47 protein-coding genes and 1 tRNA gene are annotated in these 57,671 nt (G+C 55.4%); 33 read left to right on the top strand and 15 right to left on the bottom strand.

Annotated features, from left to right (window positions below):
- Positions 1-62: 62 nt before the first annotated feature.
- The 3 genes from ABY734_RS07745 to ABY734_RS07735 all read left to right on the top strand — a co-directional run bounded on the left by ABY734_RS07745 (position 63) and on the right by ABY734_RS07735 (position 6,438).
- On the top strand, positions 63-1,718 hold the full coding sequence (locus tag ABY734_RS07745) for a 2-isopropylmalate synthase (RefSeq protein WP_372778400.1): 1,656 nt from the start codon (positions 63-65) through the stop codon (positions 1,716-1,718).
- 172 nt (positions 1,719-1,890) lie between these two features.
- Positions 1,891-5,364: an indolepyruvate ferredoxin oxidoreductase family protein gene (locus ABY734_RS07740; RefSeq protein ID WP_372778399.1), complete on the top strand. Its 3,474-nt coding sequence runs from the start codon at positions 1,891-1,893 to the stop codon at positions 5,362-5,364.
- Positions 5,365-5,373: 9 nt separating this feature from the next.
- Positions 5,374-6,438 (top strand): Glu/Leu/Phe/Val dehydrogenase, encoded by a 1,065-nt coding sequence (locus ABY734_RS07735; protein WP_372778398.1) that lies wholly within the window; start codon positions 5,374-5,376, stop codon positions 6,436-6,438.
- Positions 6,439-6,450: 12 nt separating this feature from the next.
- On the opposite strand, the gene ABY734_RS07730 is transcribed toward ABY734_RS07735, so the two are convergent.
- A complete protein-coding gene (locus ABY734_RS07730; RefSeq protein ID WP_372778397.1) occupies positions 6,451-7,629 on the bottom strand; it encodes a hydroxymethylglutaryl-CoA reductase in 1,179 nt (392 codons plus the stop codon).
- Positions 7,630-7,798: 169 nt separating this feature from the next.
- Here ABY734_RS07730 and ABY734_RS07725 point away from each other — a divergent pair, with 169 nt between their 5' ends.
- The 3 genes from ABY734_RS07725 to fusA all read left to right on the top strand — a co-directional run bounded on the left by ABY734_RS07725 (position 7,799) and on the right by fusA (position 13,181).
- Positions 7,799-8,674, top strand: a complete 876-nt coding sequence (locus ABY734_RS07725) for a DUF1295 domain-containing protein (RefSeq protein WP_372778396.1) — start codon at positions 7,799-7,801, stop codon at positions 8,672-8,674.
- The gene (locus tag ABY734_RS07720; protein ID WP_372778395.1) at positions 8,671-10,926 is read left to right on the top strand and encodes a TonB-dependent receptor; all 2,256 of its coding nucleotides are present in this window, start codon (positions 8,671-8,673) and stop codon (positions 10,924-10,926) included. The genes ABY734_RS07725 and ABY734_RS07720 overlap by 4 nt, the downstream gene beginning before the upstream one ends.
- 164 nt (positions 10,927-11,090) lie before the next feature.
- Positions 11,091-13,181 (top strand): elongation factor G, encoded by a 2,091-nt coding sequence (fusA, locus tag ABY734_RS07715; protein ID WP_372778394.1) that lies wholly within the window; start codon positions 11,091-11,093, stop codon positions 13,179-13,181.
- Between the two features lie 69 nt (positions 13,182-13,250).
- Here fusA and ABY734_RS07710 read toward each other — a convergent pair whose 3' ends face one another.
- The 5 genes from ABY734_RS07710 to ABY734_RS07690 form a co-directional block, all read right to left on the bottom strand.
- Positions 13,251-13,676, bottom strand: coding sequence for a hypothetical protein (locus tag ABY734_RS07710; RefSeq protein WP_372778393.1), 426 nt, complete (start codon positions 13,674-13,676; stop codon positions 13,251-13,253).
- A gap of 34 nt (positions 13,677-13,710) precedes the next feature.
- Positions 13,711-14,961, bottom strand: coding sequence for a cytochrome P450 (locus ABY734_RS07705; protein ID WP_372778392.1), 1,251 nt, complete (start codon positions 14,959-14,961; stop codon positions 13,711-13,713).
- A gap of 171 nt (positions 14,962-15,132) precedes the next feature.
- A complete protein-coding gene (locus tag ABY734_RS07700; protein WP_372778391.1) occupies positions 15,133-16,143 on the bottom strand; it encodes an LLM class flavin-dependent oxidoreductase in 1,011 nt (336 codons plus the stop codon).
- Between the two features lie 377 nt (positions 16,144-16,520).
- On the bottom strand, positions 16,521-17,957 hold the full coding sequence (locus ABY734_RS07695) for an LVIVD repeat-containing protein (RefSeq protein WP_372778390.1): 1,437 nt from the start codon (positions 17,955-17,957) through the stop codon (positions 16,521-16,523).
- A gap of 5 nt (positions 17,958-17,962) precedes the next feature.
- Positions 17,963-18,628, bottom strand: a complete 666-nt coding sequence (locus ABY734_RS07690) for a DUF305 domain-containing protein (protein ID WP_372778389.1) — start codon at positions 18,626-18,628, stop codon at positions 17,963-17,965.
- A 232-nt stretch (positions 18,629-18,860) separates the two neighbouring features.
- Here ABY734_RS07690 and ABY734_RS07685 point away from each other — a divergent pair, with 232 nt between their 5' ends.
- The 7 genes from ABY734_RS07685 (at position 18,861) to ABY734_RS07655 (ending at position 29,273) form a co-directional block, all read left to right on the top strand.
- The gene (locus tag ABY734_RS07685) at positions 18,861-21,206 is read left to right on the top strand and encodes a TonB-dependent receptor (RefSeq protein WP_372778388.1); all 2,346 of its coding nucleotides are present in this window, start codon (positions 18,861-18,863) and stop codon (positions 21,204-21,206) included.
- A gap of 177 nt (positions 21,207-21,383) precedes the next feature.
- Positions 21,384-22,502: an acyl-CoA dehydrogenase family protein gene (locus ABY734_RS07680; RefSeq protein ID WP_372778387.1), complete on the top strand. Its 1,119-nt coding sequence runs from the start codon at positions 21,384-21,386 to the stop codon at positions 22,500-22,502.
- On the top strand, positions 22,502-23,716 hold the full coding sequence (locus ABY734_RS07675) for an acyl-CoA dehydrogenase family protein (RefSeq protein WP_372778543.1): 1,215 nt from the start codon (positions 22,502-22,504) through the stop codon (positions 23,714-23,716). The genes ABY734_RS07680 and ABY734_RS07675 overlap by 1 nt, the downstream gene beginning before the upstream one ends.
- Before the next feature lie 129 nt (positions 23,717-23,845).
- Positions 23,846-24,715, top strand: a complete 870-nt coding sequence (locus tag ABY734_RS07670; RefSeq protein ID WP_372778386.1) for a metal-dependent hydrolase — start codon at positions 23,846-23,848, stop codon at positions 24,713-24,715.
- Between the two features lie 78 nt (positions 24,716-24,793).
- The gene (locus ABY734_RS07665; RefSeq protein WP_372778385.1) at positions 24,794-26,302 is read left to right on the top strand and encodes a flavin-containing monooxygenase; all 1,509 of its coding nucleotides are present in this window, start codon (positions 24,794-24,796) and stop codon (positions 26,300-26,302) included.
- Between the two features lie 133 nt (positions 26,303-26,435).
- On the top strand, positions 26,436-28,256 hold the full coding sequence (locus ABY734_RS07660; RefSeq protein ID WP_372778384.1) for a long-chain-acyl-CoA synthetase: 1,821 nt from the start codon (positions 26,436-26,438) through the stop codon (positions 28,254-28,256).
- A gap of 63 nt (positions 28,257-28,319) precedes the next feature.
- The gene (locus ABY734_RS07655; protein WP_372778383.1) at positions 28,320-29,273 is read left to right on the top strand and encodes an NAD(P)H-dependent flavin oxidoreductase; all 954 of its coding nucleotides are present in this window, start codon (positions 28,320-28,322) and stop codon (positions 29,271-29,273) included.
- A gap of 45 nt (positions 29,274-29,318) precedes the next feature.
- Here the strand turns inward: ABY734_RS07655 and ABY734_RS07650 are convergent, their stop codons facing one another.
- Both ABY734_RS07650 and ABY734_RS07645 read right to left on the bottom strand, forming a co-directional pair.
- Positions 29,319-29,747 (bottom strand): hypothetical protein, encoded by a 429-nt coding sequence (locus ABY734_RS07650; protein ID WP_372778382.1) that lies wholly within the window; start codon positions 29,745-29,747, stop codon positions 29,319-29,321.
- A gap of 131 nt (positions 29,748-29,878) precedes the next feature.
- Positions 29,879-29,955 (bottom strand) — tRNA-Met (locus ABY734_RS07645).
- 234 nt (positions 29,956-30,189) lie between these two features.
- Between ABY734_RS07645 and ABY734_RS07640 the strand changes: the two genes are divergently transcribed.
- The gene (locus tag ABY734_RS07640) at positions 30,190-31,302 is read left to right on the top strand and encodes a hypothetical protein (RefSeq protein ID WP_372778381.1); all 1,113 of its coding nucleotides are present in this window, start codon (positions 30,190-30,192) and stop codon (positions 31,300-31,302) included.
- A 42-nt stretch (positions 31,303-31,344) separates the two neighbouring features.
- Here the strand turns inward: ABY734_RS07640 and ABY734_RS07635 are convergent, their stop codons facing one another.
- A complete protein-coding gene (locus ABY734_RS07635; protein ID WP_372778380.1) occupies positions 31,345-32,553 on the bottom strand; it encodes an autotransporter outer membrane beta-barrel domain-containing protein in 1,209 nt (402 codons plus the stop codon).
- Between the two features lie 219 nt (positions 32,554-32,772).
- Between ABY734_RS07635 and ABY734_RS07630 the strand changes: the two genes are divergently transcribed.
- Both ABY734_RS07630 and ABY734_RS07625 read left to right on the top strand, forming a co-directional pair.
- Positions 32,773-33,255 carry a Dps family protein gene (locus ABY734_RS07630; protein ID WP_372778379.1) on the top strand — a complete coding sequence of 161 codons (483 nt, stop codon included), beginning with the start codon at positions 32,773-32,775 and terminating at the stop codon, positions 33,253-33,255.
- A gap of 161 nt (positions 33,256-33,416) precedes the next feature.
- Complete coding sequence (locus ABY734_RS07625) at positions 33,417-33,863, top strand: PleD family two-component system response regulator (protein ID WP_372778378.1); 447 nt, start codon at positions 33,417-33,419, stop codon at positions 33,861-33,863.
- On the opposite strand, the gene ABY734_RS07620 is transcribed toward ABY734_RS07625, so the two are convergent.
- Positions 33,841-34,635, bottom strand: a complete 795-nt coding sequence (locus ABY734_RS07620) for a tyrosine-protein phosphatase (protein ID WP_372778377.1) — start codon at positions 34,633-34,635, stop codon at positions 33,841-33,843. The two genes, ABY734_RS07625 and ABY734_RS07620, sit on opposite strands and share 23 nt — an antisense overlap.
- A 99-nt stretch (positions 34,636-34,734) precedes the next feature.
- Positions 34,735-37,104 carry a TonB-dependent receptor gene (locus ABY734_RS07615; RefSeq protein WP_372778376.1) on the bottom strand — a complete coding sequence of 790 codons (2,370 nt, stop codon included), beginning with the start codon at positions 37,102-37,104 and terminating at the stop codon, positions 34,735-34,737.
- A gap of 210 nt (positions 37,105-37,314) precedes the next feature.
- Between ABY734_RS07615 and ABY734_RS07610 the strand changes: the two genes are divergently transcribed.
- From ABY734_RS07610 to ABY734_RS07555, 12 genes are all read left to right on the top strand, one after another.
- Positions 37,315-38,166 carry an alpha/beta fold hydrolase gene (locus tag ABY734_RS07610; protein ID WP_372778375.1) on the top strand — a complete coding sequence of 284 codons (852 nt, stop codon included), beginning with the start codon at positions 37,315-37,317 and terminating at the stop codon, positions 38,164-38,166.
- A gap of 113 nt (positions 38,167-38,279) precedes the next feature.
- Positions 38,280-39,455: an acyl-CoA dehydrogenase family protein gene (locus ABY734_RS07605; RefSeq protein ID WP_372778374.1), complete on the top strand. Its 1,176-nt coding sequence runs from the start codon at positions 38,280-38,282 to the stop codon at positions 39,453-39,455.
- An 8-nt stretch (positions 39,456-39,463) separates the two neighbouring features.
- Complete coding sequence (locus tag ABY734_RS07600) at positions 39,464-40,141, top strand: glutathione S-transferase family protein (RefSeq protein ID WP_372778373.1); 678 nt, start codon at positions 39,464-39,466, stop codon at positions 40,139-40,141.
- 48 nt (positions 40,142-40,189) lie between these two features.
- Positions 40,190-41,347, top strand: coding sequence for an acyl-CoA dehydrogenase family protein (locus ABY734_RS07595; RefSeq protein WP_372778372.1), 1,158 nt, complete (start codon positions 40,190-40,192; stop codon positions 41,345-41,347).
- Positions 41,348-41,434: 87 nt separating this feature from the next.
- The gene (locus ABY734_RS07590) at positions 41,435-42,283 is read left to right on the top strand and encodes a helix-turn-helix domain-containing protein (RefSeq protein WP_372778371.1); all 849 of its coding nucleotides are present in this window, start codon (positions 41,435-41,437) and stop codon (positions 42,281-42,283) included.
- 145 nt (positions 42,284-42,428) lie between these two features.
- Positions 42,429-42,971 carry a nucleotidyltransferase domain-containing protein gene (locus tag ABY734_RS07585; protein WP_372778370.1) on the top strand — a complete coding sequence of 181 codons (543 nt, stop codon included), beginning with the start codon at positions 42,429-42,431 and terminating at the stop codon, positions 42,969-42,971.
- Positions 42,955-43,374, top strand: a complete 420-nt coding sequence (locus tag ABY734_RS07580; protein ID WP_372778369.1) for a hypothetical protein — start codon at positions 42,955-42,957, stop codon at positions 43,372-43,374. The genes ABY734_RS07585 and ABY734_RS07580 overlap by 17 nt, the downstream gene beginning before the upstream one ends.
- Before the next feature lie 101 nt (positions 43,375-43,475).
- Entirely contained in the window at positions 43,476-44,156 is a 681-nt protein-coding gene (locus ABY734_RS07575) for a TetR/AcrR family transcriptional regulator (protein WP_372778368.1), read from the top strand.
- Positions 44,153-45,049, top strand: a complete 897-nt coding sequence (locus tag ABY734_RS07570; protein WP_372778367.1) for a TIGR03619 family F420-dependent LLM class oxidoreductase — start codon at positions 44,153-44,155, stop codon at positions 45,047-45,049. Before ABY734_RS07575 ends, ABY734_RS07570 begins: the two co-directional genes overlap by 4 nt.
- Positions 45,050-45,057: 8 nt before the next feature.
- Positions 45,058-45,471, top strand: a complete 414-nt coding sequence (locus ABY734_RS07565; RefSeq protein WP_372778366.1) for a nuclear transport factor 2 family protein — start codon at positions 45,058-45,060, stop codon at positions 45,469-45,471.
- Position 45,472: 1 nt separating this feature from the next.
- Complete coding sequence (locus ABY734_RS07560; RefSeq protein ID WP_372778365.1) at positions 45,473-46,303, top strand: SDR family NAD(P)-dependent oxidoreductase; 831 nt, start codon at positions 45,473-45,475, stop codon at positions 46,301-46,303.
- Complete coding sequence (locus ABY734_RS07555; RefSeq protein ID WP_372778364.1) at positions 46,304-47,071, top strand: glucose 1-dehydrogenase; 768 nt, start codon at positions 46,304-46,306, stop codon at positions 47,069-47,071.
- 55 nt (positions 47,072-47,126) lie between these two features.
- On the opposite strand, the gene ABY734_RS07550 is transcribed toward ABY734_RS07555, so the two are convergent.
- From ABY734_RS07550 to ABY734_RS07535, 4 genes are all read right to left on the bottom strand, one after another.
- Positions 47,127-47,579 (bottom strand): MaoC/PaaZ C-terminal domain-containing protein, encoded by a 453-nt coding sequence (locus ABY734_RS07550; RefSeq protein ID WP_372778363.1) that lies wholly within the window; start codon positions 47,577-47,579, stop codon positions 47,127-47,129.
- A gap of 21 nt (positions 47,580-47,600) precedes the next feature.
- Positions 47,601-48,524 carry a TIGR03564 family F420-dependent LLM class oxidoreductase gene (locus tag ABY734_RS07545; protein WP_372778362.1) on the bottom strand — a complete coding sequence of 308 codons (924 nt, stop codon included), beginning with the start codon at positions 48,522-48,524 and terminating at the stop codon, positions 47,601-47,603.
- Positions 48,521-50,200: an acyl-CoA synthetase gene (locus ABY734_RS07540; protein WP_372778361.1), complete on the bottom strand. Its 1,680-nt coding sequence runs from the start codon at positions 50,198-50,200 to the stop codon at positions 48,521-48,523. The genes ABY734_RS07545 and ABY734_RS07540 overlap by 4 nt, the downstream gene beginning before the upstream one ends.
- Before the next feature lie 277 nt (positions 50,201-50,477).
- Positions 50,478-51,911: a coniferyl aldehyde dehydrogenase gene (locus ABY734_RS07535; RefSeq protein WP_372778360.1), complete on the bottom strand. Its 1,434-nt coding sequence runs from the start codon at positions 51,909-51,911 to the stop codon at positions 50,478-50,480.
- 373 nt (positions 51,912-52,284) lie between these two features.
- Here ABY734_RS07535 and ABY734_RS07530 point away from each other — a divergent pair, with 373 nt between their 5' ends.
- The 5 genes from ABY734_RS07530 to ABY734_RS07510 form a co-directional block, all read left to right on the top strand.
- A complete protein-coding gene (locus ABY734_RS07530) occupies positions 52,285-53,808 on the top strand; it encodes a hypothetical protein (RefSeq protein WP_372778359.1) in 1,524 nt (507 codons plus the stop codon).
- 17 nt (positions 53,809-53,825) lie between these two features.
- Positions 53,826-54,644 (top strand): crotonase/enoyl-CoA hydratase family protein, encoded by an 819-nt coding sequence (locus ABY734_RS07525; RefSeq protein WP_372778358.1) that lies wholly within the window; start codon positions 53,826-53,828, stop codon positions 54,642-54,644.
- A gap of 51 nt (positions 54,645-54,695) precedes the next feature.
- Positions 54,696-56,069, top strand: coding sequence for a cytochrome P450 (locus ABY734_RS07520; RefSeq protein WP_372778357.1), 1,374 nt, complete (start codon positions 54,696-54,698; stop codon positions 56,067-56,069).
- A 13-nt stretch (positions 56,070-56,082) separates the two neighbouring features.
- Positions 56,083-56,958, top strand: a complete 876-nt coding sequence (locus ABY734_RS07515) for an alpha/beta hydrolase (protein WP_372778356.1) — start codon at positions 56,083-56,085, stop codon at positions 56,956-56,958.
- 5 nt (positions 56,959-56,963) lie between these two features.
- Positions 56,964-57,671 (top strand): AraC family transcriptional regulator ligand-binding domain-containing protein (locus ABY734_RS07510; protein ID WP_372778355.1); only part of this gene is annotated, 708 nt, incomplete at its 3' end.

The raw sequence follows: 57,671 nt of genomic DNA, 5'->3' as shown, positions 1-57,671 counted from the left end.
GGCGGGCGGGAGAATCCCGATAGTTCAGCAAATCCGCAATACGACAATTTCTGGAGTCAGACATGTCTTTCGACCACCGCAAATACCGCCGCTTCGAGGTGCCGAACAAGCCCGATCGGCAGTGGCCAAACAATCGCATCGATCGCGCCCCGCGCTGGTGTGCGGTTGACCTGCGCGATGGCAATCAGGCACTGGTAAAGCCCATGAGCCCGGCGCAGAAACAGCGGATGTTTGATTTGCTGGTGAAGGTGGGTTGCAAGGAAATTGAAATCGGCTTTCCCTCGGCCAGCCAGCCGGACTTCGACTTTTGTCGCAAGTTGATTGAAGAAAAACGCATACCCGACGACGTCACCATTCAGGTGCTCACCCAGGCGCGCCCGGAATTGATCGAACGCAGTTTTGAAGCCTTAAAGGGGGCCCGTCGCGCCATTGTTCATGTCTACAATTCGACCTCCGTTGTCCAGCGCGAGCAGGTTTTCGCGATGGACAAAGAAGGCATTAAACAAATAGCCATTACCGGTGCCCGGCTGGTGAAAGAAGAGGCCGCGAAATACCCCGATACTGAGTGGGTATTTCAGTATTCTCCCGAAAGTTTTACCGGCACTGAAACCGACTACGCGATTGAAGTTATCGACGCGGTCAATGCCGTGTGGCAGCCGAAAAACGGGCAGGAAGTGATTATCAACCTGCCGGCCACCGTTGAAATGTCCAGCCCCAATGTTTTTGCCGATCAGGTGGAGCGCGTTTGTGAGGGCGTCCAGCAACGTGAACATATCACGATCTGCCTGCATACCCACAACGACCGCGGCTGTGCGGTGGCGGCGGCGGAGCTCGGGGTGATGGCCGGCGCCGATCGCATCGAAGGCACCTTGATGGGTAATGGTGAGCGCACCGGGAATATGGACCTGATTACCATGGCCATGAATCTTTACTCTCAGGGGGTCGATCCCGAACTCAATTTCGAAAATATGGCGGAAATTCGTGAGGTGGTGGAAAGCTGTACGGATATCGCCACTCATCCACGCCACCCCTATGTGGGGGAACTGGTTTTTACGGCCTTTTCCGGCAGTCATCAGGATGCGATTCGCAAGTGTCTGGTAAGGCGGCAGGACGGCGATATCTGGAATGTGGCCTACCTGCCGATCGACCCTCATGATCTCGGTCGTCGCTACGAAGAGGTGGTCCGCATTAACAGTCAGTCCGGCAAGGGGGGGGTGGCACACGTATTGGAGCGGGACTACAACATCGACCTGCCGCGCTGGCTGCAGCAGGAGTTTTCGCGGCTGGTGCAAAAGGCTGCGGAAGATCAGGGCGGTGAAATTGATTCACTGACTATTCGCCGTCTGTTTGACGAGCACTACCTCGCGGTGCCCGAGGGTTGGCAGTTAGAAAACTACGATCTGCACCGGGGCGACAGCGGTGTATCGGCTCGGGTGGTGGCCGGCGGCCGGGAATTCAGCGGCGTCGCCCAGGGGGTGCTGGAGGCGGTAGTGCAGGCTGTGAGTGCCCAATCCGGCGCTGCTATTGAGATCGGGGAGTACAATGAGTTCGCCGTGGAAGGTGGCACCCATGCCAGTGCATTGGCCTGTATTCGCGCCGATATTGATGGCCGCAGTTTCTCCGCCGCATCACTCGGGGAGGATACCAGCTCAGCGATGCTGCAGGCCTTGTTGTCGGTGGTGGGGCAATTCGAGCAGGCGGCTCGTCAGGCCGCCTGACGCGGTGGGAGGGCCGGCCTTGCGCTGGCCTCAACCAGAATTAATTATCCTTTTGGATGATTAATTTTGGATAAGTAATTCAGCAATATGCAATTTATGCGTCTAATTAACATAAATTACTTCACGCAGGCAGGCTATATTTTCAGAAACTCATTCTGGATAGCGCACTGTCATGGCCCTACGCACCGTTTCCCTCGACGACAAATACGCTCTTGATACCACTCGCGCCTATTTAACCGGCATTGAGGCCTTGGTTCGCCTGCCTATTCTGCAGCACCAGCGCGATCTGGAGGCCGGGCTCAATACCGCCGGTTTTATTTCCGGTTACCGAGGTTCACCACTCGGCGGCGTTGATCAGGCTCTGTGGAAGGCGGGTAAATATCTCGACAAGCACAACATCAAATTCCAGCCCGGCATAAACGAGGATCTGGCGGCGACCGCAGTATGGGGCAGCCAGCAGGTGGGCCTGTTTCCCGGCGCTAAATACGACGGCGTGTTTGGTATGTGGTACGGCAAGGGGCCGGGCGTTGATCGCAGTATGGATGTGATCAAGCACGCCAATGCCGCCGGTACCGCAAAATTTGGCGGGGTGTTGGCGGTGGCAGGGGACGACCACGCGGCCAAATCCTCAACCCTGCCGCACCAGTCCGAGCACATGTTTATGGGCGCGTCCATGCCGGTGCTGGCACCGGCCAATGTGCAGGAAGTGCTGGATCTGGGCATCTACGGCTGGGAGCTTTCCCGATACAGCGGCTGCTGGGTTGGGCTGAAGGCCATCACTGAAAATATGGACTCGGCCATTTCCGCCGAGATTGATCCGCATCGTATCAATATTGTTATTCCCGACAGTTTTGAATTGCCGCCCGGTGGCGTGCACATTCGCCACCCCGACAACCCCTTGGAGCAAGAGCGCCGACTCAACAAATTCAAAATCTACGCGGCCCGGGAATTTGCCCGCGTGAACAATCTGAATAGGGTAGTGATAGACAGCCCCAAGGCGCGGCTCGGCATTATCACCAGCGGCAAAAGCTATCTGGATGTGCTGCAAGCGCTGGAAGATTTGGGCATTGACCAGCGCACAGCCGCCGATATCGGGCTGCGCGTGTTCAAGGTCGGCATGCCCTGGCCGTTGGAGCCGGTGGCAACTCACGGCTTTGCCGAAGGGCTGGAAGAAATTCTGGTGGTGGAGGAAAAACGCTCCATTATTGAAGACCAACTGACCGGTCAGCTCTACAACTGGCCCGTTGAACGCCGCCCGCGTGTGATCGGTGAGTTTGATGAGCAGGGGCGCGACTTGCTGCCGAACCTGAGTGAGCTGACGCCAGCGATGGTGGCGCGAGCCATCGCCTCGCGCATTCGCCGTTTTTACCAGAGCGAAGAGATTGAAAAGCGCCTGAGTTTTTACGCCCAGAAAGAACAATCCCTGGCCAGTAAACGCAACAAAATAGCGCGCCTGCCGCACTATTGTTCCGGTTGTCCCCACAATACCTCGACGCAAGTGCCGGAAGGCAGTCAGGCGCTGGGCGGCATCGGCTGTCACTATATGAGCACCTTTATGGAGAGCCGGCCGGCCAAAACCTTCACCCAGATGGGCGGCGAAGGTGTGACCTGGGTGGGGCAGGCCCACTTCACCGACAACAAGCATGTTTTTCAGAATCTCGGTGACGGTACCTATTTCCATTCCGGCCTGCTGGCCATTCGCCAGGCGGTCGCCTCCGGGGTCAATATCACCTACAAGATTCTCTATAACGACGCAGTGGCCATGACCGGCGGTCAGCCTGTCGATGGCTCCCTGAGTGTGGAGCAAATCATTCTGCAACTGCGCGGAGAAGGCGTAAAACGCATTGCGGTGGTCTCCGATGCACCGGAGAAATTCTCCTTCAAGCGCGATGAAGACATTACGCTTGATCATCGCGACCGCTTGATGGCAGTGCAGAAAGAACTGCGTGAGATACCCGGCACCACCATTCTTATCTACGAGCAGACCTGCGCCGCTGAAAAACGTCGCCGCCGTAAAAAAGGCCTGCTGAAAGACCCGGATCGTCGCATTTTTATCAACGAGGCGGTGTGTGAGGGCTGTGGCGATTGTGGCAAAAAATCCAACTGCCTTTCCGTCATTCCCAAAGAAACCGAACTGGGGCGCAAGCGCCAGATCGACCAGAGCGCCTGCAACAAGGACTACTCCTGTGTCGAAGGCTTCTGTCCGAGTTTTGTTTCGGTGATAGGCGGAACATTGCGCAAAAACAAGGCCGCAGAAGGTGCGGAGGGCTTTGCCGAATTGCCGGAACCAACTCGTCCGGCGCTCGAAAGGCCCTGGAATATCGTGGTGACTGGCGTGGGCGGCACCGGCGTGCTGACGGTCAACGCCGTGCTGGCCATGGCCGCTCATATTGAAGGGAAGGGCTGTGCCACGATGAACCAGACCGGTCTGGCACAGAAGTTCGGCCCCGTCGTCAGCCATCTGCGGGTTGCCCAGCGTCAGGACGACATCAATGCCGTGCGCATCCCGGCGGGGGACGCGGACCTGCTTCTGGGTTGCGATCTGGTGGTCAGTACCAGTGATGAGGCGATCGCCAAGGTAAACGTCGAGCGGACCTTTGCCGTGATCAACGAAACCGAAGCGCCGACTGCAGAGTTTGTCTATAACCCCGACGCTCAGTTTCCGCTGGCGTCCATGCGGCAGATACTGCGCGAGGAAGTGGGCGAAAACAAAGTCAGTTTTATTGAGGCCACCGACATTGCAACGCACCTGCTGGGCGATGCGGTCGCAACCAACTTTTTCATGCTCGGCTACGCCTATCAGAAGGGGTATATCCCGGTCAGTGCCGAAGCCATCAATGAGGCTATCGCACTCAATGGTGTTGCGGTGGACTTTAATCGGCAGGCCTTTCTCTGGGGTCGGCGCTGTGTTGTTACCCCAGACAAGGTCAAACAACTGGCGGGGGTGGCTGGGCCGCGCTGGAAGCCTCTTGAGACCCTCGACGAGATTGTGGATTACAGAGCGACGCATCTGGCGGAGTATCAGGATGCGGCTTATGCCCGGCGGTATCGCGATCAGGTGGCGCGCGTGCAGACCGCCGAAGCTGCGCTCAGTGGCGGGGGTGATCTTCCCCTGAGCAGGGCAGTGGCCAAAGCACTGCATAAAGTGATGGCCTACAAGGATGAGTATGAAGTGGCGCGACTGTTTTCTGACAAGTCCTTCACGCAGGCCCTGGAAGAAACCTTTGCCGGTAATTACAGCCTGAAATTTCATATGGCACCGCCGCTGTTATCGAAGAAAGACCCGGATACCGGGCTGCCAAAAAAACAGGTTTTTTCCAAATGGATGCTGCCGCTATTTCGAGTGCTGGCCCGCTTCAAGCACCTGCGCGGTTCGCGCTGGGATATCTTCGGCTACAGCCAGGAGCGCAAACGCGAACGCGCTTTGATTGGCGAGTTTGAGGCGGTTATTGACGACATTCTGTCGGGGCTGACTCCGGACCGTCTGCAGCTCGCCATTGAGCGTGCTGAGTTGGTGCAAAACATACGGGGCTTTGGCTACATCAAAGACGCGGCCATTGATCAGTACCAGCTGCGTGAAGCACAACTCAAAAAGCAGTACTGGGGTGACATCGTACACCTGGTTGAAGTCGACTCAGCGGCCTAGGAGAGAGTTATGTCAGTATTCAGTGCGCAATCCTATGATCAGCACGAGCTGGTTGCCTTTCATAACGATGCCGATAGCGGTTTAAAAGCCATTGTCGCCGTGCACAATTCCAACTTAGGCCCTGCTGTCGGCGGCTGCCGCATGTTCCCCTATGTGAGCGACGAGGCGGCGCTGGATGATGTGCTGCGCTTGTCCCGTGGGATGACCTACAAGTCTGCACTGGCGGGGTTGCCGCTGGGTGGCGGTAAAGCCGTTATTTTGGGCGATTCGCATCGGCACAAGAGCCGAGAGCTGTTGTTGGCCATGGGGCGCTTTATAGACAGTCTGGGCGGGCGCTATATCACCGCTGAAGACTCGGGTACCAGCGTGGCCGATATGAAAGTTATTGGCGAGCAGACTGCCTTTGTGTCGGGAGTCACAAGCCGCCAGCGCTTTGGTGGTGATCCCTCGCCCTACACGGCTTACGGTGTGTATTGCGGTATCCGCGCGGCCCTGCGTTTTCAACGAGGAAGTGATTCATTAAAAGGCGTACGCGTCGCCATTCAGGGTGTGGGCTCCGTCGGCTGTCATCTGGCTGAACGCCTGTTGCGCCAGGGTGCTGACGTTATCGTAGCCGATGTCAATGCAGCGAATCTGTCGCGCGCCGAACGGCTGGGTGCCAGGGTGATAGCGCCGGAAGATGTACTGGGTGTTCGCTGCGATATTCTCGCGCCCTGCGCGATGGGAGCGGTACTTACTGATGAGGTTATCGATAAACTGCGAGCGGATATTGTGGCCGGTGCCGCTAACAACCAGCTGCAAACTGCCGGTCAGGCCGAGCATCTGCGTCAGCGGGGCGTGCTCTACGCCCCGGATTTTGTAATCAACGCCGGTGGCATTATTGATGTGTACTATCAGCAGCAGGGAGCTAGTGCCGAGAAAAGCGAGCGGCACGTCGAGCAGATCGGCGAGGTCCTCACCCAAATATTTCAGCGTGCCGAACACGAGCAGCGCTCTACCCATTCGGTGGCCGAATCTATGGCGGAGTCGATTTTCAAGCAGGGTGACAAATCCAGCTTGCGTGTCCCTGCCTGAAAACCGGTCTTGTCAGGGACGATTGCGCCCCAGCTGGTCGTGGCTTGAAACCCATTCATCCGACACAATGGCGGCGGCCAGTGACAGGTCGCCCGCCAGTACAGTCGCACCAATAATTTCCGCCAGCTTTTTCGCCTTGCCCTTGCCGTAGCAGTCCATCATCTTAAGACATTCGCGCTGAGTGGCGAGGCCTGTGCCGCCGCCATAGGTCGCGCAAATGATCGAGGGCAGGGTGACGGAGTAGTACAGGTCACCGTCGTCGGTGAGTTCCATAAAGGCGATACCGGTGTGGGACTCAACCACATTGGCCTCGTCCTGCCCGGTGGCGATAAACAGCGAGGCGATCCCGTTGGCCGAATGGGGGCCGTTGTAGGCAGAGCCTGCCAGCAGGCTTCCGAGAATCGTGCGCTGGCGCAGCTTGACCATCTTCGCCGGGTCAGCGCGCATGGAATTGAGCAGGATATCCTTCTTTATCACCGCCTCTGCCACCACGCGCTTGCCGCGCGGGTGCAGCAGATTCATGTGCGAGTGTTTTTTGTCGGTTTCAATGCCGCCGGACAGCGAAAAATTGGTGAAGGCACCGTCGTAGTTTTTCAGAATCCACTGGCAGGCCACATGGGTTGCCTTGCCGGTCATATTTTGCCCAGCGGCATCACCGGTGGTGTAGTTAAATCGTGTAAACAGTTTGTTGGCGATTACCCACTTCTGGATGTGCTGCAGTTTGGCGACCGAGCTGCTGCTTTCGGCCTGGGCCTTTATGGCGTCGTACTCTTTATCGAGCCAGCGGGAGAATGCAATTGCCTCGCGGGCGGTGGCAAATTCAAACAGCGGTGCGCGTTGCATAAACTCGTCCACCACGCTTACCGACACGCCGCCCGATTCTGATACGACCCGCATCCCTCGTGAATAGGAGGCCACCAGAGTGCCCTCGGTTGTGGCCAGCGGTATATAGAATTCGCCCTGGGCGTGTTCGCCGTTGATCAGATAGGGACCGGCTACACCCACCGGCATCTGTACCACACCGATAAAATTCTCGGTGTTGCCGGCCACAGATTCCGGGGGCAGGGAATAGTGGCCGGTATGCTCCAGCGCCGCGCCGGTCTTTTTCGTCAGGAAGTCGCGGCGCAGCTGGGCCGCCTCTTCGCTGTAGTTGTTGTCTTTTAGTCTGGGAATTTTGCGGTCGTCGCTCATATCGTCGCATTCCTCGCTCTGAGTGTCTGTCACTTTTACCTTGCAGCTCGCTGCGCCTGCAAGCAAAAGATGTTCAATTCAGCTTTGGTCGCCGGCTTTGGTTCTTGGCGTTGTTGATCCAGATGATCTATTGTTTCGTAAATAATAACTTTTTTGAGGGGAAACGCAGATGGGGGCAATCCTCAGAGCGCTGGTCGTAATCGGTATTGGCGTTGCTGTAGCGTTGGGTTTGTCGTTGGTTGTGGATGGCAGCGACAAGCAACTGTTTGGTATGCCGGCGCTGGCAGGGCTGGCGATGCTGGCGCTGGTGATTCAGTGGCTGGTGTTTATTCCTTCTTACTTTACCCAGACCGAAATCTATTATGACCTCACGGGCAGCCTGACTTACCTGCTCGTTGTTGTAGTGGCAGTGTCTACCTTGACGGATTCAGACCCCTCGGCGCGCGCCCTCTTGCTGGCGGGGTTGGTGTCGATCTGGGCGCTTCGGCTTGGCTCGTTCTTGTTTCGGCGTATCAGAAAAGCGGGCAAAGACGGTCGCTTTGATGAGATCAAGACCCGCTGGCCGCGCTTTCTTGTAACCTGGACGCTGCAGGGCCTGTGGGTCTTTATTACGTTGCTGGCGGCGCTGGTCGCGATATCCTCGCCAGACCCGAAGCCGCTTGGTGCAGTGGCGCTTATCGGTTGCCTGCTGTGGGTGGTTGGCTTCATATTCGAAGCAACGGCGGACGCACAAAAATCCGCTTTCAATAGTGATCCCGCGAATCGTGGTCGCTTTGTCAATGTCGGGCTCTGGCGCTGGTCGCGTCACCCCAACTACTTCGGTGAAATTCTTCTTTGGATAGGTGTAACGGTTATTGCTGCGCCGGAGTTTCAAGGCTGGCAGTGGCTGGCCTTGATCTCACCGCTGTTTGTGATTTTCTTGTTGACCAAGGTCAGCGGGGTTCCGCTGCTGGAAAAACGCGGCGACGAAAAGTGGGGTGATGACCCCGAGTACCAGCGCTACAAGCGCGATGTTCCCGTTCTGTTGCCAAGGCCTCCCCGATGAAAAAACTGCTATCTCTCGTTGCGTTTGTGTTCACGTCGCAGACGCTACTAGCCAAACCTGTGCTGGAGGAGGTCATGGTGACCGCCCAGAAACGGGAGGAGAGTCTGCAAGATGTGCCAATTTCGGTAGTCGCGGTGGATGCTCAGATGATGCGCGACGCCAACATGGAAGATATGGCAGACATCGCGGTATTCACCCCCAACCTCAGTGTTTACAGCCACCCGCCCTTTACCTCCCTGCGGGTGCGTGGCCTCGGCTCGCCCTTTGACAAGGGCTTTGAGCATTCCGCCGGCCTTTTTCTGGATGGGGTCTATGTCGGGCGTCTGGCCTTTCTCGATGCGGCCTTTCTCGACGTGCAGAGCGTGGAAATCCTGCGCGGCCCACAGGGAACCCTGTTTGGCAAGAACACCATTTCCGGGGCGATCAGCATACGCTCGGTACAGCCGACTCAGGATCTATCGCTCAGCGGCTCGGTCAGTGGCGGTGATGAAAACCTGAAGAAATATACCCTGGCGGGCAATCTGCCGGTGGGAGACCGGCTGGCAGTGCGCGCCGCTATTATGTCGAATGAGCGCGACGGCCCCGTTTACAACACGACCCTGGATCGAGACGAGGGCAGCACTGACGCAGAATCCAGCCGAATACAGGTGCGCTGGGATGCACTGGATTGGCTGGATGTGACCTTGGCAGCAGCGCAGACCGAGCAGTTTTTCAGGCTCGGAAGCTTTCAGCTGATGACGGCATCTGACGAGCAGTTTCAGTTGATGCAGTTTTACGATCCGCAGGTGGAGCGCGATGTTACGGATTTTCAGAGTTCTCAGAACTTCCCGGCCGAAACCGAGCAGGATGGCAGCAAGCTGGATCTGCGGCTTAATGCAAGCCTTTGGGAGCACGAGGTATCCCTGATTGCCGCGCGCAGTGAAATTGAAGAGGAATCCCGCACAGACCTCGATTTTTCACCGATCCCGCTGCTGTTTTTCCTCAACGGCGAGGATTACGAGCAGGATAGCGTTGAGCTGCGTGTGGTATCACCGCTGGGCCTGTTTGACGGGAAGCTGGATTACGTAGCCGGTATCTACGCCGCAGAGAGCGAAACCGCCATTCAGGTCATTATCGATGCTGCCCCAGACCCCCTGGCGCTGGCGAACGGTCTGGCCGCTACCGGCGGGAGTCTGGGTGGGCTGACCTCGCTGCTGGCTCCGGTCGTAGGGGATGAGCCCGGCGAGCGCCTGTTGATAAACGGATTTCAGGAAGGCAGCAGTCGCGCAGTCTACGGCCAGGCGAGCTGGCATTTCTCGCCGGAGTGGACGCTCACTGCCGGGCTGCGGTTTTCCCGCGAAGAGAAAACCGTCGACCAGACACTGAAGCTCTTCACTGGCGGTACGGATGCTGATGGCCCGGTCTTTACTCAGCTGGTTACCGCGGAGGAGTACCGACTGATCGACCGCCGGGTCGATCGCGATATCGACCCCAAGCTTTCACTGAGCTGGATCCCCAGCGATGAGTTAACGGTATACGCCAGTGCGGCCGAGGGCTTCAAGGGCGGCGGCTACAGCGGCTCTGCTGTCCGGGCAGAGATTGCTGAAGTCGAACCTGAAAGCTCGATTACCTATGAGGGTGGCGTTAAAACACGTTTGTTCGGCGGCTCGGCGACATTGAATCTGGCTGTTTTCCGCACCGAGTTTGAGGATCTCCAGCTGACCATCTTCGAGGGCAATGTCAGCCGTATTTCAAATGCCGCTGGCGCCATCTCTTCCGGTGCGGAGCTGGATGCCGCCTTTGTTACTGAATTTGGGGTGTCGGGCAATTTCTCCGTGGCCTATCTGGATGCGCGCTTTACCGATTACGAAAATGGCCCCTGTCCGGCCGGCGAAGAGCCGCCCTGTGATCTGACCGACGAGCACCTGTCATTTGCCCCCTTCTGGAAGAGCAGCTTGAGCCTGAACTATGACAATCAGCTGTTCGATTGGCCGCTGACCTGGCTGGTGGGCGTGGATGTGCTGTTTGAGGATGAAAAACTGCTGCAGCCCGACCAGGACCCCATCGACCGGCAGGGTGCCTATACCACCTTCAATCTGAGGGCGCGGCTGGCGGATATCGACGAGCGCTGGTCACTGCAGGCTTTTGTGCGCAATGCTACCGACGAGCATGCGCTGGATGGCAGTGGCGATATTCCCACCCTGACCGGCGCCCACTTTGGCCGGGCTATTGCGCCCCGACAGCTGGATCTGACGCTGCGTTTTGATTTCTGAATGCCGGAGCGGGGTGTCATAATCGGCTCAGGGCCGGTCTGAGGCGCGATTTCGACAAAAATTTGCTGGAAATGAGGCTAATCGAGCAAATAGACGAGAAATTTTTTCTCACTTCGAGTATCGTAGGCGCCCATTTTTAACCCAGTTTAACTTTAGAGAGCGCCGTGACTGACTTATCTTTATACCGCAACATCGGTATTTTCGCCCACGTTGATGCCGGAAAAACCACCACCACTGAGCGTATCCTCAAGCTCACGGGTAAAATCCACAAACTTGGTGAGGTTCACGAAGGTGAATCAACCACCGACTTTATGGAGCAGGAAGCTGAGCGTGGTATTACCATCCAGTCAGCTGCTGTTACCTGTGAGTGGAGTGGCCACCGCCTGAACATCATCGACACCCCAGGACACGTTGACTTCACTGTCGAAGTTTATCGTTCACTGAAGGTGCTGGATGGTGGTATTGGTGTTTTCTGTGGCTCTGGCGGTGTTGAGCCCCAGTCCGAAACCAACTGGCGTTATGCCAACGATTCCAAAGTATCCCGCCTGATCTTTGTTAACAAACTGGACCGTATCGGCGCAGACTTCCTGCGTGTTACTGACCAGGTTAAAAAAGTTCTGGGTGCCAACCCGCTGATCATGACCCTGCCCATTGGCCGTGAAGATCAGTTCAAGGGCGTTGTCGACCTGCTGAGCAACAAAGCCTATATCTGGGATGAAAGCGGTCAGCCGGAAAACTACGAAGTAACCGACGTACCTGCCGATATGGCGGACGACGTTGCCATGTACCGCGAGCAGCTGATTGAGACTGCCGTCGAAATGGACGACGACCTGATGATGGCCTACATGGAAGGTGAAGAGCCCTCCATTGATGACATCAAGCGTTGTATCCGCAAAGGTACACTGGAACTGGCCTTCTTCCCCACCTATTGTGGTTCTGCCTTCAAAAACAAAGGTATGCAGCTGCTGCTGGATGCGGTTGTCGACTACCTGCCGAGCCCGACCGAAGTTAACCCTCAGCCTCTGACTGATGAAGAGGGTAACCCGACTGGCGAGCACGCCATTGTGTCTGCCGATGAGCCTTTCCGCGCTCTGGCGTTCAAAATCATGGACGACCGTTTTGGCGCCCTGACCTTTGTGCGCATCTACTCCGGCGAGCTTCGCAAGGGTGACACCATCCTCAACTCCTTTACCGGGAAAACCGAGCGTATTGGCCGTATGTGTGAAATGCAGGCCGATGAGCGCAACGAGCTGAGCTATGCCCACGCCGGTGACATTATCGCCATCGTTGGTATGAAAAACGTTCAGACCGGTCATACGCTGTGCGACCAGGATCACCCCTGTACGCTGGAAGCGATGGTCTTCCCTGAGCCGGTTATCTCTATCTCTGTTGCGCCGAAAGACAAGGGCTCGACCGAGAAAATGGGTATTGCCATCGGCAAGATGGTCGCCGAAGACCCCACCTTCCGCGTAGAGACTGACGAAGATTCCGGTGAAACCATTCTTAAGGGGATGGGCGAACTTCATCTGGACATCAAAGTCGACATTCTCAAGCGTACTTACGGCGTTGAGCTGGAAGTGGGTCAGCCTCAGGTTGCCTACCGCGAAACCATTACCCAGCGTATCGAAGACAGCTACACCCACAAGAAGCAGTCTGGTGGTTCCGGTCAGTACGGTAAGATCGACTACACCATCGAGCCCGGCGAGCCCAACACTGGCTTCACCTTCACCAGCACGGTAGTGGGCGGTAACGTTCCGAAGGAATTCTTCCCGGCGATCGAGAAAGGCTTTAAGTCCATGATGGAAACCGGCCCGCTGGCGGGATTCCCGGTTCTGGACGTTAATATCAACCTGCATGACGGTGCTTACCACGCCGTTGACTCGTCGGCGATCGCCTTCGAAATTGCGGCCAAAGGCGCGTTCCGTCAGTCCATGCCGAAAGCTGGTCCGCAACTGCTGGAGCCGGTGATGAAGGTTGACGTTTTCAGTCCGGAAGACCACGTGGGTGATGTTATCGGTGACCTGAACCGTCGTCGCGGCATGATCTCCGGTCAGGAACCGAGCTCTACCGGTGTTCGCGTCAAGGCTGACGTGCCGCTGTCTGAGATGTTTGGTTATATCAGCACGCTGCGCACCATGACCTCAGGCCGTGGTCAGTTCTCTATGGAGTTCTCTCACTACGCGCCTTGCCCGGCTAATGTTGCTGAAACCGTTATCGCCAAAGTGAAAGAAAGAGCGGCTGCTAAAGCCAAGTAATTCTCTTTCCCTTATCGAAAGCCCTGTCAGCTTTGCTGACAGGGCTTTTTTTTGGTCGTTCGATAGCTATCAGCGTGTGCGCCAGGCTGCCAGCCCGATTAAAGAAAAGGCGACAATGGCTAATGGCACACCGAGCTGACCGGCCAGAGCAGTGATGTTATTGCCTAGGTTGTCGTTGAACTCGTATCCGAGCGCGCCGGTAGCACCACGCCCAATGCCAAACACCGTATTGCAGTAGGCCATGCCGATCAGGCAGTAGGTGGCGATAATCGCTTGCTTGGGGCTGATCACCAGCTTGCCGATAAAACCCGCGACAATAAACAGCATCATGCCGTTGATCAGCGATTCCATATGGGCCAGCAGCCAGTCCTGTTTTTGGCCATCGATCTGACCCATGGCGGCGAGGGCGATCATGGCGCCGCTGCCAAAGGCGATAAAAATATTAACCGTGCCGTGAAACACCAGCTTACCGACAATTGCGCGTTCGTTATCCATGGTTATTATCCTTTTGTGAACGGTCGTATTGGGATCAGCCGCTTACCGCTTCGGGCTCGAACTGCAAGGGCATGCGCTTGATACTGTTAACAAAGTAGTCGCGAACATACTCGACCGGCGCAGCAAAGCGTGGATTCTTCAGGCGCGGCAGCAACTCTTCAAACATGACCTGCATTTCCAGTCTGGCCATATGCGCGCCGATGCAGAAATGTTCGCCCTTGCCGAAGGCGCGGTGTTGGCTGCCAAGCTCGGGGTTGCGGGCAAAGCGTTCAACATCGAAGGTCTCGGGATCGTCAAAAATATCCGGATCGTGGTTAATGGCCTGCCAGTTCAAGACCATTTTGTCGCCCGCCTTCAATTGCTGGCCGCCAATTTCGGTATCTTCCATGACGGTGCGCCGCATCTGCACAAAGGCGGGATTAAAGCGCAGGATTTCTTCAACCGCTGAGGGAATCAGTGAGGGATTGTCGAGTAGCTTCTGGTGCTGGTCGGGGTGCTCAATCAAAAGTCGCATGCCGTGTGCAATCACAGAGCGAGTGCTTTCATTGCCCGCTGCAATGAGCATCAGAAAGAACAGTTGGAATTCTTCCGGTGTGAGTTTTTCATCGTTAACGGTACCATCCAGCAGGGCGCCGACAATATCGGTCAGCGGTTCGGTTTTGTGCTTTTCTGCCAAGGCGGCGGCGTAGGCATACACTTCTATTGCCGCAGCCTGAGAGGCGGCAAAGCCGTCTTCGCCGCTCATGTCCTCGTCCTCACTGAAGATCATGGTGTTGGTCCAATCGAAGAACTGTTGTTTGTCTTCCATGGGAATGCCGCATAGCGACAGAATCGCGATCAGCGGTAGTTCGGCGGCTACATCGGTGACAAACTCACACTCGCCTTTGGTAGCGATACGGTCAATCGTTTCTTTTGCCACTTCCCGAAAGCGCTGTTCGTAGCCCGACACCGCTTTGGGGGTGAAAGCATTGCGCACAATGCGCCGGTATTTGACGTGGTGGGGTGGATCCATATTGACCAGCATCAAGCGGGACAAAGCGACTTCTTCCTCCGGGACCTCTTTGGGAAGAATGGTCTTGGCTTCACTGGAGAATAACAAAGGGTGCTTGCACACGTAGTCCGCGATTTCGCGCTTGGTCACTGCCCAGTAGGGCACACTGGTTATTGGGTCTTCAATATAGGCGAGACCGCCGGAGCGCTCCCGAATATCGGCAAAAATCGCATGGTGCTCGCTGCCGACGTAGATATCGGGGTCAAGAATGTTTTTATAGGGGCAGGTGGCCATTTATGGACTCCGGTTACAGGGTAATGTCGACACAGAGGCTAACTCCGCCCGAGAGCTGGGTTTGTTAACAACGCCTAAATTCTTGTGATTATGCGCGTTGAGTCGATCAGGTCGGAATTTTCTGGTTCAAGAAGCCTTATCGCATTCCCGCTTTTATTTACAGCATGTATTTCAGTTTGCTACTCCCCAGCGTGGAATAATGCCTCTGGGCACATGGGGCAAAACCTTCTCCTCAAACAGCTTGAGCATCTTCCAGCCGCGTTCGGGGTCTGCACCACCAAACAAGGGCGTCAGATAAAGACTGCTGTTATCGCCAAGCTCGTGGATCATGTCAATTGCCTGATCCGGCGTGAGTACCTGATAGGCACCGCTTTGTCTGACGGTGTCGGGCGTCATTCCGCCGGCATAGGGTCCCTTGGGGCGGCCATAGGCCTCTGCAGTCCAGCTGGCGTATGAGTCCAGAACGTGAAGAATATGGGGCGCCAGCCACTCCCACTCGCGGTCCGGGTCTTCCGATATCCAGAGCAGGGTAGGGGCCTGCTTCGGATACTCGCCGGGGTCGGTCTTGCCAAGCTTGAGGCATTCGTCGCGATAGGGCTGCCAAATCTTTTCCTTGAACAGGGGCACAAGAAAACCATCCGCCTCCCTCGCTGCAGCGCGGGCTACTTTGGGGGCGACCCCGCCATAGAGGATGGGGACTGGCTTTGTCGGCACGGGAGAAATCCTGCAAGGGCGCCCATCAAATTCCAGTGATTCCCCCTGAAGCGCACGTTTAAGCAACTTGCCTACTGTAGTGCCAATCGCGAAGCGGTCTTTCAGCTCCTTGCCGTACATCGCAAATTCTACGCTGCGATAAGCAAAGCCAAGCCCCAGTTCGAAACGGCCTTTGCTCAGAATCTGAAGGATAGCAACGTCCTCAGCCAGTCGGATCGGGTCGTAGCAGGGGGCCAGAAGAACGGCGGTGCGCAAACGAATCTCCTGCGTGCGGGTGGCCATGGCGGAAGCCAGAATCAGGGGCGAAGGATTATAGCCATCGTCTGCGCTGTGATGTTCCCCCAGACCAATCACGTCAAACCCAACACTGTCGGCCCATTCAGCCATATCGACGGCTGCTGAAAAAAGCTGCTCTCGCGCTGCACCAAAATCCGGCGCACGCATATCGAAAATCATCACTAGTTCCATGAGCCCTTCCTTTAAACCGAGGCGGTGGTTGGTAAGTTCTAGTGAACTATACCTTGGTGAAGGCGCAGACTTCGAGCGAGTCGGCAAGGGTTGAAGCGACAGGGCTGCTAAGCTGAGTGCGATGTGTGCCATCTCCCTGATTTAGATCGCAAATAAAAATCGGTGGTATGGGGGGAGAATATTGGGTGTGGATTCACGCCACGCGGTGACAGTTGATCGCAGAGCGGCTGATTGTTTTACCGGCAAACTCTACCTTTCAGGCGGGGTCGAGTGACTGTTAACGGCAGCGTAAATCGGCGGGGTGTAGGAATAGGGATTTACAACGCTGGCTGGTGGCGACACCCAGTATCACCACTGGCCAGCAAGTCTGAAGCGCGCTACCAAACGTCGTTAGTTACGCGCACCACGTAAAAGCCACTGTAGCCATCGGTGTACCAGATTTCCTTGCGCTCGGGGGCAAAGGCCGGTTTGGACATGGCCCAGTTACTTGCCGGCGCTGGCTGGGTAATAATGCGCGGTAGAACCGGTGCGTTAAAGTAGGCCACTTCACGCGGATTTTCCGGGTCACGGATATCAAAAATCCGCAGGCCGGACAGAATCATACTGCAGGCCGCAATATCCGGGTCTACCCGGGTGGGAATGTCACAGTAGTGACCGGCATAGCCACCGGTAATATTGGATGCGCCCGGATCGTCCTTGATCGCTTCGCGATTTTCCGGCTCATGCACCTCAAGGCGCAGATCCGACACAATTCTGGGTTTGGTTTCATCGCTGATGTCGATGATACGGCCTGCCCCGACAAACTCTCCATGCGAGGCTACCGAACTGTCCTCACCGGGATTGTCGGTGGAGTATTCATCGATCTCCAGCAAGTAGGGCTTGCCGTTGCGGGTGAAGGGAATGGCATTCTGCGGAATGCTCTGGTTGGGCCAGGTGATTGAGGCAATTTCTCGCACCTGCGGGTTGGGTTGGCGCGACTGAATTTCAGATACATCCAGAATCAGCACTCCCTTACCGTTGCCTGAGGACAGGTAGGCTCGATTGCCGTCATTACTGATCGATAAGCCGTGGGAGGTGTAGTCGCCGAACCAGATCGGCGCCGGTGCAAACGGAGTGGAGATATCAACTGCTGTCAGCGTCGGCGTGCCGGGTGAGGCGGAGTAGAAGGTTTTGCCGTCTGGCGATATTCCGCTTTCGTGCCCCAGAAAACCTACCGGCGCCGAGGCCTGCAACGCGGGCTCCAGGCAATTGTCGGAAATATCGTAGACGTCGACGATACCCGGATAAAACGTGGGGTTGCCAAGAACCGCCGCCAGAATACCGGCGTCCTGCGCAACCACCATCGACTCGTGGGGAGAGTCCATAGCGGGGGTCACCAGGCGATTGACCAGTGTAGGATTGGTGGGATCACTCATATCCAGCACGTTGACACCAGCGTTCAGGTCCAGAACATTGCTGGGAAAAAGCAGGGTGCTGTCATAGAAGGCGCACTCGTTACCGGCACTGTCGATATAGCGCTCCACTTTAAATCCGCCCACGGTGCCAATGGTATTGGCCTCGATATGCTTTCCCACCAGTTCCGTATTGCAGGTAAAGCCGGCAGCGGCCCGTCCGGTATCGTGGTCCTCTTGAGAAACCCGGCCCTGCATGCCGCTCTCAGGCCGCGACCCGGGTCCGCAATTTGCCAGGCGTGATTGCGGCGAGTCAATCACCGCCGGTGAACCGCTTGAGCTGCCGGAATTGCAGCCTGTTATAACCAGCGTGAGGCTGGCCAACACTCCGGACACCTGCAGAAATTTCATTGTTTTACTCATGGTATTTATCCACCGCTAAGACTTTCGCCCGTATCGGGCGCTACCGCTTTATGCTCCGACAGAGCAAGAATGCTACGCAATTGCTGGATTTCGCGGGATTGCTCCAGCACGACTTGCCCAGCCAGCCGCCGAACGGGCGCCAGGTGCGCTTCACGCGCCGCGAAACGCGCCATGGGCAATCCACCCTCGTGGTGGGCCAGCATCAGGCGCAAAAACAGGCGATCCCGCTCCAGTCCGCCCGGTAACTGGCGCAATTGCTGAAGCTGGTCCTGTGTCGCCAGCCCCGGCATTCCCTCGGGGGCATTGCCGCAATCAATCAGATACTGTAGCAACTCCGCGTCATAAGGTTGTTGGCCGAGCAGCATCCAGGTCATGTCATCCCGGTCAGGTTGCAGGGGGCGCCCCCACAACTTAAGCCAGCCGTGTATCTCCCCCAGCTCCCGAAATTGGGTGCCAGTGATTTTTCGGGCGATACCCGCCAGTCCGGTTGGCTGCCCATCCAGCATTAATTGCGACAGGGCAATGGCCTGTTGATGGTGAATGCCCATGAACTGGCTAAAGCGAATATCAATGGTATGCGGTTTCAGCCCACCCAGGGCGTCGCGGGCATCGCGCATCTGCCCCCATAGAACAGCGTTAGCAACCAGACTGACCGCTAGTACAAGAAGCAAAAAAATCCGTAGATGAGGCACCGGGGAACAGCCTGTTCTGGTTTTATGGTGATGTATCGAGAAAAGTTCGCTCGATAATATCGGCGCGAGGGCGGTATTTCCAGCGATCTGCTCACAGGCAGGATGGTCTAAAAGGAGACATTACCAGTCCGATTGATGTATGTTTATACCAAGCAGTGTAAAACCCTGCCGCAATGCGGCTGATAATAAATTATAAAAAGAGGGCTCTACGATGCTGTTGATTATTCAGCGAGGGCTGTTGTTGCTGGCTGCGATGATTTGGGTCTTGCCAGCAATGTCGGCGCAATTGGAAGAGGTCATCGTCACTTCTCAAAAACGTGCTGAAGATATTCAGGACGTGCCGTTATCGGTGACCGCCATAGGTGGTGACGATATCAAGGCAAACAATATGACCGATCTCAATACCGTAGCGGTCTTCGCGCCAAATTTCGAGATTCTCGCAACTCCCACCTTCAACTTTATTTATATGCGCGGCTTGGGCGCTGGCTACAATCGGGGCTTTGAGCAGTCGGTGGCGGTGCTGGTGGACGAAGTGTTTTACGGCCGCCCCAGCTACCTCTCCAATGGCTTGCTCGATCTCGATGTGGTGGAAGTTCTGCGCGGTCCGCAGGGCACGCTCTTCGGCAAAAACTCCACCGCTGGCGCCTTGCACATGCGCACCGTCAATCCCAAGCCGGAATGGGGCGGCGAAGCCGACCTGATGCTGGCAGATCGGAATTATGTCCGCGTACGGGCAGCTATGGGTGGGCCCATTCCCGGACTGAGCGATAAATTTTCGTTTCGGGTCGCCGCCTTGAGTGACAAGCGTGATGGCGATATTAAAAACACCACCGCCGATGGTCGAATGGAGCGCAACCTCGACAATCAGACCCTGCGCACAAAGCTGCGCTGGGAGCCGAGTGACACCCTTGATTTTCAGCTTGCGGCAACATTTGCCACGGTTGACCAAGGGGGGAGCGGTACCCAGTTAACCAAGGCGCGCCCTCGCCATCTGGCGGCGATGCAGGTCTACGATCCGCTCACCAGCGATGATGTCTATGACGATCAGACACATCAGGATGCAGAAGGCTATGTGGATCGCGAAACCTGGGATGCGACTCTGACGGTGAACTGGAATATCTGGGGCGGCTATATCCTGACCAATATCACCAATGTGGCCGAATTAAAGGAAGAGGTATTTTTCGACGCGGACTTCTCTCCCATACCTTTCTTAACTTTGGATAATAACGAGGATTACCGCCAGATCAGTCAAGAACTCAGGATTACCTCTCCTCCGGGGCGCTTTGAGTTTGTAGCCGGCCTGTATTATTTCGAAAGCGATGTTTTGGCTAATTACGATTTGACCTCATTTCTCGAGTTGTCGGAGATGGCTTTTATTACCGGCAATGCCGAGGCTGATGGCAACCCCGGAGCCTACGAGGACGAAGATGCCGGCAGGCTGGCGGGACAGCAAGCCAAGTTTCGCCAGGATGCAGAAGGTACCCCGCCTCTTGAAACCAGTAATTCGGAACTCGATCAGCTCGCCACTAGCTATGCCTTATTTGGTCAAGCCACGTGGCACGCTACAGAACATCTGGCTCTGACGTTAGGCCTGCGTGTGACTGAAGAAGAAAAGCAGTTGGACTATACCCATGCACTCACCAATGAGCGCACCGGTGGTGAAGGCGAGGCGACACTAAGCAACCCGCTTGGAGCAGTTGCTTTTCCCGTTATTCAACCCGGCAATCAGCAGTTTCAAACCAATCGCTCGCGAGACGAAAGTAATGTCAGCCCGAAACTATCGCTTGCCTACGACTGGAACGAAGACGTGATGAGCTACGTGACGGTGGCCAAGGCATTCAAATCCGGCGGATACAACGCCCAGTCCTTTGATCCCGACCGTCTGGAATTCGAGGAAGAGTCCTCGACTACATATGAAACGGGGTTTAAATCACAATTTTTATCCGGCGCGGCGCGCTTCAATATTTCGGCCTTTTTGACAGATTTTGAAGACTTGCAAGTGACGGCCTACGATGGCGTCAGTTTTGTCGTGACTAATGCCGCGACAGCTAAAGTAAAGGGCGTTGAGTTTGATGCGATGTTGCTGACGCCATGGAATATCCTGTTCAGCCTGACTGGCGCGTATATAGATGCGGTCTACGAGAGTTTTCCAACGGGCCCCTGCCTCGCCGAGGACTCGGAGACCGTATGTGATCTTTCCGGTCGATCACTGCAATACGCACCCCGCAAAAATGCCACGTTCACGGTAGGCTACGACGCAGCACTGTTCGACTGGCCCGTTCGTCTGCACTGGGCTTTGACCGCCGCTTACAACGACCTGACTTACTACACTGTAGATCTCGATCCGGTCGACACACGCGCGCCGCACACGGCCTACCGGGGGCGAATTGGCATTCGCGACCTTGATGACAAGTGGCATATCATGCTGTTCGGTACCAACCTGACAGACACAGAAGTGCTGGCGGGCAATAATGATGTGCCGACCTTTGTCGGTTCGCACTTTGGTGGCCGGGTACCAACCACCGACTATCAGTTGGAGTTTGGCGTGAAGTTTTAGCATTCGTCGCCAGCATGCCGCGTGACTATTCAAAACCACCGTCATTGCGAGGAGCGGAGCGACGAAGCAAACTCCGGATGCACGTAACGAAGCAAAAGATTGCTTCGTTCTGCTCGCCATAGCGAGCAAATCAAGAGATGGAAATGACAACGACACTAAACCGGTTACCTACAAGCTATGAATAACGCTACGATGAGCGAAGCCCTGTTCGACCTTACGCCCACCGAAGACCAGCAGATGACGCAGGATATGGTGCGTCGATTTGTTGCCGATGTGATGGGGCCTCAAGCCCGCGCTGCCGACGAAGCTGCGACCCTGCCGGAAGGCTTTCTCGATCAGGTTTTCGAACTCGGGTTTAGTTTTATGCCCGTGCCCGAGGATCTCGGTGGTGCCGGCGAAGGCCGCCGTCCGGTATCCAATGTGTTGCTGATGGAAAATCTTGCCGCCGGCGATCTGTCCATGGCCGTTGCAGCGCTCGCGCCTTTGTCGGTGATCAACTGTCTGCTCGATTACGGTAATCGCGCGCAACAGGAGCGGGTGTTTCGGGTGCTCAATGGCAGCGCCTTTGTGCCGGCGGCCCTGGCAGTGCATGAGCCGGGTATCGCCACCGATCCGCATGCGCCGGCAACCACCGCAACGAAAGCCGGTGACGGCTATGTGCTGCACGGCGCAAAGTCCATGGTGGCATTTGGTGCCGACGCCCGTTTTATTGTTGTCACCGCATTGCTTGATGACGGGGTCGCTGCGTTTCTACTGGATACTGATAACGATGCCGAGGGTCTTTCCTTCAAGCCGGAGCAGTACATGGGGCTGCGTTCGCTGCCGCTTTTTCAAATTACACTGGACAAAGTGTCGCTGCCAGCGAGTGCACGTCTGGATAACGACTTTTCTATCGACGGATTACTGCAACGGGGTCGTATTGCAGCGGCGGCACTGGCAACCGGCACGTGTCAGGCGGTGTTGGATTACGTGGTGCCCTATGTAAATGAACGGGTCGCCTTTGGCGAACCAATTTCCAATCGTCAGGCAGTGGCCTTTATGGTTGCCGATATGGCCACCGAACTGGAAGCCATGCAATTGCTGAATTGGCGCGCCGCAGCGCAACTGGAGCAGGGTTTGGATTGCGCGCGAGCAGCGTATCTGGCGCAGCGCCACGCCAGCAAATATGGCATGAAGATCGGCACCGACGGCGTGCAATTGTTTGGTGGCCACGGCTTTATCCGTGAGCACCCTCTGGAAATGTGGTATCGCAATCTGCGCGCGGTGCCTCTGTTGGGAGGTTTGGTACTGGCATGATCAATCTCGAGTTACCGAAACATCTACAGGATCTGCAAACCCTGCTGCGAAAGTTCTCCAATGACGGTTTGCGCCCGCTGTCGCGCAAATACGACGATCTGGAGCCCAAAGAATTGCCTGAGGAATTGGGGCCACTGTCCGAATTGCTGGCAGCCGGGCGCAAACAGCGCAGCGCGAAAAACAGTGCCGAAGAAAACGGTGATGCGCCGCAGACGGAGGTCCGCAATGGTACCAATCTGGGTACGGTCGTCGGTGCTGCCGAGCTGTGCTGGGGTGATCCGGCTCTGTTCCTCGCCATGCCGGCCATTGGTCTGGGCAATGCAGCGGTTGAGGCGGTCGCCACGCCTGAGCAAAAACAGCAATGGGGTGAACTGTATGCCGCCATGGCCATTACCGAACCCGGTTGTGGCTCCGACTCCGCAGCTATTCGCACCACTGCCACGCTGGATGGTGACGAATGGGTGATTAACGGAGAGAAAATCTTTGTTACCGACGGCTATCGCTGCAAACAGGTGGTGGTATGGGCCTCACTGGATCCGGAGCTGGGCAAGGCGGCGATAAAATCTTTTCTGGTGCCCAAGGGCACGCCGGGCATGACCGTGACCCGGATCGAGCACAAACTGGGTATGCGCGCGTCGGATACCGCACAGATCGTATTTGACAACTGCCGGGTGCCTCGCACCAATCTGCTGGGTGATCCGGAGATTGCCAAAACCGCCGAGGCGCGCAAGAAGGCCTTCGGTGGCGTGATGCAGACCTTCGACAATACCCGCCCGGCGGTGGCTGCTCAGGGTATCGGTACGGCGCGAGCGGCACTGGATATCACTGAGGCGCTGCTGCGCGAGCGCGGCGTAGAGCTCGGTTACAATCGCGAATATGCTCGGCTCAGCGCGCTGGAAAATGACCTGTACGACCTGGAAGCCGAATATGAGGCAGCGCGGTTGCTGGTGCTGAAAGCCGCGTGGATGGCGGACAACAAATTACCCAATTCCAAAAATGCCTCCATGTGCAAGGCCAAGGCCGGGCGCATGGTTAACACCGTAACCCTGAAGTGCGTCGAGATATGCGGGCAACTGGGCTACAGCAAAACCGAGCTACTGGAAAAGCTGGCGCGGGATTCCAAAATCATCGACATCTACGAGGGCACCCAGCAAATTCAGCAGTTGATCGTGGCGCGTCAGGTGCTGGGCAAGTCGTCCTCGGAACTGAAATAGCATCATCGCGATGGGTCACGAGTTTATCGGCGGAATAAATATATCAAGGGATCCGGATATAGTTGGTTACAGGCCAATTCCGGATAACCCTATTATCCATTAATCGCTACTGGCAGATAGAGGTTGAATATGTCGACCAACACCCGGCAGTCTTATACCGATACTCCCATCGAAGTGCGCAAATTTGATCCTGTTCTGGAACATGTTGAGCGCTACCATACCGCCAACGATCCGTTTAAAACCCACTTCAGTACCGCTATGTCGATTACCTTCCCCGAGGGGGAGCGCTATTTCCTACGCTCGGTGCTCGCTTATCGCGACGAGATCAGCGACCCGAAGTTGCAGGAAGACATCAAGCAGTTTTGCGCTCAGGAAGCGCAGCACTCGCTGGTGCACGACAAACTGAATGAAACGGCCAAACGCTTTGGCTACCCCGTCAAAGCCATTGAGGCGGTGATTTCCAAGGTACTGCGCGGCCGCACGGAATGGGCAAAAACCAGCGCTTTCTGGAAACGATATAACCTGGCGGCGACAACGTGTCTGGAGCATTTTACCGCCATCCTTGCCAACCAGGCCCTCACCCGTCCCGACATTATTTTCAATGGTATGGATCCCGCCATCCGGGCGCTGTATCAATGGCACGCCGTGGAAGAGATAGAGCACCGTGCGGTGTCGTTTGATGTGTACAAAGCTACCGGCGGCAGTGCCCTTTTGCTGCGCATTGTGATGTTGATTACCAGTTTCATGTTTATCTTTTCCAGTTTGCGCATCACCTATGTGTTGCTGCGCCATGATGGCGTGGCCTTCAAGTGGTCGACATGGAAGAGTGCCATTGGCTATCTGTTCTTGCCGCCTCAGGGCATGCTGTTTCGGGTTATTCCAGACTGGCTGACCTTCTTTTTACCGGGCTTTCACCCCAGCAAATACCATGGTGATCTGGATACCCGGGCGGTACTGAATGAGGTCGGTGACTATCTTCAGCCCGTCGCCACGGTGTAATCGGAGGTCGTACGTGTCTAGAGGTCTACCCCGCGCCCGGTATTTCTTCTGTATCAAGCTACTCTTGGGAACATGCTTATGAGCACAGACAGCCTGGACATGTTGATTGTGGGCGCCGGTATTTCCGGCATCGGCGTCGCCTATCACTATCAAAAGCACTTCCCAAACAAAACCTGGCAGATAGTCGAATCGCGCGATGCACTGGGGGGTACCTGGGATTTGTTCCGCTATCCGGGTATACGCTCCGATTCGGATATGTACACCTTTGGTTATCAATTCAAGCCCTGGACCTCGAACAAGGCAATCTCTCCCGGCGAAGATATTCTCGACTACCTGGGTGAAACCGTGCGCGAGTTTGGTATCGATAAAAACATCCGTTTTGGCAAGCGGTTGGTGTCGGCGGACTGGGATAGCGACGCGGCAGTCTGGCACTGCGGCCTTAAAGATATGACCACCGGCGAGCGGGTAACGCTAAGTACTCGTTTTCTGTTTATGTGCAGTGGTTATTACAATTACGATGAAGGCTATGAACCGGACTTCCCCGGTCGCGAGGCGTTCCAGGGGGCGGTTATTCATCCGCAGCACTGGCCGGAAGAGCTGGATGTTGTCGGAAAGCAGATCATTATTATCGGCAGCGGTGCGACGGCGATTACACTGGCGCCAACGCTGGCTGAAGGTGGCGCTTCCGTCACCTTGTTGCAGCGCTCACCCACCTACGTCATCAGCCGGCCGGCGGAAGACCCGCTGGCCAACCGACTGCGAAAATTTCTGCCAGCATCGTGGACCCACGGCATCGTACGCTGGAAAAATATTCTGATGCAGATGTTTTTATACCAGCTTTCCCGGCGCCGGCCGCACGTGGTCAAGGGGCTTTTGCTCAAGGGTATTCGGGCGCAGCTTGGTCCGGACTACGACGTAAAGAAGCACTTCAAGCCCAGCTACAATCCGTGGGACCAAAGGATTTGTCTGGTTCCCGACGGCGACTTTTTCAAGGCGATCAAACGCGGTGGTGTCACCATGGTCACAGACCATATCGACACGTTTACGCCCGAGGGGATCAGGCTGCAATCCGGTGAACAATTGAACGCGGACATTATTATCAGCGCCACGGGATTAAAAATGGAGCTGATGGCAGGCGTGACCGTTTCAGTTGACCAAAAGCCGGTCAAGCTGTCGGAGTTGGTGAACTACAAGGGTGTAATGGCCAGTGGGTTGCCAAATTTTGCAGTCTCGATGGGCTATACCAATGCCTCCTGGACTTTAAAGACCGATCTGATCGGCAAGTATGTATGCCGCTTGATTCGCTATATGGATAAAAAAGGGTTTCGCTCTGTGTGCCCGGTACTGCCCGAGGAAGGGATAGAGACCCTGCCCAGTGTCGATTTGCAGGCCGGCTATATTCAGCGGGCACTGGACACTCTGCCCAAGCAGGGTAAGACAATGCCCTGGCGGCTGCACATGAACTACCTGCTCGACAGTTGGGCCCTGCGTCGTGTCACACGTGACGGACTGCAGTTCGAACCTGAGAAAAAGAACGGGTCGACAGAACCTGCAATGTCGGTTGAACGGACCTCCTCCGCCAGGTAAGGAGGTCGAGCTTAGAATGCCGCAACGAGCTTGTGTGCAAATCCGCCCGAACCTTCCGTCCACATTCCAGGAACGGGCCTGGCGTTTGGCGATACAGGTTCACTAGCTTGCGTAACCCGTTAGAGGGGAGGGTATGGAAGATCGAATAACAGTCGGCAAGTTGTTGCGCAACAGCCGCTATTTTTTACGGCGTTTACCGGGAATAGCGCGTGTGCTGCGCCGCCTGCGTGACACAGCCTGGCAGGATCAGCACACCTACCCGGTGTTTTTTGCGCAGCAGGCACAGCGTTTCAGCGAGCACACATTGATTCGCTACGAAGGTACTGATATCCGTTACGGCGAATTCAATGCCGCGGCCAACCGTATTGCCCATTACCTGATGGCTCGAGGCTTCGGGCGCGGCGATACCTTTGCGCTGCTGATGGAAAACCGTCCGGAATTTTTACTCTATCATCTCGCGGTCACCAAGATTGGGGCAAGCTCTGCCCTGATCAACAATGCCCAGAAGGGTGACCCATTGGTTCACAGTATCAACCTTGTGGGCTGTCGGGCCGCCATTGTGGGCGAGGAACGTCTCGATGTGTACACCCAGGTCGCGGATCAGCTGTGTGTGAGCGAGCCCGTTTTTGTAGTGCCGGATCGTCACACACTAAACGATCCCGGTCCGGAGCTTACCGGGGCGGTGAACATTGCGCGAGCAAGTCTCGACTCTGCTGAGACCAACCCCGAGAGCGTAGGGTGTATCCGGGGTGATGATCCAGCCTGGTATGTCTTTACCTCGGGTACCACCGGTTTGCCCAAGGCCTCAGTGCAAACCCATCGCCGGGTGATCAAAGCCATTCTAACCTTCGGCAATATCATCAATCCGCTGAAACCGGATGATGTGGTATTCAGCAGCTTGCCGCTGTATCACACCACGGCATTGTTGGTGTGTTGGTGCTCGGTGATTCACAGTGGTGCCGCGTTTGCCTTGTCCCGCAAGTTTAGCGCCAGCCATTTCTGGGACGATGTGCGGCGCTACGAGGCCACCGTATTCGGCTATGTGGGGGAGCTGTGTCGTTATCTGCTGAACCAGCCACCATCATCAGATGATCGTTCTCACAGTATTCGATCGATGACCGGCAACGGTCTGCGTCCGGAGATCTGGCTGGAGTTCAAACAACGCTTTGGCATCGAGAAGGTCAACGAACTCTACGGTGCCAGCGAGAGCAGTCTGGTCGCCTGCAATCTGTTTAATCTGGATTGCACAGTGGGTAAGCCGTTGACGTCCTCTGCCCTGGTCAGGGTGGACGAGGAAACCGAGCAGCCGGTGCGCGATGCCAGCGGTCGCCTGATCAAAGTCGATGTGGGTGAGCCTGGCTTATTGCTAGGCGAGATTACTGAGGCCTTGCCCTTTGATGGCTATTCTGACAAATCGAAAAATTCCTCGAAGATAATTTGCGATGCTTTTAAGGATGGTGACCGCTGGTTTAACACTGGTGATGTTTTGCGCGATATCGGGTGTGGTCAACTGCAGTTTTGCGATCGAACCGGCGATACCTACCGCTGGAAGGGTGAAAACGTGTCCACCCAAGAGGTGGAGAACGCGTGCAACGCCTTCGTCCAGGTGTCAGAGTCGGTGGTCTACGGGGTGGAAATTCCTGGCACCAATGGCAAGGCCGGTATGGCAGCGTTGAAACTGGCAGACGGGATAGGGCAGTTAGATACTGCAGACTTATGTCAGCATCTTAATGCGGAGTTGCCTGGCTACGCCGTGCCGGTATTCGTGCGCGTTTGCCGTGAGTTGGAAAAAACCGAGACCTTTAAATATCAGAAAGTGGGGCTGAAGCGCGCAGCCTTCGATCCTAGTCAATGCGATGGCCCGCTGTATGTGCGATTACCGGGCAGTGAGGATTACGAATCCGTGACGCCGGAAGTATTTGCGGCTATCAATCGCGGTGAATACCGATTTTAAGGTCACAAGAAAAATGCGGCTGGACACTGTAAGTCTTCGCCAGACACCACTGTGGAGTTATTTATGAACGAGGCACCTGACCCGATTAAAACCCGTATTACCGAGATCACGGGTGCGGACTACCCCATTGTGCAAGCCCCCATGGGTTGGATAGCGCGCTCGCAATTGTGCGCGGCAGTAAGCAATGCGGGTGGCATTGGTATTCTTGAAACCTCTTCCGGTGAGTTTGACAAAATGCGCGAAGAGGTGAGGAAGATGCGTGAACTCACCGACAAACCCTTCGGCATGAATCTGGCATTGGCCTTTGTGCCGAAGGGCGAAGCGCTGGACTTTGTTATCGAGCAGCAACTGGACTTTGTTACCACCTCCAGTGGCAGCCCGAAGCTGTGTACCGAAACCCTCCAGCAGGCAGGTGTTAAAGTTTTTCACGTGGTGCCCACGCTGGAGATGGCGCTAAAAGCACTGGATGCAGGTGTCGATGGCCTGGTCGTGGAAGGCGGTGAGGGTGGAGGCTTTAAGAATCCAGACCCGGTATCGACCATGGTACTGCTGCCGTTGATTCGTTCGCGCACGGATGTACCCATTATCGCTGCCGGCGGCATTACCGACGGCGCGACCATGGCCGCCGCATTCATGCTGGGCGCCGACGGAGTGCAGATGGGCACCCGCATGATGAGCAGTGCGGAATCACCCATCCATCAGAATTGGAAGCAGGCGGTCCTTGAGGCCGGGGATACCGGCACCGTATTTCTGAATCAACAGTCGCGTCCGGCTCTGCGAGCCTTGCGCACCGAGCGCACCATGAACCTGTTTAAAACCGGGCCGTTCAACTTCATGGAGCATATGGCAGGCCACGATGCGCTCTACTTTGGCGGTGACATGGAGGCAGCCATTCCGCTGGCGGGGCAGGTGTGCGGGCGAATTGACAGCGTGCGGCCAGTGCGCGACATCATTTATGAAACTGTAAATGATTTTCGCCGGATCATTGGCGAACACGCTGTTCGTTATGCGAGCTGACTGATGAGTCTATAAGAAAGATGGCTGCAGCGGCCAACTTGCGGATTAAATAACGCCGGCTAGCAATACCAACAGGCCGCCGATTTCACCGGCTGCCAGCGACAGCATATACACGCGAATCATGCCGTTGGGCAGGGTCTTTGTGCCGAGTTTATGCGGTCTTTGCAGTTGGTTGTCGGTGTCTTTTAACACACCGTGAATAGCGTAGGTTAAAACGGCCGAGGCGAAAAATACGACGGGCACTGCCACTGCCAAAAGATTTACCACATCACTCCAGCGGCTGTGCAACGCAAGTTGTTGCAGCACCAGGCAGGCGAAGGCATACATCAACGCGGTCCGATGGCAAATATCCACGTAAGTCGGCGCCGTCGCGTCGCTTGAGCGCATAATATGATGGTATTTCCACCAGCCGGTGATCATGCCCGCCAGTAAAAACAGGCCTGCGCTGACTAGTGCAAAATGAGCCGCGGTCATGGCGGTAATTCCCTTAGCAGTGTCTTTGCGTTTTGCAGGCAAATGAATCGTCACAAAACGTCACTAGATGAAATTTCTTACAGGCAATAAAAAAGGCGAATCAGTAAGCTACTGATTCGCCTTTACTTTTTTGGTAGCGGGGGCAGGATTTGAACCTACGACCTTCGGGTTATGAGCCCGACGAGCTACCAAACTGCTCCACCCCGCATCAAAACTGTTCCGATTGCAGATAAGTGTCTGTCAACCGAGGCTGCGCATTATAGGGAGGCCGTAACGGCATTGCAACAGCTATCGAATAAATCGCTTAAAGTGTTCAAATAATAGGCGTTTCGCTGCTTCAGCGGGGGTGTTTGAAAGCCCGCGTTTGTGAATCAGCTTTAATAAACGTAACCTATACGGTAAATTAACCTGAGCTTTGAATAACGATAACGAGGTATTCGCCATGACGGTGCAAACAGCCAGCCGAACGGCTCTGCGAGAACTGATCAACCTGTTGGAAGAAGTGGACGCACGCTGGGCCGGACCGGAATGGAATCTTCACTCGGAAGAGGACGTTGCTGCGGCTCATCGGTCATTGATGCACGTGCTGGAAGGCGGTCTGGCCGGAATGTTTGAGTACGACGCGGCCTACCCGCAGTTTCGCCGTATTGTCACGCCTTGGCGGAAATTTACCGGTGACAATGGTGATGCCATCTACTTTGACGCTCCCGTGAGCCCTGAATTTGAGTACCGGGTGCGCGGCAATATGAATGGCGCGGTGTACGTGTCGATCACCATAGAGATTGGTACTGAAGATGGCAGCATGGCCAGTCGCACTGCCGGGGTTATCAACGACACCCAGTTTGATGTGGACGCCGATGGCTGGTTTGAGCTGCGCTTGGGGGGCGAGCCCGCCGACCGCAACTGGTTGCCTTTACCAGAGGGCGCATCGCGCATTACCACGCGCCACTATTTTGAGCACGAACAATGCGGCGCGGGCGATCCAGCCCTGGAACCTACGCTGTATATTGAGGCGCTGAATCCGGGGCGGCGGCCCCAGGTTCCCAGCGATGTGTCGATTGCTGAGGGTATTCGACGCGTCGCGGGTTTTGTACGCAGCCGCACGTTGGGTATGCCGCCCATGGCCAACGCGGAACAGCCGCCTTTTGTGTCGCTAACACCCAATGCATTTCCTGCACCGGTGGTACCGGGCGACTTCGGGCTGTCTGCTTTTGATGCCCACTATTCGATGGCGCCGTACTACCTTGAGCCGCATCAGGCGCTGGTGATTACCGGGCGCTGGCCGGAGTGTCGCTTTGGCAGTCTGGATTTATGGACGCGCCATCAGCAGACCTATGATTACTGCAACCGCCCGGTATCTCTCAATCGCGCGCAAACGCAGCTGGAGGCGGACGGTAGCTTCAGAATGATCATAGCCCATGAAGATCCGGGCTTGCCGAACTGGATTGATACCGAAGGTCGCGTGCTGGGCTTGATGTTCTGGCGCTTCTTTCTGGTGGAAGGCGAGGTCGAGACGCCGCAAGCAGAGGTTGTGGATCTGGCCTCTTTGCGCTGAACCGGTTGCAAGCAAAGCTGCGGGCACCGAGCCCGCAGTCACTCAGATTTCTTTTCTTACCCCAATGACGCTCTGATACTGATCGTATTCGCTGTTACCAAACCACTGCGCGTACCGGAAATAGGCAGACCACCCGTGACTGAATTGCAACACGGTACTCAGGCTCGCCTGAAAATAGCTTTGATCTGGATCTTCCCCTTTGATCTCAAAGACTGAACCTGAAGTGTCACTGACAAAGCCCGCTTTGAGGCGCTCGTCTTCGCGGTCAAACTCGCGGAAATAGTTCAGGCTGGCCTGAAGGCTGAGTACGCCCCAATCGGTTGTGAAGGGCAGTTGCGTGTCTGCGCCCGCCGAGAGCAATGAGGAGGTCTGGGTATACGCTTTGTAGCGCATGGCGAGCCCGCTGTTGTTGTCATCGTCTTCGCTATAGCTGTCGGTTTTGGTGCGCGAATACTGGTAGGAAACTTGCGGGTTGAAAGTAGCGCGGCCGGAAGTATAGTGGCGACCAGCGCGAAGCTGCAGCATTTGAAAATCTCCGCCGACCTCGGCAGAGGTGTTAACTCGAATATGAGATGCTCTGGATCCCGGCTGGAAAACACCATTGCGTTCGAAGTCGTGATCGATGTCGCCGTATCCAATCGCGCTGTCTATGAACAAGCCGCCAGCATCTGCATAGCTGACAAAACCTGTCAGGTTTAGCGCTTCGCTTTCATAGCGGCCAGCGCGTGATTGTGCGGGAAAAGCCCCCTGCGGTTGCAGGGCTTCAAACTCCAGGTCACTGCGCTGAAGCGACAGAACAACCCCAGACACCAGTTCATCGTCGTGACGATAATCAAACGTTAAAGCTAATTGTTCTGTGTCGGTGGTGTAGGCTCGCTCACCGTTCGTGCCATCGCGATTGTCGGATTTGATTTCCCCGGCTCCAATCTGCACTGAGATACTCAAGGGGCCTACTTTTGTAAGTTGCGAACTCGAAAGCTTTTGATCACTTTGGTCGCTGAGCAAAGCCGCATCGCCCGCACTGAGCATATGGCTGGGTGTCAGTGATGACTCGCTGTCGCCAGAGAGGTTGGCGGATTCGGTCGTGCAGCGAGATTCAAAGTTACTTCCCGTTGGCGCGTTATTACAGGCTTGTTGGTAGAAAGCTTCAAACTCCGGGTTGGCTGCCAGAGCGGTTTGTCCAAAGAGTGCCAGTGCGATACTGGCAAGTGAAAGCCGGATTGACGGTGAAAGTGATTTGTCTCGAAACATATCAAACCCCCGCTATTGTTTTTATTTACGCTTTAAAAATAAACGACTTTCAGCAAATGGCAATATTGACGTGAGTTGGCTGCGTCGAGCGTTACACTAATTCCATCAGCTCGAGTTATCGGCTTGGCCTATCGTTGTGATAGGAAAGAATGATTTTTCCTATCGCTTTTCCTTGGTTAAGCTGACTTTAAATTCGAAGTCGCATCACAAGGAGGCATTATGCGTAACACAGCACCTGCAATTGATATTGGTATCGAGAAGAAAACCCGAGAGGATATTGCGAAGGGCTTGAGTCACCTGCTCGCCGATGAATACACGCTGTACCTCAAAACACACAACTACCACTGGAACGTGAAGGGCCCAATGTTCAATACCCTTCATAAAATGCTTGAGGAGCAATATCTGGAGCTGGCTCCGGCAATCGATGACATTGCCGAACGCATCCGCACGCTGGGCGAGTATGCGCCGGGTTCCTATAAGGAATTTGCTGAGTTGTCTTCAATCGAGGAAGCCAGCGGCAAGGAAGATGCGGAAGCAATGATTCGCGAAATCGTACTGGCCCGGGAAGCGGTTGTGCGCACGGCGAGAAAGCTTCTGCCGACAGCCGACGATGCGAATGACGAACCTACTACAGACCTGCTCACCCAACGCATGCAGGTGCATGAAAAAACCGCCTGGATGATGCGCAGCTTGCTGCAATAGCAGAACCCAACGCAAATCGAGTTGCACAATGCATGTCAGGCTGACACTTTCTGTGTCAGCCGTTCTAGATCTATCTGATACCCAGCTGTTTTTAAAGGGTTTCTCATAAATGGAGCAAAAATTGCGTTCTCCTTCCAGTGGGTTTTACTTGGGAGAGCGTGATGCGTGGTGCCGATTCTTGTTTTTCTGTCATTCGACGGGCGCTTGTCGTTGAAGACGCCATATCGGAGAGCGAGCGTCTGAAAAGCTTGGTGGAGAGACGAGATGTGCAGGTGACTTGCGTTGATGCGTCGGTAAAAGCGCAGTCACTGCTGGCTACCGAACAATTCGACTTAGTTTTGTGTGACTGGCAGTTACCGGGCGAAAACGGATTGGCGATCTGTCGCGCAGTCAGCGCGCTGGAAGATGGCGACAGGCCATATTTCATTATGGTGACCGGCCGCAGTCAGCGTGTCGATATGGTTGCGGCCATGGATGCAGGTGCCGATGACTTTCTGGAAAAGCCGCTCTGGCATGAGACTTTACGGGTCCGGCTGAAACTTGCGGATCAAATCCTGGGGTGGCGCCGCGCCGCCGCGCTTGCGGCTACTCCAGGTAGCGTGATTTGAGTGCTTCCCGCTGACGCTTGCCAATGCCCAGTTCGGCCTTGAGATAGTCATCGACAGAGTCATAGTGCTCTTCAATGGCATTGAAGGCCGCGGTAAGGTATTCCTCCCGGGTGTCCATCAGGGCCTGAAAAGCAGAGAGATCAACGTCGCTGGTATGCTCAGTGTATTTACTGGCGAGATATTCGAGCTCGCCTTTGGGTGGGTAGTACTGGGCCGTTAGCAAATAGTCTTCCATGATGGTTTCGCGGGGTACATCCAGCGCTGACAGAATCAGCGCCGCGGCGAAACCGGTGCGATCTTTACCGGCAGAGCAGTGAAAAAGGAAGGCTCCCTCTTCATTGGCCATCAGCAGCTCAAACATGCGGCGGTAGGTGTGTGTCTGTTTCAGAGCCAGTTCGCGGTTGATCAGCACCATCCACTCAAACATTTGCTCGCCATTGACCGATTGAAAGTCCGACATGGCAATAGACTGCGTGTGGTCGCCCGGCGATATGGCCAGGTTGTGGATAGCGGCCTCGGCAAAATCGCCGAGATCGGTGACGTCTTTCAGGTATTCATCTTCGCGGCGAAAGTCACAGATTACCCGCAGATTGAATTTCTGCAACTGGGCTTTGTCACGGGGTGTGAGGGCAGACAGGCGGCCAGCGCGGAAAATACGGCCCCAGCGGGTGGTGCTTCCGTCAAGGGTTTCATAGCCGCCGAGATCGCGGATATTGGGGGCGCCTTCCAGATCAAGGCGGCGTTGGAATGTGATTTGCTCTTTTGCACTCATGGTAATGGTCAGTCTCTGATTCAGGCCGATAGTTTACCTTGAGTGGATAAAAAAAGGGCAGCCCGAGGGCTGCCCTTACCAAATGGTCACCTTTTAGGGTTAGAAGTCGTAGCGGGCGGTGATGCCTGCAGTGCGGGGCTGGCCGACGCGGTAGCCTATACGGGCAGCGCCACCGGCCTCACGGTCAACCGATTGCTGGATATTTTCGTCTGTAACGTTATTTACAAACAGGGCAATATCCCAGTTTGCTGTTCTGCCACCAAGACGCAGGTTTGCGGTTTGGTAGTTGTCCAGCTGCTTGTCAAAGTTGATCGTTGTAGCTGTGGAGTTGCCGATGGGCTGTCCAGCGCTAACGTCAACGGTGTCAGCTCCAGCGACCTGATCGACAATTTGCGTGTAACGTGCGCCAACTGATTGGAATGCCGCCGTGAAATAACCTTCCCAGCTATCGCTCCACTGGAAATAGTTGGTTGATACCAGTGCTACAGAGTAGTCAGGCGCTGTTGGCAGCTCGTTGCCGTCCTCAATGCCGCCCAGAATGGTAACGTTGCCACTCGCGTCAGTAGAGGTGACTGTCGAATCAAGCTCGGCGTCGATGTAACTTGCTGCAACGCTGACTTCCCATTGGTCAGTCGGGCGTGCAGTTAGCTCCAGCTCAATACCTTGGCTGTGGGCTTCTTCAACGTTGTAGACGATACGGGAGGAACAGGTACCGGCATCAAGGGTGGCCTGAAGGTTCTCAATGTCTGAGTAGAACACGGAGACATTGAAATTGCCTCGGCCGCCAAAGACGGTTGTCTTGGCTCCCATCTCGTAGTTGATGACTTCTTCATCGTCAAAGTCGTTGAATCCGCCAAAGGTTGCTGCGTCTGCCGGCGTACAGATATTGGTGTTGATCGGGTCGTTGATGCCACCGAGACGAAAGCCCTTAGCCACTTGGGCATTGAGCATGACATCGTCGTTGAGGTCATAGCGAAGCAAGAGGCGAGGCGACACGCCGGAGCTGTCGGTATCCTCTTCTTTTTCAGTGAGACCGCCGAATACACCATTGATTACAACTTCACGGTCCTCATCGAAGTCAAAGAATCGCGCGCCGACGGTCATGTTGAGCTTGCTGGTAACGTCGTAGGACACCTCCCCGAACAGTGCTGTCTGCGTTAGTTCGTAAGGGATATCGGAGTAATAGAGCTCGTCCACCTGAGCGTATTTACCCCGCGTGGGTGCGCGCTGTCCGCCGGCGGCCTCGTATCCGGGAACCATCAGCGACTGAGCATAGTTCCTGTCAATTTGGGTATAGAACACACCTGCAACCCACTGCAGAGCGTCGTCATTGTTTGATGCCAGACGGAATTCCTGGGTAAACATCTCGACTTCGGTCGTGTCAGCCAGGGTCGCGCTTAGTGCGTAGACCGACTCACCGTTAGGGTCGTTACGGTTAACGAAACCGGAAAGCGCTGTTGCATCGCGCTCAACAATGACATCCCGGTCGGTCCATGAGGTGACCGACGTAAAGGTCATTTCGTTAAAATCTACATTGGCGTTGAAATCAACCAGTAGGAACTCGTCCTCAAAGTTTTCTTCGAGCTGGGTGTACTGCTCGCGCTCTCCCAAGGTAATGGCGGGGCGAGTGGTGGTGAAGGGGTTGGCGAGCACGTTGTAGTGATCTTCGCGGTTAAACCCATCCATATCAATGTCTTGCCACACTACCCGTGGAGTCAGAGTAACGTTGTCGCTAGGCTGAAACTTGAAGGCGAGTCTGGCGCCGTGTTTTTCGCCGCTGTTTACGTCTTCTTCTTGGCCGCCATTGGGCTGGATAGCATCAATGTAGCCGGCAAACTGCTGGCTGTAGAGAACGGCACGCATTGCAGAGCGCTCGCCGAGCACCACATTGGTGTGTCCTTTCAAGCTGCCACCAAATTCACCATCTTTAACATGTTCAATGGTCGATGTAAGTGATCCGCTGTTTTCGGCCAAATCGGGTTCGTTACTGATATAACGAATGGTGCCCGCCAATGAACCGGAACCAAACAGGGTACCCTGCGGACCACGCAGTACTTCCACACGGTTGGTGTCGTAGAAGTCCAAGTCAGGTGTGAACAGGGACAGTGAAATAACGGATTCGTCGAGGTAGACGCCGACCTGTTCTTTTACGCCGGGCTGGTCACGCACGATCTGGCCAGCGGAAATACCGCGAATGGCCACCTGGCTTTGACCCGGGCCGAGGTTCTGAACCGCTAGGCCTGCAACACCGTCCGCCATGGTTTCAAGGTTGGTAGCACCGGAACGGCGCAACTGCCCCTCGGTTTTAGCGGCAATAGAGAATGGAACATCCTGCAGTGTTTCTGAGCGCTTCCGTGCGGTAACAACAACCTCTTCCATAACGGCTTGTTGGTTTTGGGCAATGCCCGGTGTGGTATATGAAGCAGAAATCGCGGCGACGGCCGCGGCTAACGACAGGTGTTTTCTCATTCTCGTCTCCCCGTGAAAACACATTATTATCTGCACACCGATGGTGCGCAGGGTTTCGCGAACGACTGTACAAAAAATCGGCGCGGTTTTCCACGGCTATGTTTACGCCGAATCATCTACTTAATCAATAGCTTGTATTGATCTCCTGATTGCTTCACTCGGGCCACGGTCTGTGTAATATACGGGCACCAAAGCTAAAGCCGTAAGCCTATGAATGATGTATCCCGGCCCCCGTTGGGCCCCCGCGCCCTGAAATGGGGCGATGCCGAGCCCAAGGCGGTGTTTCTCCCGGCCAATGGTTTTCCCGTGGCGAGCTACGATTTTCTGCTATCGCCCTTGGCCAAGCGCTGGCCGCTGCTCGGTATTGAGAATCGGGGCGTATGGGATGAAGCGCCGCCGTCGCAGGGCTTTAACTGGGCCAGTCATGCGGCAGATTTGCTGGAGCTTCTGGGGCAGGGTTCAGTCGAACAGCCGATCGTCGGTATGGGGCATTCCATCGGCGCAACCGTTACCGCCATGGCTGCGCGTCAGCATCCTGAGCAGTTTCGGGCGTTGGTGCTGATTGACCCGGCCACGGTACCAGGCCGCTGGCTGCCGTTGCTGGTGCGCCTTATGCCGTCATTGACCAAGCGCATGGATTTGGTCACGCGTACCCGCAATCGGCGCGAAATCTGGCCGGATGAGGAGGCCTTCGTGTCCTACCATCGTGACAAGCCGGTGTTTCGTACGTTTTCGGAGCAGGCGATGGCGGACTATGCCAAGGCCGCTCTGCGCGAGAGCGGGGCCGCCTATAAACTGGCTTACTGCCGGGAATGGGAAGCCTGGAATTTTCAGCATACGGCGGTGTTCTGGCCGGTGGTGCGAAAGTTACCGATGCCAACCCTGATTCTTCGCGGCGAAACCTCCTATCTTCACCCGGCGTCTGAGTTTGCCCGCAACAGTCGCAGGCTGCCTGACCACATTCAGGCAGTGACCGTGGCGGGTGCCGGGCATATGCTGCCGCAGGAGGCTCCGGAGGAGGTTTTGTCACTGGTTAGCGACTGGCTAGCGGTGTTGGATTGATTCCGGCGTCGGACATAACTGGCGGTGGACACAACTTGGCGTGATATCCCAAGTTTACAGCGACAACTCGTGCCTACACTGGCAACAATAACAATGTCTGTACCGGAGATGTCATGGCTCTCACTTTTGATAGTGCTCGACTGCACAACCCCTATCTGACCGAAGAGCATGAGGCCTGGCGCCATCAGCTGCGCCGCTTTCTGGAAGCGGAGGTGGTGCCCTTTCTTGATGACTGGGAAGAGTCCGGTGAAATACCCGATTCGCTGTGGCCGAAAGCGGCCGAGATCGGGCTGTTGCAGCTGGGTTACCCGGAAGCCTATGGCGGCCTTTCTGAGGGTATCGATGCTTGGTACAGCAATATCACCAACGAGGAATTAACCCGCGCCGGGTCGGCAGGCGGTTTGGCCAGTAACCTGCTGATTCACGGTATTGGTTTGCCGCCGGTGGCCCACTTTGCCAGCGAAGAGATTAAACAACAGGTGATTCCGCCGATTATGGCGGGCGAAAAACGTATCGCGCTGGGTATTACCGAGCCCTCTGGAGGCTCGGATGTCGCCAATATTACGACCACTGCGCGCCGCGACGGTGATCACTATATTGTTAACGGCAGCAAGACCTTTATTTCCGGCGCGATGAAAGCCAACTGGATCAGCGCGGCGGTGCGCACGGGCGGTGAGGGCGGTCGAGGTGTTTCGATGCTGCTTATTCCAACCGACCTGCCTGGCGTATCGCGTACCCGGCTGGACCGCAAACAGGGCTGGTGGTGCGCGGAAACCGCCACGATTTATTTTGATGATGTGCGAGTGCCCGCGGAAAACCTGATTGGCGAAGAAGGCCAGGGCTTTCTGGTGATTATGAGTAATTTCAACCCCGAGCGCATCGGTTTGGCTGTGACCATGGAAGCGGCCTCGCGGGTGTGTCTGGAAGAGGCGGTGGAGTGGGCGCAGCAGCGCAAAACCTTCGGCAAACGCCTGGCCGATCATCAGGTGATTCGCCATAAAATCGCTACCATGAAGCAGAAAATCAACGCTACTCAGGCCTATATCAATTACGTTACCCAGGCCCATATCGAGAATCGCCTGAGTCCGGGTGATCTGGCGCTGGCAAAAGTGCAGGCCAGTGAAACCATGGAATACTGCACCCGCGAAGCCAGCCAGATTCTGGGCGGTGCCTGTTATCTCCGTGGCAATCGGGTGGAACGTTTTTATCGCGAGGTGAGAGTCAACGCCATCGGCGGCGGCAGTGAAGAAATCATGCGCGATCTCGCAACGCGGCAATATCAACTGTAGGAATGAGTATGAGCAAACCCAAACTCTGGCACAGTTACAGTGCCCGTTCACTTCGCCCCCTGTGGGCACTGGAAGAAATGGGCATCGATTACGATCTGGAATTGCTGCCTTTCCCGCCGCGGATTTTCAAACGCGACTATCTGGACATCAACGCGCTCGGCACTGTGCCGTTTTTTACTCACGGTGAGGTAGAGATGACGGAGTCGTCGGGTATCTGCCTGTATCTGGTGGAAACCTGGAAGCACGCTGAACTCGGTGTGCCGGTCGGGCATGCCGAGTACGGAGACTACCTGAATTGGCTGTTTCACTCGGACGCAACCCTCACCTTTCCGCAAACCATTGTGCTGCGTTACTCGCAACTGGAATCCAAAGATCGGCGTTTGCCGCAGGCGGTGGAGGACTACAGCACCTGGTTTATCAAACGCCTCAAGCGGCTCAATGCTCACATCGCGGAGCGGGAGTTTCTTTGCGATAAGCGCTTCACCGTCGCCGATATTGCCATCGGCTATGCCTTGTATCTGGGTGAAAGCCTTGGTCTCGACCAGTTTTACGAACCGCAGGTAAATGACTACTGGGCGCGGCTGAAAGCGAGGCCGGCCTTTAAGCGGGCTGAAGCTATTGGGCGCGACGAGGCCTTGTTCAAGCCAGTGAAATATCCCTTTGAGGATGCACCGGAGTTGTTTTAAGGGAAAGCACCTAACGCTGTCATAGATAATAGAATCAGGAGCAATACCATGCGCTTTACCGAAGAGCACGAAGCCATTCGCAATACCGCCGCCCAGTTTATTCAAAAGGAAATCAACCCGGTTTCCGACGCCTGGGAAGAGGCAGGTATTTTCCCGGCACACGAGGTTTTCAAAAAACTGGGCAATCTGGGGCTGCTCGGCATCAACAAGCCGGTCGAGTACGGCGGCATGGGGTTGGATTACAGCTATCAGGTCGTGTTCATCGAGGAGATGGGCTTGATACACAGTGGTGGCGTAGCCATGGGAATCGGTGTGCAAACCGATATGGCAACGCCGGCGCTGGCCAAATTTGGCAGTGATGACATTAAAAAAGAATTCCTGGCGCCGGCTATCACAGGTGACGCCGTGTTTTCCATTGCCGTCAGTGAGCCCCATGCGGGTTCGGATGTGGCGGCAATCAAAACCACGGCCCGCAAGGATGGCGATGATTACGTTATCAACGGCAGCAAGATGTGGATTACCAATTCCACGCAGGCGGATTACCTGTGCTTGCTGGCCAATACCAGTGACGACAAGCCCCACCTGAATAAATCGCTGATTATCGTGCCGACCAATACCCCCGGCGTGTCTTTTTCCGAACGTCTGGACAAGCTGGGGATGCGCTCGTCCGATACAGCTCAGGTGTTTTTTGACGATGTGCGAGTGCCGCAGAGAAATCGTATTGGCGAAGAAGGGCAGGGCTTTGTGTATCAGATGCTGCAGTTTCAGGAAGAGCGCCTCTATGCCGCAGCCGGTGGCCTGAAAACCATGGATTCGCTGATTGATCAGACCATCGAATACACCCGCGAGCGCAAGATTTTTGGCAAATCCGTGCTCGACAACCAGGTGGTGCATTTTCGTCTGGCGGAATTGAAAACCGAAGTTGCCGCGTTGCGCGCTCTCACCTATGACGCGGTTGAAGGTTATGTGCAAGGCGAAGACGTCACCATGAAAGCGTCGATGGCCAAGCTTAAGGTGGGGCGCTTGCTGCGCGAAGTTACCGATTCCTGTCTTCAGTACTGGGGCGGAATGGGCTTTATGTGGGACAACCCGGTGGCGCGCGCCTATCGCGATACTCGTATTACCTCCATCGGCGGCGGTGCCGATGAGGTGATGCTGAGCATCATCTGTAAAATGATGGGCACGCTGCCCGGCAAGAACAAGTAAGTTGTGATGCAGGCGAGTGTGAGGACCCGCTTGCAATCTGGCGCCAGCACGTAAAAAATAACGCGTCCTCAGATACTTGGCGTCTCGATGTCCAACAACGAACGGCACAAAAACGATTCAAACAGTGTCTTCAGCCGGTTTCTGCGCTTCTGGCGCAGTGTGCACAAGGTCAGCCAGGAAGAACTGGCCTTTCGCTTGGGTAGCTCACCGCGTCATATCAGCCGTCTGGAAAACGGTTCCAGTCGCCCCAGTGAAACCATGGTGATGGAAGTGGCTGAAGCGCTGGCGCTCGGCAAGCGTGACCGCAATCACCTGCTGTTGGCGGGCGGCTACGCGCCGGTCAGTGAAGGCCCGGATTTCAATGCGCCTGAGCTTAAATGGCTACGCAAGGCGATGATCATGAACTTGCGAGCACTTGATCCGTACCCCGCGTCCGTTATGGACGGTGCCGCCAATCTGCTAATGGTTAACCGTGGTTGGGTAAGTTTCTATTCACGCGTCGTTCCTGCCGAAGAGCTCGCCAATGTGCGCAATCACTACGATTTTATCTTTGATCGCCACGGGGCGGGCAATATCGTCAGTGATTGGGAAGATACCCTGTCGGCAATTCTTATGTCGATTCAGCAGGCGGCCTTGTTTACCGGCGACGATCAGGCCTGGCAAACACTGAAGCGGTTAACTGCCTTCCCCAGTGTGCCCGATGACTGGCAGCAACGTGCGGCGCGCACCGAGCCGATGGCCAGTTTTCGGGTACAGCTGAATGTAGAGGGGGCCTTGCGCCGCTTTTTCAGTGTCAGCACCATGGCCGGGGCGCTTGGCCCCAATGCCTTTGTCTCTGAGCCGCGACTGACCATAACCACCCTCTACCCCGAAGAAGACCTCGACCTGGCGTCAATGCAGGATGATGGCGTCAGCCACCCTTTGCTTTTCTACTGATCAGGCAGTCTGGTCCCGGTCGTCCAGGGCTTGCTAAATACCCATTTTGGGTTTTTAATAACCCAAAATGGGTATTTGGTGTGGCTATATGGGTGAAAGGCAAATTAGTTATGGTGAGGCGCTGTTTTCCGGTACCCGTCAGAAGGTGCTGGCCTTGTTCTTTGGGCAGCCGGATCGATCCTATACCCAGGCTGAGTTGATTGAGCTGGCCAATGCCGGGACGGGAGCTGTTCAGCGCGAGGTTGAGCGGTTGACAAACAGCGGTCTGTTGACAGTGAGAAAGATAGGGCGTCAAAAATTTTACTCGCCGAATCAGCAAGCCCCCATTTACCCGGAGCTGTGCGCGCTCGTTCGCAAGACCTTGGGTATTGAGCAGCAACTGCGCGCGGCTATTGATCAGGGCGGTGAGAATATATTAATGGCCTTGCTGTATGGTTCGGTTGCCAAAGAAGAGGATCGTGCAAACAGTGATATTGATGTGTTGCTGGTTTCGGATACTATGACACTGGAAGGTGTTTTTCGCTTGTTTGAGCCCGCTGAAAAGGCCTTGGGACGCACGATCAACCCTACGCTATATACCGTTCAGGAATTTGAAAAACGCCGTGCAGACGGTCAGCCATTCTTGCGGAAGGTGCTGGCTGGAAAAACCATATTGCTGAAGGGAAGCAGCGATGGACGCCTTGGATAACCTTGTCAAAATAGGCCAGCTGAAAAAAGAACCTCCGGATATTGACGAATTTCAGGGACTGGTGCATTCGGGGAAAGTGCGTCTGCACGACGCCTCATTACAACAGTTAAGTCCGGAAAGCCGTTTTGATCTTGCCTACAATGCCGCTCATGCCTTGGCGCTCGCTGCCCTGCGCTGGCACGGTTACCGCTCAGAGAATCGCTACCAAGTCTTTCAGTGCCTGGCGCATACCCTCAATTTGCGCCCTGAACAATGGCGGGTTCTGGACTTGGCCCACCGTAGAAGAAACCTCGCTGAGTACGAAGGCCATCTCGATATTGATGATGGACTGTTGGCTGGCATGATTGAAGTGGTGGCGGTTCTTGAAGAGGAGATTGCACTGCTGGGATTACCGTGTCGCTAATTTCGACGCGCTCCCTCTAATCCAAATGGCCGACCTCGCCTTATTGACAAAATGTCAACAGAGGGCGAATGTAGCGGCTCGGATTCTTCGGGAGTGTTCCCTTGCCAGCAGCCCAGCACCGCCAAACCCTACAGACGCTCAATCAGCGGGCATCGCGCGAAGAGCGCCGGGAGCAACTGATCAAGGTTGCTGCCTACATTGTCGAGTTTGAAGGTATCGATGCGCTGAAACATGCCCGCATTGCCGAGCTGGCGGGCTGCGGTCGGCCGCTGGTGTATTCCTATTTTCCGCAGAAATCCGATCTGTACTTTGCCATTTCCGAATCCTTTTACCGCCGCCTGGAAGAGCGCTTTACCTGCGAGGAGCAGTATCAGGCGATCAAGGGTTTTTTGGCGGGAGACCACAGCCTGAGCACGCGGCTCGAAAGCCTTATCTGGGACGTTATTGATGAATATGGCTGCGCCGGTTTGATTCTGCGCACCGTGCCGGAGCTCAATGAAGATTTTCAGAATTATCACCGTGAGCTGGTCAGCCGCTATGAATACCGCTGGCAGCGCTATTTTTCAGAGCTGGGGGCCGATGAGCTTTCCGCCCGTCTGCTGCTCGACAACTGTACGGCAGTCACCAAAAACTTTGCCCTGGCCTATCGGCGCGGTGAGCTGGATCGGGAAACCTCCCTCAAGCGCACTCTCTCGGCGCTGGGGGCGCTGGTTCAAAACGACATTCAACGTATCCAAAAACACGTTCAAACAAACGGAATTAACAAGGAGCGCACGACATGAGCTTTAAGCTGAGCATTGGTATTTATGGTTTGGAAAATCTTTACGGCGGCAGCCCCAGGGGTTTGATCGAGGTCGCCCAGAAAGCGGAAGCGGCTGGCATCGACCAGCTCTCCATGACGGATCACGTGGTGATGGGCAGTCGCACCGACCGCTATCCCTACGGCGAGTTCCCCTCGCCGCCGGAGACCCCTTGGCTGGAGCCCATGACCATCGAGGCGGCGATTGCCGGATCTACCGACAAAATTGAACTGTCCCAGGGCATTCTGATTTCACCGCTGCGCTCGGCAGCGCTTCTGGCCAAACAGGTTGGAACACTGGATGCGCTGGCGCCCGGCCGTGTGGTGATGGGTTTGGGTACGGGCTGGCAGCGCGAGGAATTTGAAGCCTCGGGCCTGCCTTTTGCCGGGCGCAAGTCTTATATGTTCGAGCAGATTGGTGCGATGAAGGCCCTTTGGAAGGATGCGCCGGCCAGTTACCAGGGCGAGAAAATTGCCTTCAATGATATCTACTGCCGTCCGGCACCGGAAACCGTGCCCTGTTGGGTCGGTGTGAAAGCCAATGAGGAAAACTGCAAGGCCATTGCCCAGGTGGCCGATGGCTGGATTCCTATCGAGCAGGACCCTGCTGTGTTTGGTGAGGGCGTCAAAGCACTGCACCGGGCCTTCGAAGACGCGGGCCGCGACCCGGCCGAGCTGCAGGTTCGCGCTATGGTCGAGCACAAGTTTGATGCGAACGGTAATCCGGACTATCAGGCCACCATTGATACCATCCCTGCGATGCTTGAAGCCGGTGCTACTTACATCGAAATTCTGCCGCTGTACTTTGTGTACGACGTGGCAATGTTCGATGAATTTTTCGGTCGTCTGGCCGAAGCCAAAAAACAGTTCGCGTAGAGGATCGGATGATGGATAAAAATAATATTCCCTGGCAGCTCGCCAACCAGTATGTACGGATTGTTGATGACCGCGTGTTTGATGAGGCCGAAGACATCATGTGGCCGGACTTTACCCAGCACGGCCCCGGCTTTGGGGCTGAGTCGCGGCAGGTGTTTATCGACAATCTGGAATTTCTGCGGCAGTACAGCCGCACCTTCCATCTGATTGGTTCCCAGTTCGGTGAGTGGGAGGGCGATACTTACAACGGCGAAACCTACTGCATCGCCTCGCACTTCTATGTGAAGGATGAAGTAGAGCACAAGATGGATATGGGCATCCGCTATCAGGAAACCATCGAAATTCGAGACGGCGTTGCAAAATACCTGAAGCGGGATCTGAACGTGGTCTGGGCCGAAGATCGGCCATTGGGAGGGCAGTGACATGAGCCGACCCGTAGCCTTTATTACCGGTGCCAGCCGGGGCATAGGCGCTGTCACGGCGCTGGAGTTCGCACGCCACGGTTACGATCTGGTGCTGACAGCGCGCACCTTGAAGGAAGGTGAGCAGCACGAATACGGCAGCTGGGAGTCAACCACCACAGCCTTGCCGGGTTCGCTGGAATCCACCGCGGCGGCGGCAAGAGAATTCGGCTCAGAAGTCTTGTTGCTGCGTTCGGATATTCTGGATACGGCTTCGGTACTGGCCGCCGCGGACCAGGCGCTGACGCACTTCGGCAAGGTGGATGTGCTGTTCAACAATGCCTGTTATCAGGGGCCGGGCAATATGCAGCGGGTGCTGGAGGTCGAACTTGATCAGGTTGAAAAAATCTACCGCGGCAATGTTCTGACCCCGCTGGCGCTGGTTCAGAAGTTGTTGCCGGGCATGCTGGAGCGGAATAGCGGCGCGGTGATCAATATGGTGTCTGGTTCTGCGCTGAGCGATCCGCCCGCACCGGCTGATGAAGGCGGCTGGGGCTTTGCCTACCCCTCCTCAAAAGCTGCACTTATTCGCATGATGCCCTCGTTGCGGGTTGAGCATAAAGCCAGCGACATCCGCTTTTTCTCGGTAGAGCCGGGCTTTGTGTTGACCGAGGTGATGAAGGCCAATGGTTTCGATGACAAAATCGCGGCGCGCTTCAACCCGACACCGCCGCAGGCGATTGCCGATATTGTCTATTGGCTGGCTAGTGACGGGGCTGCTCTCGAGCAGCACCATCGAGCGGTAATCTTCGCGCCTCAGTTGCACAAGAAGCTATTCGGCGAGGCGAAATAAATGTTGCTCGAGGGGAAGGCCGGTCTGGTGACCGGGGGCGGCAGCGGCATTGGCCGCGCCACGGCCCTGATGTTTGCTAAAGACGGCGCACGTGTGGCGGTGGTGGATTACCATCTGGAAACCGCTGAAGAAACGGCGGCAATGATTCGCGAGGCAGGCGGAGAGGCCATTGCGGTTCGTGCCAATGTGGCCAAGGCCGAAGATGTAAAGGCGATGGTTGAGCAAACGGTGGCCGCCTTTGGTCGCTTGGATTGCGCCAGCAATAATGCCGCTTTCGGGGGTGGTTTTGCCTTGGTGCCGGATATCGACGAGAAAAACTGGCAGCTGGCGCAGGACGTTTCCCTGAAGGGCGTATGGCTCTGCATGAAATATCAGATTCCGCAAATGCTGAAGCAGGGCGGCGGAGCCATCGTTAATATTGCGTCTCTATCAGGTGTGCGCGGCGAAGCCATGCAGGCACCTTACAGTGCGGCCAAGGGCGGTGTTATCGCGTTGACTCGCACCACGGCGGCCGAGTATGCACAGAAAAATATTAGGGTGAACGCCATTAATCCCGGTGGTATCCGTACTCCCGCGATTGTCGATTATTTTGCCAAGGTGCCGGGTGCGGAAGAGCATACCGCCGGAGTGCATGCGATGCGGCGGTTAGGGGAACCGGAGGAAGTAGCTGACGCGGTTACTTATCTCTGTTCTGACCGAGCTTCTTTTATAACGGGTACCACGCTGGATGTGGATGGGGGCGTTATGGTGAACCCCCATACACTTTGACTTGTCCGATATTGAGTACAGAGTTTTGCTCGTATCGGTGAACAGCGGTGTCCGTTTAAAGTGCTGTTGCCACTGGTCGTTTCATAATCAGGCCGGAGCTACGGTGGGTGAGCACCACTTTGCCGTCCTGATTGATAAGTTCACTGCGTGAAACGAGGATGCCGAAAGCCGGTTTGGATTTCGATTCCCGTTTAGATTCTACCGATGCAACCGCGTGTACATAGTCACCGGGCGTCAGCGGGTAGGGCATGCGCCAATCTTCAATACCCAGTCCGGCGACCATGGCGGGGGGCTCCTGATTACTCTCGGTCAATAGCTTGGTCAGGATCGCATAGCTGTGAACGCTGGTGCCAATCAGACCGGTGGGATAGTGTTTGGCGGCTTCCTCGTCGATGTGAAAGGGCTGGGGGTCCCATTGACGGGCAAAGGTGATCAACTCGTCTTTATCCAGGTAATAGTCGCGTGAGGTATAGCCTGTGCCCAGATCGATGTCTTCGTAATACAGCATGGTCTTCCTTAGTGCAGGGTCTCAACAAAAGTTACTTTTTTCTTCGGCCAGAAACGCCAGGGTTCTGTCGACGGCCTCGGGGTCGGTTTCCATACAAAAGGCGTTGAAATCATCGACGCCAATCTCAGCCAGTTTGTGCAGCTGATTGCGCAACGATGATCGATCACCTATCAGCGCGATGTCGACAGGGTGTTGTACACCTTCCCTGTCCAGCATCGCTTTGTAAGAGGGGATATGGCCGTAGATGGCGGTTTTTTCGGCAACCGCGGTGTGTGCTTCGGCGGGTTTGTCGGTGAGCACAATAGGGAAGCTCGCCACGATTCTTGGTTTTGGCCTGCCGGCGCTGTGTGCGGCATCTCGGATGCGTGGAATAATATGCTGCTCAAGTGTCTTTAGACCGGTCATCCAGGTGCTTGTGCCGGCGGCGAGTTCTCCGGCCAACTTCAGCAGCGCCGGGCCGAGTGCGGCTACGATCACGGGAACTTCGGTGACCTCAGCGACGGGCATTTTGGCATGAACGCGATACAGCTCACCGTCATAGTCACATCGCTCGCGGCGGCACAGAGGCCCTAACACCTGAAGATATTCCCGCATCTGCTGAGCCGGTTTTGCATAAGACAAGCCATACATGTCTTCGATAACCAACTTGTGAGAAAGCCCGATGCCCAGATCAAAGCGGCCCTTGCTTATTGCACTGGCGGTGAGTGCCTGTAGCGCCAGTGAGGTGGGATGTCGCGGCTGTATAGGGGTGACAGCGGTGCCAAGCCTGATTCGGTGGGTTTCGCGGGCGGCAAGTGTCAGTACGGAAATCGCGTCGGCGCTGAAAACCTGTCCCATCCACGCTTGATCAAGGCCGAGCGCTTCCGCTTCGCGTATCTCCGTTAAATAGTCTTCTATTCGGTAACGGCCATTGTTTTTCATGCCGCACATGAAGCCCAATTTCATGAGGCGGGTTGCTCGTTTTCTGTTCGAAGCTCGGCATAGTAAAGCAATTGTGCTTCTTCCTTGGCCCACCGGTAGTCTGCCTTGCCGCTGGGACTTCGCTTGATGGTTTTGACGTAGTAAACGCGCCTTGGAAGTTTATACCGGGCAATGTGTGTGCTGCAGGCCTTATGCAAGCTGGCGAGGTCGGGGCGCTGGTCGCCGTTCTGAAGTTTTATCAGGGCGGTTACACACTGACCGAAGCGCTCATGAGGTGTGGCGACCACCAGGCAATCCAGCACTGCGGGATGGGCTTTAACGGCCATCTCGACTTCTTCGGCATAGATCTTCTCTCCGCCGGAATTAATGCACTGGGAATCACGGCCCAGCATGGTGATCGTGCCATCGGCATTGTGGCGGGCTCGGTCGCCAGGGATTACGTAGCGCTTTCCATCTGCTGCCGTCACAAAACTCTTTGCTGTTTTTTCTTCATCCTTGTAGTAAGCGAGTGGAATGTAGCCCGACTTGGCCAGAAAACCAATGCGCTCGTCTCCGGCAGGAATGATAATCAGCTGGTCGTCCAGAACAACGGTGTTTCGGGCCGGAGTGACTCTTGGGCCGCCAACGTCAGTTTCTGCCTTACCCTTTTCGTGGATTGTCGTGCCGGTGAACCCGCTTTCTGAAGAGCCGATATTGTCGGTGATTACGACATGAGGTAAGCGTTCAACGTAGCGGTCTTTCAACGCGGGCGAGAATACCGCTGAGGTGCTTGCAAAGGCGAAGAGCGTTGACGTGTTGTATTCGGTGCCGTCCGGTTTGCCTTCCTCAAGTGCAAGCATCAAAGGCTTTGCCATAGCATCCCCGGTGACCATGATGATATTGACACCTTCGCGCTCAACCTGTTGCCACACTTCGTGCGGATCAAAGGTCTTTCGCGCCAGCAGAATAACGGTAGACCCCTCAAATAACGCTCGCAGAATGGCCCACTGTGCGGCGCCGTGCATCAGCGGTGCCATTTGTAATGATTTCATTGGGGTGGCAATTTCCGCCAGGCAGCGATCGGCCATCTCTTCCGGCGAGTCGATGGGCTCCTGCGTATACATATCGATACCGCCACCGAGAATCATTACCGCGTCTTCCTGGCGCCAGACAACTCCTTTCGGCATGCCGGTGGTGCCGCCGGTATAGAGCACATAGTGATCGTCGCCGCTGCGCGGGGGAAAGGGTCTATCTAATACAGTTTTGCACGCATCGTAAAAACAAATGCTGTCTTCAGCGGCCGTATACTTTGATGCTTCGTCGCTCCAGTCGACAGAGACAAAGTGCTGCAGTAGTGGCAGCTGATCCCGAATGCGCCGAACGTTGTCAGAGAATTCGACGTCGTACACCAGCGCCTTGAGGTCGGCATCGCGGCCAATGTAAATCAACTCTTCATCAACATAGCGAAAGTTTATGTTGATGGGGACAGCACCGATTTTGTAGCAACCCAGCATAGCGGTTACCCATTCAATACTGTTGTAACCGTAGATACCCACATGGTCGCCCTTACCCAGCCCGCGCTTTAGCAAAAAAGCGGCAAAGCCTTTGGAGTCATCATCAAACTTTTTATAGCTGGCGCGGTTCTCACCGCATATCACCGCATCCCGTTCGGGAATGTTGGCGGCAACGCGTTCTATCAAATCGGCTACGTTGAATTCCATGATTCTAGTTCCTCGCGCAAGCTAAAAGCTTTTTCTGTTCCTGGCTGTCGGCTGGTGTGCTTATCTGCCGACAAGACGCCCTTCGACATGTTTTTCTCATAGGTAATAGCGAAACAAGCTGTAGTCGCAGTCTATCTTCATCCCGCTGTGTATGTGCTGGGCCGCCTGGCTGAGCCGATGCAGGGCGTTGCTGCTCAAGGCTTTTGTTATGGCGCAGGCGGTCGTTGCTGTTTCTGACTGCTTGCTACTGCAGCCTATTTTCATACAGACGGTATCCTTATTTGACCTTAGTCAGGTGGTCGAGCTGTTTCTGGCACTTATCACCGTAAGGCGGCAGCATGCCCGACAGTTTCATCAGGTTTACCTGTGATTGGTGGTAAACGGCACGTGCGTGGCTGAAGGTTTTGAACCCGTCCTGGCCGTGATAGTGCCCCATGCCTGACGCGCCAATGCCGCCAAAAGGTAGATCCTCACAACTGGCTTGCCCCATCACATCGTTGATACACACGCTACCGCTAATGGTGTGATCGAGCACATAGCGTTCTTCTGAGCTATCGTTGCCAAAGTAATAGAGCCCCAGCGGACGAGGGCGTGCATTGATGTAGCTGACGCATTCGCTCACATCGTCATAGGTCTTGATGGCCATCACCGGGCCGAATATTTCTTCCTGCATGATGGCCATACTGTCGTTTACATCAGTCACCAGCGTAAGCGGGATTTTGTGAAGGTGATCAGGTTGATCTTCGAGGTTTTCCCCGGCGGGGTTGATGGTGTGAATTCTGGCGCCTTTTTGCTGGGCGTCGTCGATTAGATGTTGGATGCGGGCGGCATGCCGCGCATTGATCACCGACGTAACATCGGGGTTGTTGATAACGGTGGGAAACAAGGTGCTATAAAACTCGCTGACGATCTCGATGAAGGCCTGTTCGTCGGCTTTCGGCACAAACACATAGTCGGGTGCCAGGCAGGCTTGCCCCTGATTCAGGGCCTTACCGGTAAAGATCCGTTCCGCCGCTTTGGCGAGGTCGTAGTCCTGGCCTACGATGACCGGTGACTTGCCGCCCAATTCAAGGGTGCAGGGCGTAAGGTTCTTGCTCGCGGCTTCGAGAATGTGGCGTCCAATGTGTGTGCCGCCGGTAAAGATCAGATGGTCAAACGGAAGTGAGGCGAACGCTGCGCCTGTAGACGCATCGCCCAGCACAACGGCAACTTCCTCTGGCTCGAAGGCTTCCGCAATTAAACGGCACAGTAAGGCCGATGTCTCTGGCGTCAATTCGGACAGTTTGAGCATGGCGCGATTGCCCGCCGCGAGTATGCCCGTCAGCGGAGAGATTGCCGTATACACGGGAAAATTCCAGGTGGACAAATTGCCCACCGAGCCTTTGGGTACATACTCGATTCGGGCGCTGGCGCCGAGCAATCCGAAGGGAAAAGGCGGGCGACGACGTTCCGGACGCATCCATCGCTTGACGTGTTTCATCGCATGCTTCAGCCCATCCATCGACGCCAGAATCTCGGACATCTGGCTCTGGTGCCGCGAGCGGTTGCCAAAATCCGCGCTGACGGCCTCAACTATCTGCGACCGGTTGCGGCCGATCAGATCGTGAACACGTGAGAGGCGATCCACGCGCGTAGCGGCTGTTACTACCCCTTCCTTCAGAAAAGCCTTTTTTTGATTGCTGAGCAGTTCGGTGATATCGGTCTGTGCCATCAATGGGTTACCTGTAGAAAAGAGTTGGATCGAGTGAGCGGGGCGGCTATGGCGCTGTTGTGCCAGTCTTCGACCGCTTGGTTAGACGCGACACGCATATTTGCCGGTGCATTAGGGCGCTGCCTGGGATCGTCGTGTCTGACCCGTTGGTCACCGACTCTGATGCTTACGGGCTTGTTAGCGCGCTTTGTCGACATTGCGTTCTCTGTCTGACCCCTTGCTCTGGTTATTGTGGGTGCCATTCAAATCGAAGTGACAAAAAATTTAGATTGCCATCATTGAAATACACTACGGTATACAAGAATATGGTTGTATAAAAGATTGGTAATGTATTAGCCGGTTTTTGAGGCACGTTAGAAAGAGAGGATGCGTAGTGAAAGATATAGCCCCAAATACGCCTGTGATTGTTGGCGTTGGTTTTTATCAAAACCATGCGGAAGATCCGACTGCCTGCCCGGAGCCCTTCGAGATGATGGCGGAGGCGATTCGGGATGCTGCATCTGATGCGGGCAAGGCGACGTTGACGAGGGAGATTGAATCTATTTCTGTCGAACAGGGTATGTGGCAGTACCGGAATCCGGGCCGGCTGATAGCCGAGGCGATCGGTTGCCCTGATGCCCGCAGTGTTTTGGCCGATTTGGGCGTGCTGCAATTGACTCCGCTGTTCGATTTATTTGATGCGATTCAAGCTGGCGAGATATCACTTGGGGTGGTAACAGGCGGTGAGGCCAAATACCGTGATCTGCGCTCCAAGATAACCGGGGTTGAAGTACATAACCGGGAAGAGCCAGACGACACTCCGCCGCCGGATGTTTATCACCCGACACCAGACCCCTTTGCCACGCAGGCTGAATCCAATGCGGGCATTATGATGCCAGTCGAGCTGTTCGCCGTGATTGAGTCTGCGCTGCGCGCGCATCAGGGCTTGGGCGTTGAAGAGCATCGGGACCAGATTGCCGAGCTGTACAGTGAATTCAGTCAGATTGCGTCGAAGAACCCGCATGCCTGGAATCGTGAACCGGTATCGGCGGAGACCATCAGAAATCCAGCCGGGAAAAATACGCTGCTCGCCTTCCCTTATACCAAGAAGCACAACAGCCAATGGAACGTTAATCAGGCTGTGGCGATACTGGTGTGTTCCTACGCGCGGGCGCAGGCCTTGGGTCTAGATGAGTCGCGCTGGATCTACCCCGTCTCGGCAGCACAGTCGCGCCACGTGGTGTGCCTTGCCGAGCAGAAAACCCTGCACAGTCATCCGGGTACCGTGGTCGCGGGAGAACGGGCTTACCAGTTGGCGAACATCAAACCGTCAGATATCGCGGCAGCAGATCTTTACAGCTGTTTTCCCTCGGCTGTTCAGTCGTTTGCACTGGATCTCAAGCTTGGGCGAGACATTCCCTGGACGGTTACGGGCTCGATGGCATTTGCTGGCGGCCCTTACAACCACGGCGCACTCGACGGGGTGGCCAGAATGGCTGAAGTGCTGCGTGAAAAGTCGGCGGAGGAGACCGCGCGGCATTACGGTCTGACGTCGAACCTGAGCGGTATTTTTGGAAAGCAGGCGGTCGCCGTCTTTTCCAATGCGCCGGGTGAGAACGGTTATCGCTACGCGGATGTGACAGAAGAAGTCGCCGCGATCGACCACCCTGTTCCTTCAATTACTGACTATGAGGGCCCAGCTCAGGTACTGGGGTATACCGTGGTGTTTCACAAGGAAACCATTACCCACGGTTTTGTGTATGGCGAAACGCCTGCCGGAGAGCGCGTTGTCGCGCGCTCTGATAATCAGTCGGAGTTGCTTGCCATGACCGAGCAAGAATGGGTAGGCAAGTCCGTTACGGTCAGTGAAGGAAAATTCTTTTCAACGCAGGCCGCCGACGCGGCTGTAAACCAATAATAAAGGAGTCGGGTTTCATGAGTAACGAACTGGATATCAGTACGCCGAATTGCACCATAGAAAAACAAGGCCATGTGCTGGTGGTGACCCTGAACCGGCCGGAGGCCAAAAATGCTCTGAGCGGACAGATGATCGTTGGTATGTACCGGGCCTGGCGCCGACTGGATGAAGACAAGGATCTTTACTGCGCTGTTCTGACGGGGAAGGGCGATACCTTTTGTGCAGGCATGGATCTGAAAACGGGCACCGAGGGCGGTGACGATGCCAATGAAATCAACGCCATGATGAAGAATATTCCTGATTTGCACTGGCAGGCACTGCTGCGCCACAACCGGCCCACCAAACCGGTGATTCTCGCCGTTGAGGGCTATGCGCTTGCGGGAGGCACTGAGATTCTGCAGGGTACTGAAATACGGGTTGCTGCCGAAGACGCAGTCTTTGGTGTGACCGAATGCAAGCGCGGCTTGTTCCCCCTCGGGGGTTCCACCATTCGCTTGCGTCGCCAGATTCCCTATTGTCTGGCGATGGAAGTGTTGCTGCTGGGGAGGCATGTCTCTGCGCAAGAGGCCTTGGACTGGGGGTTGATCAACCGGATTGTGCCTAAGGGCCAAGCGCTGGCCGAGGCATTAAAAATAGCGGAAGAACTTTGTGACAATGCGCCGCTGTCAGTGCAGGCGATTCTTAAATCAGTGCGTGAAAATGATGAGAGTCTGCCGGAACGTGAGGCGTTGGCAAACGAAGAGCAATTGGGTTGGGGCATTTTTGCGACGAAGGATGCCAAAGAGGGGATGAAAGCATTTAAAGAAAAGCGCAAGCCGGTATTTCAAGGCGAATAATGGCAACAGGCGGGTACGGCCCGCCAATAACAGGGGCATAGAGCGATAGCCATGGCTGCATCATCCGTAACCAACTATGACGATTACATTCACGAGCCCAACAATCAGGATCTCTCCGGTATTCCGGGTGACGAGGGCTTGCCACTGATTGGGCATACCGCGCAATTCTATAAAGACCCGTACGAGTGGGCACAAAAGCAATATCGAAAGTACGGTCCGGTGTTTCGTGTCAACGTTGCCAGTGGTAAGGGGGTGGTGGCGCTTGGGCCAGACCTGATGCAGCGGATTTATCTGGATCCGGATCGTGATTTCTCTTCGAAAATGGGATTTATGGATCGAGTGGCGAAATTCTTCCCAGGCAGTTTGATTATGGAGGATTTCGAACACCACAAGGCCCAGCGGCGTATTTTTCAGACCGCGTTCAAAAGCGACGCTCTTAAAGACTATACCCGTGATATCAACACAATTTATCAGCGCGCCCTGACCGAATGGGAAGCTGAGACCGGTAAAACCGTGCCTTTCTTTTTTCTGATAAAGAATTTGCTGCTGGAGGTGGCGGCCGAAGTCTTTATCGGCGAAACCGAGCGCGGCGAGCGGGTGGAACGTCTTAATCAGGCGTTTATTGATGCGCTCAATGGCATGATGTATCTGGTGCCTTTTCGACTTCCGGGTACGGTGTTGGATAAGGGGCTTAAAGGCAGTGAATACCTGCAAAGCTTCGTCGCCAGTCTGATAGCCGAAAAGCGCGACAATAATGCGCGCGATATGCTTAGTCTGATTTGTAAAGAAAAAACCGAAGAGGGAGAGTACTTTCGGGATGAGGATATTGTTAACCAGATAATCTTTTTGCTCTTTGCCGCCCACGATACGACGACGGCTGCGGTCACTCACACCATGTACTATCTGGCGCGTAATCCTGAAATCAAGGAGCGTCTGTATCAGGAGTGTCTGGCGGTTGGCAAACCCGTGCTTGAATACGAAGATCTGGCAAGCGTGCCTTACATGCAGCAGGTCTTTTTTGAAGTGCAGCGGATTCGCACCTCCACGCCGCTGGTGCCGCGCCGGACAATACGAGAAGTGACCTTGGCGGGCGTTACTGTCCCGGCGCACACCATGGTTTACACGGTGCCTCGCTTTACCCATTTCATGGAGGAATACTGGCGCGAACCAGAGCGCTTTGATCCTGATCGCTTCTCACCGGAACGGGCCGAACACAAACAGCACCCCTTTGTCTTTCATCCCTTCGGCGGCGGCGCCCACAAATGTATTGGCATGCATTTCTCGCAGATGGAATACAAGTGTTTCCTGCATCAGTTTCTATTGAAGTATGATTTTGTTGCCAAGCATAAGAAAGAGCCTTTTATGCAAACTTTGCCTCTACCGAAACCCACCGACGATATGCCGGTGGAACTGATTAGGCGCTGAGATGGGGGGCGGCGTGTTTAACCTGTTAAAAGCGAAGATGTTCCGCTCGGGATTTGCGTTGGCAAGCCGAGTGGTGTGGCGACGCCACCGCAGCAATGTCAGGGTGGAAGATCACGTTATAAACAAGGGGCAGCTATCTGTGCGCTGTTACCGGCCCGAGGGAGACGATGCGGCACCGGTTATTCTCTACTTTCACGGAGGCGGGTTCGTTATCGGTGACGTGGAGTCCTACGATGGCATGTGTCGTGATCTGTGTGAAAAGTCGCGTTATATTGTTGTTTCTGTCGATTATCGACGCGCCCCCGAACATCGCTTCCCGGCCGCGGCGGACGACGCTCAGGCGGCATTGGCCTGGCTCGTAGATCAAGCGGCATCGCTGAATATTTCGACCGATCGTCTTTACATTGCCGGCGACAGTGCTGGTGGCAACCTCGCCGCGGTGACGACACTGGCTGCGAGAGATCAATTCCCTGGCCTGGTTAAGGGGCAGCTTTTAATCTATCCGGTGACGGCGCACTACGCGGCCGGGTTTGCATCCTACGATGAGTGCGCCAAGGGTTATCTGCTTACCCGCAAACAGATGATATGGTTCTGGGATACCTATCTGGGCAGTGCGTATGCGTCGGGATATTCGGACCCACGGGCGACACCGCTTGATCGAGATGATCTTGCCGGCTTGCCATCGACCTTGGTTATAACGGCCGCGCTTGATCCCCTGCGCGATGAAGGCCGAGCCTTTGTCGATAAGCTCCGTGATGTAGGCGTTGCGGTCACCCATGCCGAGTACGAGGGCTGTCAGCATGGCTTTATTGGGATTATGGGGCCGACCGAATCTCACAATCGGGCGATGGAGGATATGGTCGCCTGGCTTCGCCACCTGGAACTCTGACGGTTATGGCGCTGGTTGAGGAATTTGCCGGTACCAACCTGCGGTATCAACAGCGCCTCGCATGCGGACTGATCCCCCTGCTTAATTTGCTGCGTGACCATAAGGCCCCAATTGATGATATTTTGGCGACCGTCGGCATTCGTCGGTTTGAGCTGTTCGACCCTGCCTTCACCATTAGTCGAGATGTCGAATATCGCATTGTAGAGGAGGCGCTGGCACGTATACATCAGCCGGCTCTAAGTCTTACACTGGCCCGCTATTATCATTTGCACAACTTTCTGATGCTCGGGCTTGCGATGAGGGCTTGCTCGACCTTGCAGGACGTTTTTGCCTTGATTATCCGCTATCCAAGGCTGGTATGGGGAGTGTGTGAGACGGTGGGGACGACCCAGGGCGAGACCATGCGGTTCGAGTTGCGTGCGGGTGACAGGCGTGTCGAGCGGTTTCTGCTGGAGCGGGATATGGCCAGTATGAAGACACTGTTCAGCGAAGCGCTCGGCGCACCGTTTGAAGTAGAACGCGTCGGTTTCTCTCACCATATTGGCGAGTCGCTCCCAGCATACGAGCAATTCTTCGGGTGCCCGGTGCTGTCGCAATCTGAGACATCCTTTCTCGAGTTCAATCAGAGTCAGCTTGTGCGTCAACTGCCGACTGCCGACCGACTGGCGCTGGAATTTTATGAGGCGCAGTGTGCGCGACAGGTTGCAGAGCTG

It is taken from the genome of Litorivivens sp., assembly GCF_041624475.1.
In the GTDB taxonomy this organism is placed as follows: domain Bacteria; phylum Pseudomonadota; class Gammaproteobacteria; order Pseudomonadales; family Spongiibacteraceae; genus Litorivivens.
Note: the sequence above shows the minus strand (reverse complement) of the source record. Positions and strands in the feature narration are given on the sequence as shown.

Coding starts and splice junctions, on each gene's coding strand:
- ABY734_RS07590 (WP_372778371.1), top strand. CDS start 41,435: ATGTCCAACAACGAACGGCACAAAAACGATTCAAACAGTGTCTTCAGC.
- ABY734_RS07555 (WP_372778364.1), top strand. CDS start 46,304: ATGTTGCTCGAGGGGAAGGCCGGTCTGGTGACCGGGGGCGGCAGCGGC.
- ABY734_RS07620 (WP_372778377.1), bottom strand. CDS start 34,635: ATGAGTGCAAAAGAGCAAATCACATTCCAACGCCGCCTTGATCTGGAA.
- ABY734_RS07680 (WP_372778387.1), top strand. CDS start 21,384: ATGAATAACGCTACGATGAGCGAAGCCCTGTTCGACCTTACGCCCACC.
- ABY734_RS07560 (WP_372778365.1), top strand. CDS start 45,473: ATGAGCCGACCCGTAGCCTTTATTACCGGTGCCAGCCGGGGCATAGGC.
- ABY734_RS07610 (WP_372778375.1), top strand. CDS start 37,315: ATGAATGATGTATCCCGGCCCCCGTTGGGCCCCCGCGCCCTGAAATGG.
- ABY734_RS07605 (WP_372778374.1), top strand. CDS start 38,280: ATGGCTCTCACTTTTGATAGTGCTCGACTGCACAACCCCTATCTGACC.
- ABY734_RS07660 (WP_372778384.1), top strand. CDS start 26,436: ATGGAAGATCGAATAACAGTCGGCAAGTTGTTGCGCAACAGCCGCTAT.
- ABY734_RS07545 (WP_372778362.1), bottom strand. CDS start 48,524: ATGAAATTGGGCTTCATGTGCGGCATGAAAAACAATGGCCGTTACCGA.
- ABY734_RS07630 (WP_372778379.1), top strand. CDS start 32,773: ATGCGTAACACAGCACCTGCAATTGATATTGGTATCGAGAAGAAAACC.
- ABY734_RS07595 (WP_372778372.1), top strand. CDS start 40,190: ATGCGCTTTACCGAAGAGCACGAAGCCATTCGCAATACCGCCGCCCAG.
- ABY734_RS07570 (WP_372778367.1), top strand. CDS start 44,153: ATGAGCTTTAAGCTGAGCATTGGTATTTATGGTTTGGAAAATCTTTAC.
- ABY734_RS07640 (WP_372778381.1), top strand. CDS start 30,190: ATGACGGTGCAAACAGCCAGCCGAACGGCTCTGCGAGAACTGATCAAC.
- ABY734_RS07725 (WP_372778396.1), top strand. CDS start 7,799: ATGGGGGCAATCCTCAGAGCGCTGGTCGTAATCGGTATTGGCGTTGCT.
- ABY734_RS07710 (WP_372778393.1), bottom strand. CDS start 13,676: ATGGATAACGAACGCGCAATTGTCGGTAAGCTGGTGTTTCACGGCACG.
- ABY734_RS07730 (WP_372778397.1), bottom strand. CDS start 7,629: ATGAGCGACGACCGCAAAATTCCCAGACTAAAAGACAACAACTACAGC.
- ABY734_RS07565 (WP_372778366.1), top strand. CDS start 45,058: ATGATGGATAAAAATAATATTCCCTGGCAGCTCGCCAACCAGTATGTA.
- ABY734_RS07700 (WP_372778391.1), bottom strand. CDS start 16,143: ATGGAACTAGTGATGATTTTCGATATGCGTGCGCCGGATTTTGGTGCA.
- ABY734_RS07665 (WP_372778385.1), top strand. CDS start 24,794: ATGAGCACAGACAGCCTGGACATGTTGATTGTGGGCGCCGGTATTTCC.
- ABY734_RS07600 (WP_372778373.1), top strand. CDS start 39,464: ATGAGCAAACCCAAACTCTGGCACAGTTACAGTGCCCGTTCACTTCGC.
- ABY734_RS07720 (WP_372778395.1), top strand. CDS start 8,671: ATGAAAAAACTGCTATCTCTCGTTGCGTTTGTGTTCACGTCGCAGACG.
- ABY734_RS07540 (WP_372778361.1), bottom strand. CDS start 50,200: ATGGAATTCAACGTAGCCGATTTGATAGAACGCGTTGCCGCCAACATT.
- ABY734_RS07655 (WP_372778383.1), top strand. CDS start 28,320: ATGAACGAGGCACCTGACCCGATTAAAACCCGTATTACCGAGATCACG.
- ABY734_RS07705 (WP_372778392.1), bottom strand. CDS start 14,961: ATGGCCACCTGCCCCTATAAAAACATTCTTGACCCCGATATCTACGTC.
- ABY734_RS07670 (WP_372778386.1), top strand. CDS start 23,846: ATGTCGACCAACACCCGGCAGTCTTATACCGATACTCCCATCGAAGTG.
- ABY734_RS07580 (WP_372778369.1), top strand. CDS start 42,955: ATGGACGCCTTGGATAACCTTGTCAAAATAGGCCAGCTGAAAAAAGAA.
- ABY734_RS07550 (WP_372778363.1), bottom strand. CDS start 47,579: ATGCTGTATTACGAAGACATCGATCTGGGCACAGGCTATACCTCACGC.
- ABY734_RS07520 (WP_372778357.1), top strand. CDS start 54,696: ATGGCTGCATCATCCGTAACCAACTATGACGATTACATTCACGAGCCC.
- ABY734_RS07525 (WP_372778358.1), top strand. CDS start 53,826: ATGAGTAACGAACTGGATATCAGTACGCCGAATTGCACCATAGAAAAA.
- ABY734_RS07685 (WP_372778388.1), top strand. CDS start 18,861: ATGCTGTTGATTATTCAGCGAGGGCTGTTGTTGCTGGCTGCGATGATT.
- ABY734_RS07745 (WP_372778400.1), top strand. CDS start 63: ATGTCTTTCGACCACCGCAAATACCGCCGCTTCGAGGTGCCGAACAAG.
- ABY734_RS07615 (WP_372778376.1), bottom strand. CDS start 37,104: ATGAGAAAACACCTGTCGTTAGCCGCGGCCGTCGCCGCGATTTCTGCT.
- ABY734_RS07635 (WP_372778380.1), bottom strand. CDS start 32,553: ATGTTTCGAGACAAATCACTTTCACCGTCAATCCGGCTTTCACTTGCC.
- ABY734_RS07695 (WP_372778390.1), bottom strand. CDS start 17,957: ATGAGTAAAACAATGAAATTTCTGCAGGTGTCCGGAGTGTTGGCCAGC.
- ABY734_RS07735 (WP_372778398.1), top strand. CDS start 5,374: ATGTCAGTATTCAGTGCGCAATCCTATGATCAGCACGAGCTGGTTGCC.
- ABY734_RS07740 (WP_372778399.1), top strand. CDS start 1,891: ATGGCCCTACGCACCGTTTCCCTCGACGACAAATACGCTCTTGATACC.
- ABY734_RS07625 (WP_372778378.1), top strand. CDS start 33,417: ATGCGTGGTGCCGATTCTTGTTTTTCTGTCATTCGACGGGCGCTTGTC.
- ABY734_RS07650 (WP_372778382.1), bottom strand. CDS start 29,747: ATGACCGCGGCTCATTTTGCACTAGTCAGCGCAGGCCTGTTTTTACTG.
- ABY734_RS07535 (WP_372778360.1), bottom strand. CDS start 51,911: ATGGCACAGACCGATATCACCGAACTGCTCAGCAATCAAAAAAAGGCT.